This window comes from Nocardia thailandica NBRC 100428 (assembly GCF_000308795.1).
Taxonomy (GTDB): Bacteria; Actinomycetota; Actinomycetes; order Mycobacteriales; family Mycobacteriaceae; genus Nocardia; species Nocardia thailandica.
In genome coordinates, this window is sequence record NZ_BAGK01000106.1 from 54186 (window position 1) to 111856 (window position 57671).

General features: G+C 71.7%; 50 protein-coding genes and 1 pseudogene (1 of these 51 only partly in view). 27 read left to right on the forward strand and 24 right to left on the reverse strand.

Features of this window, described 5'->3' with window-relative positions:
* Positions 1-226 precede the first annotated feature (226 nt).
* Positions 227-1591 carry an NAD(P)/FAD-dependent oxidoreductase gene (locus ON36_RS10825; protein WP_043650879.1) on the forward strand — a complete coding sequence of 455 codons (1365 nt, stop codon included), beginning with the start codon at positions 227-229 and terminating at the stop codon, positions 1589-1591.
* A gap of 16 nt (positions 1592-1607) precedes the next feature.
* Here ON36_RS10825 and ON36_RS10830 read toward each other — a convergent pair whose 3' ends face one another.
* From ON36_RS10830 to ON36_RS10855, 6 genes are all read right to left on the reverse strand, one after another.
* Positions 1608-2846 (reverse strand): PucR family transcriptional regulator, encoded by a 1239-nt coding sequence (locus ON36_RS10830; RefSeq protein ID WP_043650881.1) that lies wholly within the window; start codon positions 2844-2846, stop codon positions 1608-1610.
* 83 nt (positions 2847-2929) lie between these two features.
* Positions 2930-3793 (reverse strand): phytanoyl-CoA dioxygenase family protein, encoded by an 864-nt coding sequence (locus ON36_RS10835; RefSeq protein ID WP_043650883.1) that lies wholly within the window; start codon positions 3791-3793, stop codon positions 2930-2932.
* Positions 3794-3825: 32 nt separating this feature from the next.
* A complete protein-coding gene (locus ON36_RS10840; RefSeq protein ID WP_043650885.1) occupies positions 3826-5262 on the reverse strand; it encodes a gamma-aminobutyraldehyde dehydrogenase in 1437 nt (478 codons plus the stop codon).
* Between the two features lie 46 nt (positions 5263-5308).
* Positions 5309-6856, reverse strand: coding sequence for an AMP-binding protein (locus ON36_RS10845; RefSeq protein ID WP_043650887.1), 1548 nt, complete (start codon positions 6854-6856; stop codon positions 5309-5311).
* Positions 6853-7890, reverse strand: coding sequence for a dihydrodipicolinate reductase (locus tag ON36_RS10850; RefSeq protein ID WP_083885053.1), 1038 nt, complete (start codon positions 7888-7890; stop codon positions 6853-6855). Before ON36_RS10850 ends, ON36_RS10845 begins: the two co-directional genes overlap by 4 nt.
* 53 nt (positions 7891-7943) lie before the next feature.
* Entirely contained in the window at positions 7944-9041 is a 1098-nt protein-coding gene (locus tag ON36_RS10855; RefSeq protein ID WP_043650891.1) for a Zn-dependent alcohol dehydrogenase, read from the reverse strand.
* Positions 9042-9374: 333 nt separating this feature from the next.
* On the opposite strand from ON36_RS10855, the gene ON36_RS10860 reads away from it, so the two are divergent.
* The 5 genes from ON36_RS10860 to ON36_RS36590 all read left to right on the forward strand — a co-directional run bounded on the left by ON36_RS10860 (position 9375) and on the right by ON36_RS36590 (position 14483).
* Positions 9375-10907 (forward strand): flavin-containing monooxygenase, encoded by a 1533-nt coding sequence (locus ON36_RS10860; protein WP_043650893.1) that lies wholly within the window; start codon positions 9375-9377, stop codon positions 10905-10907.
* The gene (locus tag ON36_RS10865) at positions 10904-11980 is read left to right on the forward strand and encodes an alpha/beta hydrolase fold domain-containing protein (RefSeq protein ID WP_043650895.1); all 1077 of its coding nucleotides are present in this window, start codon (positions 10904-10906) and stop codon (positions 11978-11980) included. The genes ON36_RS10860 and ON36_RS10865 overlap by 4 nt, the downstream gene beginning before the upstream one ends.
* Complete coding sequence (locus ON36_RS10870) at positions 11977-12684, forward strand: hypothetical protein (RefSeq protein ID WP_043650897.1); 708 nt, start codon at positions 11977-11979, stop codon at positions 12682-12684. Before ON36_RS10865 ends, ON36_RS10870 begins: the two co-directional genes overlap by 4 nt.
* Positions 12685-12741: 57 nt before the next feature.
* Positions 12742-13998, forward strand: coding sequence for an aspartate aminotransferase family protein (locus tag ON36_RS10875; RefSeq protein ID WP_043650899.1), 1257 nt, complete (start codon positions 12742-12744; stop codon positions 13996-13998).
* A gap of 359 nt (positions 13999-14357) precedes the next feature.
* Positions 14358-14483, forward strand: a complete 126-nt coding sequence (locus ON36_RS36590; protein WP_281004849.1) for a hypothetical protein — start codon at positions 14358-14360, stop codon at positions 14481-14483.
* A gap of 136 nt (positions 14484-14619) precedes the next feature.
* Here ON36_RS36590 and ON36_RS10880 read toward each other — a convergent pair whose 3' ends face one another.
* Positions 14620-14985, reverse strand: coding sequence for a winged helix-turn-helix transcriptional regulator (locus ON36_RS10880; RefSeq protein WP_043650901.1), 366 nt, complete (start codon positions 14983-14985; stop codon positions 14620-14622).
* A gap of 85 nt (positions 14986-15070) precedes the next feature.
* Between ON36_RS10880 and ON36_RS36085 the strand changes: the two genes are divergently transcribed.
* The 3 genes from ON36_RS36085 to ON36_RS10890 all read left to right on the forward strand — a co-directional run bounded on the left by ON36_RS36085 (position 15071) and on the right by ON36_RS10890 (position 17002).
* Positions 15071-15388, forward strand: coding sequence for an alcohol dehydrogenase catalytic domain-containing protein (locus tag ON36_RS36085; RefSeq protein ID WP_245558032.1), 318 nt, complete (start codon positions 15071-15073; stop codon positions 15386-15388).
* On the forward strand, positions 15334-16053 hold the full coding sequence (locus tag ON36_RS10885) for a zinc-binding dehydrogenase (RefSeq protein ID WP_245558033.1): 720 nt from the start codon (positions 15334-15336) through the stop codon (positions 16051-16053). Before ON36_RS36085 ends, ON36_RS10885 begins: the two co-directional genes overlap by 55 nt.
* A 634-nt stretch (positions 16054-16687) precedes the next feature.
* Positions 16688-17002 carry a hypothetical protein gene (locus ON36_RS10890; RefSeq protein ID WP_157224840.1) on the forward strand — a complete coding sequence of 105 codons (315 nt, stop codon included), beginning with the start codon at positions 16688-16690 and terminating at the stop codon, positions 17000-17002.
* Positions 17003-17104: 102 nt separating this feature from the next.
* Here the strand turns inward: ON36_RS10890 and ON36_RS10895 are convergent, their stop codons facing one another.
* Complete coding sequence (locus ON36_RS10895; RefSeq protein WP_218001187.1) at positions 17105-17707, reverse strand: GNAT family N-acetyltransferase; 603 nt, start codon at positions 17705-17707, stop codon at positions 17105-17107.
* Positions 17708-17951: 244 nt separating this feature from the next.
* On the opposite strand from ON36_RS10895, the gene ON36_RS10900 reads away from it, so the two are divergent.
* Positions 17952-19145: an epoxide hydrolase family protein gene (locus tag ON36_RS10900; RefSeq protein ID WP_043650907.1), complete on the forward strand. Its 1194-nt coding sequence runs from the start codon at positions 17952-17954 to the stop codon at positions 19143-19145.
* Here the strand turns inward: ON36_RS10900 and ON36_RS10905 are convergent.
* Complete coding sequence (locus tag ON36_RS10905; RefSeq protein WP_043650909.1) at positions 19120-20265, reverse strand: acyl-CoA dehydrogenase family protein; 1146 nt, start codon at positions 20263-20265, stop codon at positions 19120-19122. The two genes, ON36_RS10900 and ON36_RS10905, sit on opposite strands and share 26 nt — an antisense overlap.
* A 31-nt stretch (positions 20266-20296) precedes the next feature.
* Positions 20297-21205 (reverse strand): LysR family transcriptional regulator, encoded by a 909-nt coding sequence (locus tag ON36_RS10910; RefSeq protein ID WP_043650911.1) that lies wholly within the window; start codon positions 21203-21205, stop codon positions 20297-20299.
* A 70-nt stretch (positions 21206-21275) separates the two neighbouring features.
* Between ON36_RS10910 and dapA the strand changes: the two genes are divergently transcribed.
* Complete coding sequence (gene dapA / locus ON36_RS10915; protein ID WP_043650913.1) at positions 21276-22181, forward strand: 4-hydroxy-tetrahydrodipicolinate synthase; 906 nt, start codon at positions 21276-21278, stop codon at positions 22179-22181.
* Positions 22182-22291: 110 nt separating this feature from the next.
* Here the strand turns inward: dapA and ON36_RS10920 are convergent, their stop codons facing one another.
* Positions 22292-22912, reverse strand: a complete 621-nt coding sequence (locus tag ON36_RS10920) for a VOC family protein (RefSeq protein WP_043650915.1) — start codon at positions 22910-22912, stop codon at positions 22292-22294.
* Positions 22913-23033: 121 nt separating this feature from the next.
* On the opposite strand from ON36_RS10920, the gene ON36_RS10925 reads away from it, so the two are divergent.
* Positions 23034-24545, forward strand: a complete 1512-nt coding sequence (locus ON36_RS10925; protein ID WP_043651028.1) for a DHA2 family efflux MFS transporter permease subunit — start codon at positions 23034-23036, stop codon at positions 24543-24545.
* A 51-nt stretch (positions 24546-24596) separates the two neighbouring features.
* Here ON36_RS10925 and ON36_RS10930 read toward each other — a convergent pair whose 3' ends face one another.
* From ON36_RS10930 to ON36_RS10940, 3 genes are all read right to left on the reverse strand, one after another.
* Complete coding sequence (locus tag ON36_RS10930; RefSeq protein WP_043650917.1) at positions 24597-26291, reverse strand: family 2A encapsulin nanocompartment cargo protein cysteine desulfurase; 1695 nt, start codon at positions 26289-26291, stop codon at positions 24597-24599.
* On the reverse strand, positions 26263-27195 hold the full coding sequence (locus ON36_RS10935; protein ID WP_043650919.1) for a family 2A encapsulin nanocompartment shell protein: 933 nt from the start codon (positions 27193-27195) through the stop codon (positions 26263-26265). Before ON36_RS10935 ends, ON36_RS10930 begins: the two co-directional genes overlap by 29 nt.
* Positions 27196-27346: 151 nt before the next feature.
* The gene (locus ON36_RS10940; protein WP_043650921.1) at positions 27347-27778 is read right to left on the reverse strand and encodes a type II toxin-antitoxin system Rv0910 family toxin; all 432 of its coding nucleotides are present in this window, start codon (positions 27776-27778) and stop codon (positions 27347-27349) included.
* Positions 27779-28028: 250 nt separating this feature from the next.
* Between ON36_RS10940 and ON36_RS10945 the strand changes: the two genes are divergently transcribed.
* Genes ON36_RS10945 through ON36_RS10965 form a run of 5 tightly spaced genes read left to right on the forward strand, consistent with a single transcriptional unit; the run spans position 28029 to position 32013 of the window.
* The gene (locus ON36_RS10945) at positions 28029-29471 is read left to right on the forward strand and encodes an ATP-binding protein (RefSeq protein WP_043650922.1); all 1443 of its coding nucleotides are present in this window, start codon (positions 28029-28031) and stop codon (positions 29469-29471) included.
* Positions 29471-29884: a roadblock/LC7 domain-containing protein gene (locus tag ON36_RS10950; protein ID WP_043650923.1), complete on the forward strand. Its 414-nt coding sequence runs from the start codon at positions 29471-29473 to the stop codon at positions 29882-29884. Before ON36_RS10945 ends, ON36_RS10950 begins: the two co-directional genes overlap by 1 nt.
* Positions 29881-30231: a DUF742 domain-containing protein gene (locus ON36_RS10955; protein WP_043650924.1), complete on the forward strand. Its 351-nt coding sequence runs from the start codon at positions 29881-29883 to the stop codon at positions 30229-30231. Before ON36_RS10950 ends, ON36_RS10955 begins: the two co-directional genes overlap by 4 nt.
* Positions 30206-30808, forward strand: a complete 603-nt coding sequence (locus ON36_RS10960) for a GTP-binding protein (RefSeq protein ID WP_043650925.1) — start codon at positions 30206-30208, stop codon at positions 30806-30808. Before ON36_RS10955 ends, ON36_RS10960 begins: the two co-directional genes overlap by 26 nt.
* On the forward strand, positions 30805-32013 hold the full coding sequence (locus ON36_RS10965; protein ID WP_043650927.1) for a cytochrome P450: 1209 nt from the start codon (positions 30805-30807) through the stop codon (positions 32011-32013). The genes ON36_RS10960 and ON36_RS10965 overlap by 4 nt, the downstream gene beginning before the upstream one ends.
* A gap of 1 nt (position 32014) precedes the next feature.
* On the opposite strand, the gene ON36_RS10970 is transcribed toward ON36_RS10965, so the two are convergent.
* Positions 32015-32572: a TetR/AcrR family transcriptional regulator gene (locus tag ON36_RS10970; protein WP_043650929.1), complete on the reverse strand. Its 558-nt coding sequence runs from the start codon at positions 32570-32572 to the stop codon at positions 32015-32017.
* 210 nt (positions 32573-32782) lie between these two features.
* Between ON36_RS10970 and ON36_RS10975 the strand changes: the two genes are divergently transcribed.
* The 3 genes from ON36_RS10975 to ON36_RS32675 all read left to right on the forward strand — a co-directional run bounded on the left by ON36_RS10975 (position 32783) and on the right by ON36_RS32675 (position 35417).
* A complete protein-coding gene (locus tag ON36_RS10975; protein WP_043650931.1) occupies positions 32783-33997 on the forward strand; it encodes a cytochrome P450 in 1215 nt (404 codons plus the stop codon).
* Between the two features lie 40 nt (positions 33998-34037).
* Positions 34038-34838, forward strand: a complete 801-nt coding sequence (locus tag ON36_RS10980) for an N-acetylmuramoyl-L-alanine amidase (protein ID WP_245558034.1) — start codon at positions 34038-34040, stop codon at positions 34836-34838.
* A 159-nt stretch (positions 34839-34997) separates the two neighbouring features.
* Positions 34998-35417 (forward strand): hypothetical protein, encoded by a 420-nt coding sequence (locus tag ON36_RS32675; protein WP_157224841.1) that lies wholly within the window; start codon positions 34998-35000, stop codon positions 35415-35417.
* A 57-nt stretch (positions 35418-35474) separates the two neighbouring features.
* Here the strand turns inward: ON36_RS32675 and ON36_RS10990 are convergent, their stop codons facing one another.
* Positions 35475-38021 (reverse strand): ATP-dependent Clp protease ATP-binding subunit, encoded by a 2547-nt coding sequence (locus tag ON36_RS10990; RefSeq protein ID WP_043650935.1) that lies wholly within the window; start codon positions 38019-38021, stop codon positions 35475-35477.
* A gap of 283 nt (positions 38022-38304) precedes the next feature.
* Here ON36_RS10990 and ON36_RS10995 point away from each other — a divergent pair, with 283 nt between their 5' ends.
* Positions 38305-40365 carry an AMP-binding protein gene (locus ON36_RS10995; protein ID WP_043650937.1) on the forward strand — a complete coding sequence of 687 codons (2061 nt, stop codon included), beginning with the start codon at positions 38305-38307 and terminating at the stop codon, positions 40363-40365.
* 71 nt (positions 40366-40436) lie between these two features.
* Here ON36_RS10995 and ON36_RS11000 read toward each other — a convergent pair whose 3' ends face one another.
* From ON36_RS11000 to pruA, 3 genes are read right to left on the reverse strand one after another with little or no spacing between them, the layout of a single operon-like run.
* Positions 40437-41858 carry an amino acid permease gene (locus tag ON36_RS11000; RefSeq protein WP_043650939.1) on the reverse strand — a complete coding sequence of 474 codons (1422 nt, stop codon included), beginning with the start codon at positions 41856-41858 and terminating at the stop codon, positions 40437-40439.
* 30 nt (positions 41859-41888) lie between these two features.
* On the reverse strand, positions 41889-42854 hold the full coding sequence (locus ON36_RS11005; RefSeq protein WP_043650941.1) for a proline dehydrogenase family protein: 966 nt from the start codon (positions 42852-42854) through the stop codon (positions 41889-41891).
* Positions 42854-44500, reverse strand: coding sequence for an L-glutamate gamma-semialdehyde dehydrogenase (gene pruA / locus ON36_RS11010; RefSeq protein WP_043650942.1), 1647 nt, complete (start codon positions 44498-44500; stop codon positions 42854-42856). Before pruA ends, ON36_RS11005 begins: the two co-directional genes overlap by 1 nt.
* A gap of 132 nt (positions 44501-44632) precedes the next feature.
* Here pruA and ON36_RS11015 point away from each other — a divergent pair, with 132 nt between their 5' ends.
* Entirely contained in the window at positions 44633-46225 is a 1593-nt protein-coding gene (locus ON36_RS11015) for a PucR family transcriptional regulator (protein WP_085999603.1), read from the forward strand.
* 1446 nt (positions 46226-47671) lie between these two features.
* Here the strand turns inward: ON36_RS11015 and ON36_RS11020 are convergent.
* Positions 47672-48424, reverse strand: coding sequence for a bestrophin-like domain (locus ON36_RS11020; RefSeq protein WP_043650944.1), 753 nt, complete (start codon positions 48422-48424; stop codon positions 47672-47674).
* 562 nt (positions 48425-48986) lie between these two features.
* Here ON36_RS11020 and ON36_RS32680 point away from each other — a divergent pair.
* Positions 48987-50042 carry a helix-turn-helix transcriptional regulator gene (locus ON36_RS32680; RefSeq protein WP_052313855.1) on the forward strand — a complete coding sequence of 352 codons (1056 nt, stop codon included), beginning with the start codon at positions 48987-48989 and terminating at the stop codon, positions 50040-50042.
* 292 nt (positions 50043-50334) lie between these two features.
* On the opposite strand, the gene ON36_RS11030 is transcribed toward ON36_RS32680, so the two are convergent.
* A complete protein-coding gene (locus ON36_RS11030; RefSeq protein ID WP_043650946.1) occupies positions 50335-51135 on the reverse strand; it encodes a VOC family protein in 801 nt (266 codons plus the stop codon).
* A 277-nt stretch (positions 51136-51412) separates the two neighbouring features.
* On the opposite strand from ON36_RS11030, the gene ON36_RS11035 reads away from it, so the two are divergent.
* Together ON36_RS11035 and ON36_RS11040 are read left to right on the forward strand one after the other, a co-directional pair.
* On the forward strand, positions 51413-53419 hold the full coding sequence (locus ON36_RS11035; protein WP_306306905.1) for a CocE/NonD family hydrolase: 2007 nt from the start codon (positions 51413-51415) through the stop codon (positions 53417-53419).
* Between the two features lie 66 nt (positions 53420-53485).
* Positions 53486-53989, forward strand: a complete 504-nt coding sequence (locus ON36_RS11040) for a gluconokinase (protein WP_043650948.1) — start codon at positions 53486-53488, stop codon at positions 53987-53989.
* On the opposite strand, the gene ON36_RS11045 is transcribed toward ON36_RS11040, so the two are convergent.
* Together ON36_RS11045 and ON36_RS11050 are read right to left on the reverse strand one after the other, a co-directional pair.
* Positions 53980-54726: a M50 family metallopeptidase gene (locus ON36_RS11045; protein WP_043650950.1), complete on the reverse strand. Its 747-nt coding sequence runs from the start codon at positions 54724-54726 to the stop codon at positions 53980-53982. The genes ON36_RS11040 and ON36_RS11045 overlap by 10 nt on opposite strands.
* Before the next feature lie 57 nt (positions 54727-54783).
* Positions 54784-55362 (reverse strand): pyridoxamine 5'-phosphate oxidase family protein, encoded by a 579-nt coding sequence (locus tag ON36_RS11050; RefSeq protein WP_043650952.1) that lies wholly within the window; start codon positions 55360-55362, stop codon positions 54784-54786.
* 127 nt (positions 55363-55489) lie between these two features.
* Here ON36_RS11050 and ON36_RS33460 point away from each other — a divergent pair.
* Positions 55490-56314, forward strand: a pseudogene (locus ON36_RS33460) (NADPH-dependent oxidoreductase); the annotation flags it as partial.
* A 51-nt stretch (positions 56315-56365) separates the two neighbouring features.
* Here the strand turns inward: ON36_RS33460 and ON36_RS11060 are convergent.
* Positions 56366-57364: an LLM class flavin-dependent oxidoreductase gene (locus ON36_RS11060; protein WP_043650955.1), complete on the reverse strand. Its 999-nt coding sequence runs from the start codon at positions 57362-57364 to the stop codon at positions 56366-56368.
* A 207-nt stretch (positions 57365-57571) separates the two neighbouring features.
* On the opposite strand from ON36_RS11060, the gene ON36_RS11065 reads away from it, so the two are divergent.
* Positions 57572-57671: the 5' portion of a hypothetical protein gene (locus ON36_RS11065; protein WP_043650957.1), read on the forward strand. It continues 938 nt past the right edge of the window; only the first 100 of its 1038 coding nucleotides appear in the window; it begins with the start codon at positions 57572-57574; the stop codon falls past the right edge of the window.

Sequence of the window (57671 nt, forward strand, 5' to 3'; positions counted from 1 at the left end):
ACCGGGCCTGGAGGTGCCTTCCCCCGGGGAGTCGTGAGCGAGCCGGATACGTGTGCAATTCGCACCGCGATCCTCGCCAACACGCCATGACTCACCATGGTGACGCCATGACGGGATGGCGATAGTGGAGGAAGAGCTCGTGCACCGACGACGGACCCGGTGACGTGATCGCGGCGAGGCCTCCATCGCACAGTCATACCCAGTCTTCGAGGGAGATCAGGACAGCATGAGAACCGACACCACCAGGTACAGCAATTTCACCGGCTGGATCGAGCGACCGGACGATATACGGCCCGCCTTGGACGGCGACCTCGCCTGCGACATTGCCGTCGTGGGCGGCGGCATGGGTGGTATGGCGGCCGCGCTGCGCCTCGCCGAGCGCGGCAAGGACGTGGTCCTGCTGGAGTCCGAGTTCTGCGGCTATGGCTCGGCCTCGCGCAACGGCGGTCAGATCGCCGGGGCGCCGGGTGGCGACCTGAGGATGCTCGGGCTGTTCTCCGGCGGCAAGCTACCGGTCATGGCCAGGCTGGCGGAGCACGCGGCCCACTATGTGGAAGACCTCATGAAGACCCACGACATCGACTGCGACTACGTGGCGAACGGTCTGGTGTGGGGTGCGGTCTCTCCGCTCATGATGCTCAGGGTGCGCACGCAGGCGGCGATCCTGCGCGCCGCCGGTGGGCAGGGGACCGTCGGCACCAGTGAGCAGCTCGGCCTCCCGGCCGGCTTCGTCGGCGGTATGCGGGAGTCCATCGGCGGCATGCTGAACCCGGGCAAGCTCGCGCGCGGTGTGCGGCGCGCCGTTCTCGACTCGTCGGTCAAGCTTTTCGAGAAGTCGCCGGTGCGCGACGTCCGGCGGGTGGGCGGCATCGTCGAGCTCACGACACCGAACGGCACGGTGCGGGCCGACAAGGTGGTGCTCGCGACCAACGCGTACTCCGGTGAATGGGACATCACACCCGAGAACCTCTCGGTGCCGCTGTACGTCATCGAGATCGAGACCGAACCCATCGCGCCCGAGCGGATCACCGCTCTGGACTGGACCAGCCGGTCGGGCATCATCACCCAGCACCAGCTCATGACCCACTACCGGCTCACCGAGCGCAATACCATCGTCTGCGGGGTCCGCCGGGCGGAGCGCGGTCTGAGTTACCCACTCCCGGATCGGGTTCCGTCCCCCAGCCTCGTCAAGGACATGGCGGCCGACCTGTCCGACCGATTCCCGACGCTGTCCGACGTGTCCATCGCCCGGGCCTGGGGCGGTTGGATCGGCATCAGCTCCGACTGGCTCGCTGTCGCCGGGCAGGTGGGCGACAACGTCTACTACTCGATGGCCTGCAACGGCCACGGTCTCTGTCAGGTGCCGTACGTGGGCAAGATGATCGCTGACTACATCGTCGACGACGAGATGCCGGAGGACCTCGCGGGAATCTGGTCGGAGGTACCGAGGTACCCGGCGTCGATGGCACGTCTCCTGAGTCCGTCCATGATCCGGCTCACCTGGAGCGTGGACCGGATCAGCGACTTCTTCAGCGGCAGCCGGACGCTGGCGCGGCGGAAGCTGCGTCGCCGAGGAACCGTGCAGCGCTGAGTGGGCGGTGTCGGGGTCAGGCCGTGCCGCGGATCCGAAGGACCGTCAACGCCGTCGCGACTTCGGTCGGCCGGTCGGCGAAGGGGCGGGGGAGGAGTTCGTCGACGCGGGCGAGACGCCGGTCGATCGTGTTGCGGTGGGTGAACAGCCGCTCCGCGGTACTCGACCGGTTGAGGCCTTCCTCGACGTAGGTGAGTACTGTCTGATGCAGGACCGGGCTCGCGGCCTCGAAGTCGCCGAGGACATCGGTGACGAATTGATCGAGCTGGCCGACATCGGCCGACATCAGGTCGATCATCTGCGCGTCCTCGTAGCGGAGCACGGTGAGGTTCGAGCGGAGCCGCGACAGTAGGCGTTGCGCTGCGGCGGCATCCAGGTGCGTTCGCCGGAATCCGCTGGTACCCGGCGCCGCGCGGCCGAGCGCCACGCGGGCGCGGGGGTGCCGACCGAATATCTCCTCGAGCTCCGCCGCGGGCGGTACGGTCTTCGCCGGAATCCACAGCCACTGTGCGGAAGTCCCCGCCACGACGGTGAGTCGGTTTCCCGCGCCGCAGGCCCGCATCAACTGCTCGCTCGCGGCGTCGAGTGTGTGCGCGTCGCGCTCCGAGTCCGTCCAGACGACAGCGCCGATGTGCGAGCCGGTCAACGCGTATCCCAGCTGGGCCTCCGCCCTCGCCGGCGCGATGTCGGCACCCTGCAGCAGCAATTCGACGGTGGCGTAGCGCTGAAGTTGCGCGCCACCCGCGAACTCCTCGCGGACCTCGTCGACCTGTTGTGCGAGTGCCGCGATGGCGTCGTCGACGGCGGTGGTCAAGGAGCAGGCAGAGACCGCGACCAGCGACTCGATTTCGTCGAGATCGCCTGCCACCCTGAAGCATTCGGCGAGCCACCACCGCCACACGACGTACTGTCCGGCACGCCACGACGTGACCTCGTCGGTGGTGAGGCCACGCAGAACGACGTTGCGCGCGTAGGTACGCGTCTCCTCACCGTCCGGTGGCGGGACCCGCACGCCGGGTGCGGCGATGTTCGACGTCAGCCACTTCTTGAGGGCGAAGACGCCGACGCGGTCGCTGGACTCGGCCAGTACGGGGTCCTGTGAGATCGCCACGTACCGGGGATCCCGGAGCGTCGCCTCCTCCATCTCGGCCAGGATCTCGGTGTGTCTGGCGAGCATGGTCTCGGCGACGTCGCGGAAGAGCTCCCGCACCCGGTCGGAGGGCACGGGCCACAGCTCGTCGGATGCCACGGTCATTCCACGAACCTCCTTCGCTCGCCGTGACACCGAGTATGCGCCGCCCGCCCCGACGATCGGGCGGCACGCGCGGACCGCACGAGTCAGTCGAGACCGAGGTACTCGCCGAGCTCGCGGTAGTCGACCTGCCAGAGGCCGGGCGACCCCAGCGGGTACTGCGACCGGAAGCCGAGGATGCGCTGCACGCGCTCGGGCAGGGTCTTCACCACTTCGCGGTCCACGAGGAAGGGGTACGCCTCCTCGCCGACCAGGTAGCCGGGGTTGAAGGCGAACGCGAGCCCGCGGCGGTACTGGTCCGTCGTGACATTGGCACCGCCGCCGTGGGCGGTCTTGCCGCTGAAGAACAGCGCGTCACCGGCCTTCATCGTGGCCGGGACGGTCTGCTCCGGGGTGCCGCGGTCCTGGAAGTCCGGCCAGTGATTGCTGCCGGGGATGACGCGGGTGGCGCCGTTCTCCTCGGTGAAGTCGGTCAGCGCGATGAGGAAATTGAGGGTCACCTCCGGGCCGGCGGGACCCATCCCGACGAACGGGAACCAGTTCTCCAGGTCGCGGTGCAGCATCTGGGCACGGTTGCCGGGGCCGATCTCGATGACCTGGGCGGTGGTCATCCAGAACGTCCCGGACTCCTCGAGGAATGTCGCCTCGCACAACGCGTGCACCAGGTCGTGGTCGATCACCTCGTCCCGGAACACCTGACTGTGCGTGACGAGGTTGGTCAGGCGCTTGGTGTTGGCGCCGTGGAACTCGTTGACGATTTCCAGTTCGTGCTTCCCGCCGGGGGCGAGCGCGCCGAGGGGCCCCTCGATCTGGGCGTTGAACCGCGCCACCTGGTCGTCGGTGAGCAGGCCCTCGATGATGACGCCGCCGTCGCGATCGACGATCGCCCGGATCTCGGTGATGTCGGTGGTGTTGCCGACTCGCTGGAGAGTCGCCTCGACAGATGTCATGGTGTTTCCTTTCAGGTGGGGATGTGACGTGGTCAGTTCGTCCTGGTCATCACGTGCTTGATGCGCGTGTACTCCTCGAGCGCGTAGATCGACATGTCCTTGCCGTATCCGGACTGCTTGAAGCCGCCGTGGGGCATCTCCGAGAGGACGGGCATGTGGTCGTTCACCCAGACGCAGCCGAAGTCGAGGTCGCGTGCCGCGCGTGCCGCGTGATGGAGGTTCTGTGTCCAGATCGACGACGCCAGGCCGAACTCCACGTCGTTCGCCCACGCGAAGGCCTGGTCGATATCGGTCGCGCGCTGCACGGTGACGACGGGGCCGAACTGCTCTGCCTGCACGAGGACGTCCGTCTGGCTCGGGTTCGCCACCACAGTCGGTGCGAGGAAGAAGCCGGCGCCGGGCACTGCCTTGCCGCCGGTCAGGACGGTGCCATCGGTCTTGGCGAGGACGTCGAGGATGGACTGCCGGTGTGCGGCCGAGATGAGGGGACCCATGTCGATGTCGCCGCCGGCATGGGGATCGCCGACCCGGATCGCCTGGACGGCGGGGATCAGTGCCTCGAGTAGCCGGTCGTAGATGCCCGGGGTGGCGATCACCCGGCACGCCGCGGTGCAATCCTGGCCGCTGTTGGCGAACCCGGCGGTAACGATGCCCGCGACGACCGCGTCGAGATCGGCATCGTCGAGGACGATGACCGGCGCCTTGCCGCCCAGTTCGAGATGCGTCTGCGCGACGTGGGACGCGGCCACCTCGGCGATGTGCCGCCCGGTGCTGGTGTCGCCGGTCAGCGAGACCAGGCCGATGCGGCGATCCGCGACCAGGTGGTCGCCGAGGTCGGCCGCCGACCCCGACAGCACGTTGAACACACCGGCCGGGAGGATGTCCCGCGCGAGCGCGGCGATGTACAGGGCGGTCAGTGGGGTCTGGCGGGAGGGCTTGAGGATGCTGCAGTTCCCGGCCGCGAGGGCCGGCCCGAACTTCCAGGTCGCCATGAGCAGCGGATAGTTCCACGGCGCGATGCCCGCGACGACGCCGATCGGCTCGCGCCGCACATACGACTCGTAGCCGCGCAGGTACTCGCCGCCCGCGCGACCCTCCATCGTCCGCGCCGCACCCGCGAAGAATCGCAGGTTGTCCACGGCGAAGGGCACCTCGTCGCGGGCGAGCGGCAGTGGCTTGCCGACGTTGCGGGACTCCAGCACCGCGATGTGCTCGGCGTGTTCCTCGATCGCGGACGCCAGGGTCAGGAGCATCTCCGCACGCTCGCCCGGGGTGGTGCGCCGGAACGAGCGGAATGCCTGGGCGGCCGCGGCCACAGCCGCGTCGACATCCTCGTGTCCGCTGGCGGGAACCCGGGCCAGGACTTCGCCGGTCGCGGGTTCCAGGACATCGAGCAGCCGTCCGGATCGGGCGGCGACGAGTTCGCCGTCGATGAGGTTCTTCGCGCTGTAGGCGCTGGGGTCGAGCATGGTGATCTCCCGTCGTCGGATGGGGTGGGGTCGCGTGGGTCCAGACTCAGCCCGGCGGGTGAGCGATCAGCTGTTGCCGGAGCTGGAACTTCTGGATCTTTCCCGTGGCTGTCTTGGGGAGCGTCGCGAACTCGATCCGGTCGGGGATCTTGAACTTCGCGAGGCGATCGCGCAGGTGGGCGCACAAATCGCCGCTGCTCAGCTCCGCGCCGGGGCGGAGGGCGACGAACGCCGCGGGGCGCTCGCCCCAGTGCTCGTGGGGAACACCGACCACCGCGGCTTCGAGGACCGCGGGGTGCTCGAGGATCGCGCGCTCGATCTCGATGGAGCTGATGTTCTCCCCGCCGGAGATGATGAGATCCTTCGCGCGATCGCGGATCTCGATGTATCCGTCGGAATGCCGAACGGCGAGATCCCCGCTCCGGAACCATCCGTCGGGCACCGCCGCCGCGGTGGCCGCCGGGTCGCGGTAGTACTCGGCGGTGACGTTGTTGCCCCGCAGCACGATCTCGCCGATCGTCATCGCGTCGGCGGGCACGTCACGGCCGGCCTCGTCCACCACGCGGACACCGCCGGTCACGATGTTGCCGACGCCCTGACGCGCGTTGAGCCGGTCGCGCTCGGCCTCCGGCGCCGCGTCCCACACGCGATCCCACTCGTTGATCACCGCGGGTCCGTAGGTCTCGGTCATGCCGTACAGGTGGGTGACGTCCAGGCCGCGGGCGCGGGCGCGGGCCAGGAGTGCGGGTGCCGGTGGGGCTCCGCCGGTGGCGACCCAGACCCTCCGGGGCGCGATCGACGCCGAAGAGGCCGAGGTGAGGGTCGAGATGACCGTCGGGGCGGCGCACAGGTGAGTGACACCGGCCTCGTCGATCACCTCCCAGATCGCGTCCGCCTCGACCCTGGGCAGACAGACGTGGGTCGCTCCCGCCGCGGTCACCGCCCAGGTGAAGCACCATCCGTTGCAGTGGAACATGGGCAGAGTCCACAGGTAGACCGAGTTGAGGCTCATGCCCGCGTGGAAGGCCATCGCCACGGACTGCAGGTAGGCGCCGCGGTGGGTGTACACCACGCCCTTGGGCTTTCCGGTGGTCCCGGAGGTGTAGTTGATGGCGATCGGTGCGAGCTCGTCGTGCGGCGAGACGTCCACCGGCGCACCGGAGGACACGATCGCCTCGTACTCCTCACCGCCGGCGACCACCGTCATCGGATTCCCTGCCAGCGCGACAGCCTCCAGCGCGAGGTCGGTCAACGGGTCGGTCGCGATCAGGACCCGTGCCCCACTGTGAACGAGGATGAAGGCGATCTCCGTCGCGCTGAGCCGGGCGTTGAGCGGCACCAGCACGCCTGCGGCATAGGGGACCCCGTAGTGGGCTTCGAGCATTTCGAGGGAGTTGTACGAGAGCACCGCGACCCGATCGCCCGGCCGGACGCCGCGGTCAACGAGAGCGCCGGCGAGGCTGCGACAGCGGGCGTACAGCTCGCGATAGGTGAGAGTGCGCGAGCCGTCGACGACAGCGGTCCGCTCGCCGTGGACGGAGGCTGCGCGGTCGAGGAATCGCACCGGAGTCAGCGCGGAGAACGCGTGTGTCACAGCGGCCCGGCCTCGGTCAGGTGGGCGCTCTTCGACGCGATCCGCGCGACCGGGAGGTCGCCCATGGAGAGGAGCCCGCTGGGAGCGTCGACGACGGCGGTCGCGACATTCACCGCTGCCGCGACAGTGCTCACGAACGACTCGAACCCGACGGGTGAGGACAGCTCGATCACCTGGTCCGCCCCCTCGATGCGGTAGTCGTCGCCCGCGCTCACCGGGTCGCTGCCGTCGAAGAAGCCGAACATGATCTCGAGGTCGATCACCGTTCGACCGCCCACCGTGCCGCGCGCGGCGTGGGTGACGGCCGCGATCTCGCCTGGCTGGATGACGACGTGGTCTCCGGTCCGGACGGTGTCGCTGATGATGCTGGGGGCGACCCGGTCGACGACGATGGCGTCGAGCGACCATTCGAGACCGGCGGCGAGTGCGCTGATGGCCTGCCCGAAGCCGTGATGGCCGACGACCGCTCCGGCCGCCTGCGCACTGTCGAACCGCGCGGGCGTGAGCCCGAGGCCGAACTTGGACAGGATCGCGCCGTAGCGCGACATGTTCGTTCGGCGGCGGATGACGATCCGCTCGACGCGCTGGGTCAGTGTCGTCAGCAGGAGCGGGAGTGTGTCCATCAGGACGCCGGGGTTCGCGCCCGTACCGAGGACGGTGACGTCGTTGGCCTTCGCGGTCTCGTCCAGGCGGCGCGCGATGTCCGGGTGGCTGGACCACGGGTAGGACAATTCTTCACAGAGGCTCATCACGTTGTACGACCGTTCGAGCAACGGCACGAGGGTGTCGGCGACCAGGCCCAGGTCCGAGGTCGTGGCCACGATGGCCAGGTCGGCCGCGGGGAGACGGGAGGGTTCGTCGATGACGATGACCCCGCTCGCGCCGAGGCCGGCGAGGGTACCGAGGTCGGCGCCGACGACGGCGACGTTCCGGTCGGCCGCGCCGACGATCCGCACGTCGGTGCGCCGCAGGAGGGATGCGGCCATGGCGAGCCCGGTGGCGCCGAGGCCGATCATGACGATCGTGTGAGTCAAAGGCTTTGTCCTTCAAGGAGAATGGTTGCCGGGGCCGACGGCTGCTCCTGCGCTCAGGGGATCAGCAACTGGCGCAGCTGGGCGCCGCCGGCGAGATCCGTCAGGGCCTGCGCCGCCTCGTCGAGCGGCCTGCGGGCGGTGATCAGCTCGTCGAGGAGAAGTTCGCCGCTCATGTACAGGTCGACCAGCTTCGGGATGTCGAACTGCGGCCGGATGCTGCCGTAGTTGGAACCGAGGATCCGCGCGTCCATCTCGGCGAGCGCGAGCGGCTCGAAGGAGGCCGTGGCGCCCGCAGCCGGAAGTCCGACGACGACGGCGGCACCGCCCAGGCCGAGTGCGCGGATCGCGGCCTCGGTGGTGCTCACATGCCCGATCGCGTCGAACGCGAAGTCCACCCCGTCGGGCATCAGGTCGCGCAACGCCTCGACCGCGTCCGCACCGTCGAGACCGATCGCGTCGGTGGCGCCGAAGGTCTTCGCGAGCGCGGCCCGTTCGGGGGAGAGATCGACGGCGACGATCCGCTCCGCACCCTGCAGGCGGGCGCCCTGGACGATGTTGAGTCCGACTCCGCCGCAGCCGATCACCGCGACGGTGGATCCGGGCGTCACCTCGGCCGTGTTGACGACAGCACCGACGCCGGTCGCTGCGGCGCACCCCACCAGGGCGATGGCATCGAGTGGCGCGTCGTCGCGGACCTTGATCGCGCCGGTCGCGGGGACGACGACCTCCTCGGCCCAGGAGGACACTCCGAGGTAGTGATTGACGCGCTGTCCACCACGGCTGAGCCGGCTGGTTCCGTCGAGCAGGCTGCCGGTCGCGTTGACGACCGTCGCCACCTGATGGCAGCGGGTCTCCCGCCCGGCGAGGCATGCGCGGCACCTCCCGCAGTAGGGGTTCCACGACAGCACGACGTGGTCGCCCACGGCGAGGTGCGTGACATCCGGGCCGACCTCGGTGATCACACCCGAGCCCTCGTGACCCGGCACCAGGGGCGCGGGGACCTCCCACTCACCCCGGACGAGGTGCAGTTCCGAGTGACACACCCCCGCCGCCGCGATCTCGACGCGGACCTCGTTGCGCAGGGGCGCTGCGAGTTCGACGTCCGCGATCTCGACGGACGCGTCCTTGTGGGTGAACAATGCAGCGCGCATGACTCGACTCCCTTGCTGCGCAATGTGATCGGTGGAATCGCGCACAAGACGTTCCCCAGGGCCGCCAGCGGCTCGGCTGGTTGAAACGTTGTGGCGTGGATCTCACTGTGACGGTTCGGTGGGCGCATCGGCCACAGCATGTTCCAACCATTTGCCCGGAGAGGCGGTGCAGATTGCACTCCGCGCCCATGTCGCCCTGCGGCGTGTGCCGGGAGGGGTGAGATTTCCACCACCGCCCTTCGCAAGACGCTGAGATTCGCTGTGGTGTGCGCCACATCCGGACCGGCAGCCTGGATACCTCAGGACGCGCTCGGCGCAGGAAGGAAGCGAAGGATGAGCAACACAGGACCCCACCCGGAGTACTTCGACGTCGTCATCATCGGCGGTGGGATCTCGGGTATCGGCGCCGCGACGTACATCACCCAGGCGTTCCCCAACAAGAAGGTGGCTCTCCTCGAAGGTCGCGATTCCCTCGGAGGCACATGGGACCTGTTCAGGTATCCCGGCATCCGCTCCGACTCCGATCTGCACACCTTCGCGTACGAGTTCAAGAGCTGGAAGAACGACAACGCGATCGCCGACGCGCCGCTGATCCTCGACTACCTCGCGGAGACCGTCGAGGAGTACGGCCTCGCCGATCGCATGCGCTACCGGCACAAGGTCGTCTCGGCCGCATGGTCCAGCGATGACGCCCACTGGCTGCTCGACGTCGATGTGACGGAGGCCGACGGCACCGTGCGCCGTGAGGTCGTCAAGGCGGGCTGGGTGTTCGGCGCCACCGGCTACTACGACTACGAGCAGGGCTTCACCCCGGATTTCCCGGGCCGCGAGGACTTCACCGGCGACGTCATCCACCCCCAGCACTGGCCCGAAGGCTACGACTACTCAGGGAAAAAGGTCGTCGTGATCGGCAGCGGCGCCACCGCTGTCACCCTGATCCCGTCGATGTTGAAGGGCGACGGCGCCGCCGCGCACGTGACGATGCTGCAGCGCACACCCACCTACATCCTGACCCTGCCGCGAGTGGACGCCCTCAGCCTGAAGCTCACGCGCCTGCTGGGCGAGCGCGGCGGCTACCTGGCCACGCGGTGGAAGAACATCCTCACGGACTGGACCATCGTCGAACTGCTGACCCGGTTCCCCAACGCTTCCCGGCGCTTCATCCGCAGCGTCAACGTGAAGGAACTGCCCGCCGGGTTCGACGTCGACAAGCATTTCAATCCGCCGTACAACCCGTGGGAACAGCGCCTGTGTCTCGCACCCGACGGCGACTTCTTCCGGTCCATCCGCGACGGCGGCGCCTCGGTCGTGACCGACCGGATTCGCCGGTTCACCGCCACCGGGATCGAACTCGCGTCCGGCGAGCACCTGGACGCCGACGTCATCGTCACCGCGACCGGGCTGAACCTGCGCCTCTTCGGCGGTATCGACCTGACGGTGGACGGGCGCCCCGTCGACCTGCCCAACTCCGTGGTGTATCGCGGCATGATGCTCTCCGGCGTGCCCAACTGGATGAACGCGATCGGCTACACCAAGTCGTCCTGGACGCTCAAGATCGGACTGCTCGGCAAGAGCATCGTCGAACTGCTCCGCCACATGGACACCCACGGCTACGACACCGTCGTCGCGCACGCACCCGACGGTGTCGGCACCCGCTCCATGCTCGACCTCGAGTCGGGCTACATGCAGCGCGCCAAGAACGACCTGCCACGCCAGGGCGACGCCGTGCCCTGGAAGATGGAGAACGTCTTTCTCGACGACCGCAGAATGTACCGCGGCTCCGTGATCGATCAGCACCTCCGCTTCAGCTCCCGCCTCGGGCGCGAGCTCGGCGGCCGCACCGTCGCGGAAGAGGCGCTGTCGTGACCGTGATCGCCCAGGCTCCCGCACCCACCCAGGCGCCCGCCGCGCGCAACGTTGTCGAGCGGCTCCAGCGCGCCGCGTTCACCGCCCTCGGCAGGATCCCCGGCGGTCTGCTCCGGCGTCTCGCGCCGCGGGTGGTCAACGCCGACGGTGACGTGATGGCACCCGAGATCGCGCTGCTGCTCGCGGTCTCCGAAGGCGCACCGGACTTCAGCGACGGCACTCCGGAGCGGGCGCGCGCGATCGTCGCGAACGACTCGCGGGTGTTCGCCGACAAGGCGCCCGCGGGCGTGCGTGTCGAGCCGGAGACCGTGATGCCGACCGGCCTGCGCGCGACCCTGTACCGGCCGGCGGTGCCGTCTGATGCGCTGATCCTGTTCCTGCACGGTGGAGGTTTCGTCCTGAGCAGCCGACAGGACTACGACGTGCCCGTCCGCCTGATCGCGGACGGCGCGGGTGTCAACGTGCTCTCGGTCGAGTACGGACTTGCGCCGGAGTCACCGTTCCCCGGACCCGTCGAGGACGCGGTCACCGCCTGGCGGTTCGCCGTCGAGCAGTGCCCCCGGTGGGGGATCGACCCCGCGCGGATCGTGCTGCTCGGTGACAGCGCAGGCGGCAACCTCTGCGCCGTGCTGGCCAATGTCGTGGCGGGCGAACAGATCCGGCCCTTCCTTCAGGTGCTCATGTACCCGGTCGTCGACGCGATCGGGAGATACGCTTCGAGGACGGAGTTCGCCGGCAACGCCGCGCTGACGGCCAAGCAGATCCACTGGCTGACGGAGATGTACCTGCCGGACCGGATGGACGGCCTCGACCCCCGGGTCTCGCCGATGCTCGCGGAGGACCTGTCCGGCGCGCCTCCGACGCTGATCACCGTGGCCGGTTTCGACCCGCTCCGGGACGAGGCACTCGCGTACGCCGCGCGCCTCGAGGACGCCGGAGTGCCGGTGCGCGTCTTCCGGGAGAGCGGCCTCGTGCACGGCTATCTCTCCATGACGCGCATCAGCCCCACTGCCCGCGCCGCGCTCGATCGGGTCGTCGGCGTCATCCGTACCGCACTCGAGGAGCCCCGATGAGCACCACCCGCATGATCCTCGTCCTGCTCGCCGACCTCGCGATGGTCGGGGCCGGCTTCTACTACGGCATCAAGTTGCTCCGCGGCCACCGCAACTTCCTCCTCGGTCTCGAATGGGTCGTGATGGCGGTGTCCGGCGTGAACGTGCTGTACCTCGCCGCGATCGACGTGGACCACGAAAGTCTCAGTTACCACGCCATGGTCTTCTTCGACGCCTTCTCCCGGTCGTTCGGCATGACGGTGATCCTGGTCCTCGGCATGATGGCGGTGACCCACCGATACCGTCCGGCCTGGGTGGTGGAGGCCCTCGCCATCGTGGCAGGCATCGCGGTGGGTCTCGACCGCGCCCTCGAACCCCGGCCGGTGGAACCGAACTGGGCCGTTTTCTATCTGGTGATGAACCTCGCCGCCGCACTGTTCATGTTCGTCTACCTGGTGCCGAAGCTGTGGCGCGCGGGTGACCGCGTCAACGGGACGTGGGTGGCGCTGGGCGCCGCACTCGGCGCCTACGTGGCCGTCGTCTACGACTACTTCCCGATACCCGGCGACGACGCGGATCACACGCTGTTCTACATCATCTCGCTGACCATCTGGGCACTGATGATCGTGACCTTCTCGCGCGGCTACCTCGCCCTCGAACGGCTCGACGCGCGCACGGACGCGCGCACGTCGGGTCCGGCAGCGGCATCGTCCTCCGCTCGGTGATCGAGTACCGAAAAGCCCTGAGCCTGCACGGCTTCTGCAGAAAGGCGCTGGTCGTCCATGGCCCTGGAATCGTCACGGACAGCATTCGAACGAGCTCGCCGCAGCGTCGGCGGCGGGGTGGGGTCGGGCCTGCGCGCCGCGATGCGTCCGCATCCGCTCTTCGTACGAGAGGCGCGGGGCGCGCACCTCTGGGACCTCGACGGCGACCGTTATGTCGACTACGTGATGGCCTGGGGACCACTCGTGCTCGGACACAGCGATCCGCGCATCCTGTCCGCCGTGTCCGAGGCCGCCGCGAAGATGCAGGTCGTCGGCACGGGCCACACCCTCGAATACCTCGCCGCGGAAGCGGTTCTCGACGCCGTGCCGCACGGCGAGCGGCTGCTGTGGAGCAACACCGGCACCGAAGCGGTGCAGGTCGCGCTGCGGCTCGCCCGCGCCGCGACCGGGCGGCGCCGCGTCCTCAAGTTCGCCAAGAGCTATCACGGCTGGCACGACACCGTGTATGCCGGGATGTCCGAGGACGACTGCGATCGACCGGCGCGCCCGGGCAGCAGGGGGCAGTCGCCCAGCGTTCTGGACGATTTGGTCGTGGCGCGTTTCAACGACGTTCCTCTCACCGAGCGTCTCCTGCGCGAGGCCGTCGAACGTGACATCGCGGCGGTGCTCGTCGATCCGGTGATGAGCAACGCCGGTGTCGAGGCGCCCGCGCCGGAGTTCCTGTCCACGTTGCGGAATCTGTGTGACCGTCACGGCGTGGTCCTCGTTTTCGACGAGGTGATCGCCGGGTTCCGGATCGCGCGTGGCGGCGCCGCCGAGAAATACGGTGTGCTCCCGGACCTGTCCGTCTACGGAAAGGCGATGGCCGGAGGTTTCACCCAGAGCGCCGTCGTCGGCCGGGCGGAGCTGATCGACCAGGTGACGAACGGCGTCACCCACGCCGGAACCTTCAACGCCAACCCGATCGCGCTCGCCGCCGTCGAGGCGACGATGCGGGTACTGGCCGACCCCAGCGTCTACGAGGCACTCGAGACGATCTCCGCCGAGTTCGAATCCGCCGTCGGCGCTGTTCTCGATTCGGTTCCCGGCAGCGGCGGCTTCCACCGCGTCGGCTCGCTCCTCCAATACGTTCCGGCGGGCGGGGCCACCGGCCTCCACGGCACCGGCGGGCTCTGGACGACGATCATGGAAGGGATGCTGCGGCGGGGTTTCCTGTTCATGCCCTCCGGCAAGATCTTTCTCAGCGCATCGCACACCACCACCGACATCGAGGCAACGGCCGCGGCACTCTCACACGTCCTTTCGATGCACTGAATCGGCAAGCAGGTGCGCTCACCCGGTGCCCCTCGGCAGGCTCGTGCCGCGCGCTGCGCGCCGACCACGAACGAGCCCTGAGGCCGGTATGCGATTCGCGCCCGCGGTGCGCCGACTCGCCGACTCGCCGACGAATGCTGACGTGGTCGGCACCAGGCCATTCGCACCGAACCCATGCCGTGGCGGCGGCGGAGCCTCGGCTGCATCGCAGAGTCGAGGGTCCGGCTGGACACCATCCCCTTCCAGGCCCGCGGTGTGGCCCAGGGCGATGTGGTCGCGGTGACGGGGACTGGATCATCGGCGGCGGCTCCGGTGACCCGCTGGGCACCGATACCGCGTCGCTCCTGCACATCCGGCACGTGACCGACCTCGACTCCTCGGTCACCGAACTGGCGGCGATGCCGGCGGGCGAGCCGGCCCGGCGCGACGCGCCCACCGACCCGTGGGCCATCGAGGACTTCGTGTACTCCGACGAAGCGGGATAGACGCTCCACCTCGCTCAGAGCGAGCCGGCAGGACGGCCGCCACGAGGACCGGCTCGAACAGCCTGATGGCGGAGTGGAGTGGGTGTCCGCCCCTCGCCGACCCGCTCCTTCGACCTCGGCGCAACGTGTCGCGAGGTCAGTCGCGGTCGGCCTCGGCGGCCTCCTGGAAGTCGGCGATGGCGCGGCCGTTGTCGTCGGCCCAGTGGGTCAGGACATCGATGGGTTCGGACAGGGTCCGGCCGAGGTCGGTCAGGCTGTAGAGCACGTGGCGCGGTGCCTCCGCGTGGCGGTCGACCAGGCCGTATCGCTGGAGTCTGCGCAGGGTCTGGGTCAGGACCTTGCGCGAAAGGCCGCCGCCGATGAGATCGATGAGTTCCCCGTGCCTGCAGGGGCGCCTGCCGAGGGCGAAGAGCACGAGCACGGCCCATTTGTCGGCGAGGATCTCGACCGCCAGCCGGGTGGGGCAGTCGGCGAGAAAGGACGGACCGGCACTGTTCTGCACGGAATTCGAAGGTACCAGGAGGTAACGCGGCGCTCCGTAGCGTCGTCGAGGGCAAGCGCCACAGCACCAGCTACGGAGGAAATCCATGCCACAGGTAGTCGTCTTCGACCGGTTCGGCGGGCCGGAGGTCATGCACGTCGTCGAGGAGCCCGCCGTCGCGCCGGCGGCGGGGGAGGTGCGGGTGCGGATGGAGGCGTTCGCCGTGAATCCGCTCGACCTGATGATGCGGTCCGGCGCCTCGCCCGCGCCGATCACCCTGCCGCACGCCCGGCTCGGCGTGGAAGGCACCGGCACCGTCGACGCGGTGGGGCCGGGGGTCGGCGGGGGCGAGGCGCCGGTGACGCGGTCGTGCTCGCGGCCGTGCCGGACGCGGCCGTCCGGGGCAGCTACGCCGAATACGTGACCCTGCCCGCGGACCGGGTCCTGGCCCGGCCTGCCGGGCTCGGGGTCGCGGAGGCCGCGGCGGTCTGGGTCGCCTTCTCCACCGCCTACGGCGCGCTCGTGGAGAAGGCGGGGATGCGTCCGGGCGACCGGGTGCTCGTGACCGCCGCGTCGGGGTGCGTGGGTCGCGCCGCGATGCAGGTCGCCCGCCGGCTCGGGGCCGTGCCGATCGCGGTCACGCGTGACGGCCGCAAACGCGCGGAACTGCTCGCCGCCGGCGCGGCCGAGGTGGTGACCGCCGACTCGTCCCCGGTCGCCGAGGCCGTGCGCGCCCACACCGGCGGGGCCGGCGCCGACATCGTCCTCGACCTCGTCGGCGGCCCCGGCCTGCGCGATCTGGCGGCGGCGGCCCGACCGGGCGCGACGCTGGTCACCGCGGGCTTCCTCGACCCACGGCCCGCCTCGATCCCGGCGGGCACCCCGCTCACGATCCACGGCTACCGCAGCTTCGAGCACACCCTCGACCCCGCGGTGGTCGCCCGCATGGCGGCGTTCCTGAACGCGGGGTTGCGCCACGGGGCGATCCGGCCGGTGGTCGGCGAGACCCTGTCCTTCGGTGAGGTGGTCGAGGCGCATCGGCGCGTCGAACAGGGGCGGCACGCGGGGAAGATCGTCGTCATGATCTGAGAGAGGTCGCGTGCCGGCCGGGTCGGCGCCGGACGCGGCTCCTGCGGCGTCGCGGGTGCTGGTCGGGTCTCGGGTCGGTGACGAGAAACTGTTTCCGACGGCGCTCTGTGAGCGTAAAGCTCCGCAGCGCAAGAGGATTCGCTTCATGACCACGGATGCTCGGCGAGGGCGCCTCGTACCCGCGACGGCGGTGGTGCTTCCGGTCGGCCTGATCGACAGTGTGATGGGCGCCTCCGTGTGCCACGGCGCCGCTGGTCAGCGAGCACGACGGACGCCCTGACGGGCGGGGGAGGCCGGATCTCGCCGCCGGCGGGTGATTCACCGTCCCGGACCGGGGTAGGTCGCCCCGCGAGGGACGACACGAGCTCCCGGCCGAGGCGCACACCCGGCCGGGAACCGTCGCCGGGCACACCGTCCCCCCGTCCGCGTCCGGCGACCCGCGGCCGCCGGGGCCGGGACCGGAGTTCTGGTTCCAGGACGCACCTCCCGCCCCGGTGGTACGCCGAATCTTCTGCCGCGCAATTCGTTTCGTCGCCCTGCGACTGATTGACGCCCGAGTGCGCGGCTATTCGAACCGCGAACGGCTCAACGCCTTCGGCGTTCCGAGCCGGGGAGTCGAGTCGAAGGAGGGGCGATGTCCTCGATCGTGAGTCCGCCGAGGTGGGCGGTGCGAGCCGGAACCGGGGACCGTGAGCGACGGCCGCTGACGGTGGTGGAACTGCTCACCGGTGCGATGGTCCTCGCCGCGGCGGGGCTCGGGGTGGCCGGGCCGCTGCTGGCGGGGGTGTGGATGCGCTACGCGGGCGCGGCGGAGGACACGGCGAGCACGGTCTCGCTGCTCCTGGCGGCCACGGCGGTGATCTCCTGCCTGCTCGCCGCCGCTGCCCTGGCGAGGACGGGGTGGCGGCGGCGCACCGGCACCCGTGGCCGGTCGGCGCCGGGCGGGTGAGCCCTGTTCCCGGGGCTGTGCCGCGCCCCGACCGTGGTCGGGGTTCCACGTAACGTGCATCGTTCTCACACGGTGGGGTGGTTGCGGCGGCGCGCTTCGCGGTTATCGCAACTCGGTCCGCTCCCGGCCGAAGAGCACCGAATCGCGGGGTTCGCCCCGGAATACGAGGTGCGATCGCAGCACGGCCTCGCGAGTGAACCCGCACCGTTCGGCGACGCGCTGGGACGCGAGATTGTCGGGCGCGCAGGTGACCTCGAGGCGTGCCAGCGCCAGATCGACGAAAGCCCACTCCGCCAGGAGCGCGACGGTGCGCGTGGCGAGGCCACGTCCACGGGCAGACGCCGCGAGCCAGTAGCCGACAGCCGCTCGGCGGTCCGCGGCGGAGACGTCGTAGAGCGAGCACCCACCCAGTACTCGGTCGGGGTCGGGCGCGTCGACGATCGCGAACGCGATCTCCTCACCACGCGACCGGGCCGCTTCCTCGACGGCGAAACGTGTTCTCACGTGATCTTCGGTGAATGCCCCGACCAGCGGCCAGGAGAATCGCAGGCACAGTGGATCGTCGAACCCGGCGAATCGCTGTGGGATATCGGTGAGCCGCCATGCGCGCAGGGCGACGACGCCGTCGCTCAACGGCGAAGGGGGATGGATCAAGGCGGGCATCGTGCCTGCTTCCCTGGGATCTCGACGGCCCGCGCAGGGCAAGAGAAGACTATCGCAGTGCCTGCGACGACCCGCGCCGCGAGGCCTGCCCCGACGATCTGGAGGGCGCTTCGGGATCGGATCGGGCCACCACAGGCATCACCTACCCGTCGGGGACGTGAGTTCGTTCACCGAGCCGTTCGTGCCAGGCACGTCGGTCCGAGTAGAAATCGGCCGCCCGGGAACTGCCTCAGTGGGCCCGCCGGTGTCGTCGGTGAGGTCCGGCCGACGACGACCAGGAGGTCCCATGCTCGATTCCGCCGGTGATGTGCGGGCGTTCGACGCCCGCGTGGCGGACGCCGAAATCGATGATCTGCGTGCCCGGTTGGGCGCGGCGCGATTCCCCGAGGCCGAGACGGTCGGTGCCATCGGGCCGGGCGCGGCCCGGTGGGGGCAGGGCGTGCCGCTGGCCGACCTGGTCGATCTGGTGGACTACTGGCGCACCGGGTACGACTGGCGGTCGTTCGAGGCGCGGCTCGGCGACATCGGCCAGTTCCGGACGAGCATCGACGGGCTCGGCATCCACTTCCTGCACCGCAGATCGGCGCGCGCGGACGCCACGCCGCTGCTGCTGACGCACGGCTGGCCCGACAGCGTCGTCCGGTTCGTCGACGTGGTGGCGGAGCTGGCCGACCCGCGGGACGCGGACGCGCCCGCCTTCCACGTCGTGGTGCCGTCGCTGCCGGGATTCGGATTCAGCGACAAGCCCGCCGCCACCGGGTGGGGCACGGAGCGGATCGCCGCCGCATGGGTCGCGCTGATGGCACGGCTCGGCTACGGCGAATTCCTCGCGCACGGCGGCGACTGGGGCGGCAACATCACCACCGTGCTCGGCGGGCGGTTCCCGGAGCACGTCCTCGGCATCCACACCACCTTCGCCGAGGCACCGCCCGGCCTGTCGACCGAGGGGCTCACGGACGCCGAGCGCGCCTGGGTGCGGGAGACCCGCGACTTCTGGCGATATCGCGCGGCCTACGCCGAGCAGCAGGCGACTCGGCCGCAGACGATCGGCTACGCGCTGGTGGATTCGCCGGTCGGGTTGCTCGCCTGGATCCTCGACAAGTTCGCCGAGTGGAGCGACACCGACGACAGCCCGTTCGAGACCATCTCCCGCGACCGCCTTCTCGACGACGTGAGCCTGTACTGGTTCACCCGGACCGGGGCGTCGGCGGCCCGGATCTACCACGAGAGCCACAATTCGCTCGATCCCGCGCTGCGGGTCGACGTCCCGGCGGCGCTGACGATGTATCCCCGCGATGTCGAGAAGTGCCCGCGTCCCTGGGCACGGGAGCGCTACCGGCGGATCGTCCGGTGGACGACTCCGGCGCGCGGCGGGCACTTCCCGTCGCTGGAGGTCCCCGAGTACTTCGTCGAGGACCTGCGCGCGGGCCTGTCGGCGGTCCTGGCCGAGGCGGTCAGAACCCCAGATCGCGGCCGATGATCTCCTTCATGATCTCGTTCGAGCCGGCCCAGATCTTGGTCACGCGCGCGTCCATCCACGCCCGGGCGACGCGGTATTCGCGCATGTAGCCGTAGCCGCCGTGCAGCTGGACACAGTGGTCGAGGACTTCGTTCTGGACCTGGGCGGCCCACCACTTGGCCTTGGCGGCGTCAACCGAGGAGAGCTTGCCCTCGGCGTGTTCGGCGACCGCGGCGTCGACGAAGGCCTGGGCGACCTCGATCTTGGTGACCAGCTCGGCGAGCAGGAACTTGTTGTGCTGGAAGGAGCCGATCGCCGCGCCGAAGGCCTTGCGCTCCTTGGTGTAGTCGATGGTCTCGGCGAGGATCTGTTTGGCGTGGGCGACGTTGGCGACCGCGGCGCCGATGCGTTCCTGGGGCAGGCGTTCCATCATGTGCACGAAGCCGCGGTCCTGATCGCCGAGGAGCGCCTCGGCGGGCAGGCGGACGTTGTCGAAGAACAGCTCGGCGGTGTCGGCCTCGGGCTGGCCGACCTTGTCGAGCTTGCGGCCGCGCTGGAAACCGGGCAGGGACACGTCGACCAGGAACAGGCTGATGCCCTTGGCGCGCTTGCCGGGGCTGGTGCGGGCGGCGACCACGACCACGTCGGCGGTGAACCCGTTGGTGATGAAGGTCTTGCCGCCGTTGAGGATCCAGTCCGAGCCGTCGCGCACGGCGGTGGATTCCAGGGCGGCCAGGTCCGAACCGGCCGAGGGTTCGGTCATGCCGATGGCCGAGACGACCTCGCCGGTGGCGAAACGGGGCAGCCACTCCTGCTTGACGTTGTCCGAGGCCAGATCGACGAGATAGGGCACGACGACGTCGAAATGGATGCTCATGCTCGACGCCAGCGCCATGTTGACCGCGGCGAACTCCTCGATGGCCGCGGCGTTGAAACGGTAGTCGCCTGCTTCACCGCCGCCGTAGGTCTCGGGGATCTCGAGGCCGAGCACGCCCTGCTTGCCTGCGGCGCGCCACACCTCCCGCGCGATGAGCTTGTTCTCGGCGAAGGAGTCGGCGTGGGGGAGGACCTCGCGGGTGATCCAGTCGTGCACCGAGCGGCGGAAGTCGTCGTGATCGGCGGTGAAAACGGAACGCTGCATTACCGCATTGTGCGGATCGGCTGCGGATCAATCAATCGGCGGCACCGGCGGCGGCACGCAGCGCGGCGCGGGCCGCGGCGACGATCGGGTGCGCGCCGGTGCCTCGCCGATAGGCCAGGCCGAGGTGGCGGCGGGTCGGCAGCGCGGTGAGCGCGACGCCGGCGGGCGGGCCGTCCAGCGCGGCCTCCGGCACGATCGCCACCCCCTGTCCGGCCGCGACCAGGGCCAGGACGGTGCCGAAATCGTCCGCGTGATGGCGGATGCGCGGGGTGAATCCGGCCGCCTGGCAGGTGCGGACGGTCATGGTGTGGCAGAGCGTGCCGGGGGTGCCCGCGATCCAGGGCGCCTCCCGGTGTGCGGGCAGGGACTCGATGGTGGCGGGCGCGGCGGTTGCGGCCACCTCGCCGCGGGCGGGCGCGGCCAGGTAGAGGGTCTCGGTGCCGAGGGAGTCGATGTCGAGCCCGGGGTCGGCCGCGGCGGGGACGTAGTCGTACTCGTGGGTCAGCGCCACGTCGAGGCTGTCGGCGCGCAGGGCGGAGGCGACGTCGGCCGGGTCGGTCTCGATGACGGCGAGTTCGAGCGCGGGATGGGCGGTGGCGAGGGTGACCAGGGCGGGGGAGACCAGCGTGCGGGCGGCGGTCGGGTACGCGCCGATGCGCAGGGAGCCGGTCAGCTGGGCGCGGGCGGCGGCCAGCTCGGCCTCGGCCTGGGCCAGCACGGCGAGGACCCGCTCGGTGTGCGCGACCAGGGTCCGGGCGGCCGGGGTCAGCGCGACGCGGCGGCCGGTGCGCTCGAGCAGGGGCACGCCCGCCTCGCGTTCCAGGGCGGCCAGCTGCTGCGACACCGCCGAGGCGGTGTAGTTCACGGCCTCGGCGGCCGCGGCGATCGTGCCGTGATGGGCCAGTTCGCGCAGCAGGCGCAGGCGCCGGACATCGAGCATAAGAACAGCTTACGATCCACGGAAGCAACGTGAACTGGATCTGTCGTGACTCGCGCCCGACGATGGGGACATGACCGATCTGCAGGGACTGTTCGTCCCCCTCGTCACCCCGTTCGGCCCGGGCGGCGAGGTCGCCGCCGACGCGCTCGAAGCCCTCGCCCACACGGTGCTGACCGACGGGGCCCGTGGCCTGGTCGCGCTGGGCACGACCGGGGAGCCTGCCACGCTGACGCCCGGCGAGCGCGCGCTCGTCCTCGAGGTGTGCGCCCGGGTGTGCGCCGAGCGCGGGGCGCCGCTGATCGTCGGCGCCGGGTCCAACGCCACCGCCGACACGCGGGCCGGGCTCGCGGCGCTGCCCCGCACGGCCACGGCCGCGCTGGTCCCCGTGCCCTACTATCTGCGGCCGAGTGCCGACGGGGTGGTGGCGCACTTCACCGAACTCGCCGCCGCGAGCCGCGTGCCGCTGCTGATCTACAACATCCCCTATCGCACCGCCTGCGTGCTGGACGCCGACACCCTCGTGCGCCTGGCCGCGATCCCGAACATCGCCGGCTTCAAGCATTCCGTCGGCGGGGTCGACGCGACCACCGTCGAGTTGCTCGCGCGCGTGGGGGACCGCAGCACCGTCCTGGCCGGAGACGACCGCTTCGCGCCCGCCCTGCTCGCGCTCGGCGGCCACGGCGGGATCCTCGCCGCCGCCCACGTCGCCACCGCCGAGTACGCCGCGCTCGTCGAGGCGTGGCGGGCGGGCGACCTCGGCCGGGCCCGCGCCCTGGGCAACGCGCTCGACGCCGTGGCTGACGCGCTGTTCGCCGAACCCAATCCGGCCGTGGCCAAGGCCGTGCTCGCGGCGCAGGGGCGCATCCCCACCCCCGGCCTGCGGCTGCCGCTGCTGCCCGCCTCGGCCACGGCGACCGAACGCGCGCTGTCCGCGCTCGACCGGCTGCGCACCGCCACGGTGCCCGCCCCGCGGTGACGGCCGCCGCGGGGTCCCACTTGCGGCGACCGCCGCGATGGGGCCGTCCGGCAGCCGAGCGCCGCGGATGGTGTGCAGTCGATGCGAGATGGCAGCGAGTGCAGAAAGATTCAGGTCAGTGTGATCCGCCCGCCGGGCCCGGACAGCTCCGCGGTCAGGCTCGCCGAGGTTCCCCGCGCGACCGGCAACCGCGCACCCAGTGCGTCGAGCGCGGCCGCGGCCCTCTCGGGGTCGGGATGGGTGGCGGTGAACGAGACCAGGTCGACCGTGGGCAGCGCGGCCGACGGATGCGGCGAGTCCAGCCAATCGATGAGGTACGGCACGACCGCGACCCCGGAGGTGTCGGCGGGGGTGGCCAGTTCCCAGCACAGCTCGACGCCCTCGGGAGTGGTGCGGCCCAGAGGGCGCGGGTCGCCGGGGTCGTGCCCGGCGGCACGGGCCTTCTCGACGGCCGCGGCCAGGCCGTCGACGCGCACCAGCCACGCCGACAGGCGTGGGGCGTCGAGGGTGTCGAGTCCGAACGGACGCGGTGCGGCCGGTGTGGGCGCCCCGGTGTCGATCCCGATGACCTCGAGGTAGCCGCCCTCGGCGAGGCCGAGCAGGTGGTTGCGCGTGCCGATGCCGTCGTGGCGGCCGCCTGCCACGGGCGCCACGCCCAGCGCGGCGGTCAGGGCGGCCACGGTGGCGGAGAGGTCCGGCGTGGCCACTACCAAATGGTCCAGGGTGCTCATCCGCCGCACGGTAATCCGGCAAATCCGGCCGATCACGGGTCCGGCTCAGGATGACGGAAAAATTCGGCTGGTCATCCCGTCGCAAAGATGCCAGGCTTAACCGGTGACGAAACCTCCGGATATTCAGGACTCCAAGGCTCCTGACTCCGCCTCAGACAAGCTGGACGCTGCCGTGTTCAAGGTGGCGGGCGTGGTCGTGCTCGGCGCGGTGATGTCGATCCTCGACGTCACCGTGGTGACCGTGGCGATCCCGACCTTCATCAAGGACTTCGACACCACCGTCGAGATCGCCGCCTGGACCATGACCGCCTACACCCTGGCCCTGGCCTCGGTGATCCCGCTGACCGGCTGGGCGGCCGACCGGTTCGGCACCAAACGCCTCTACATGCTGGCACTGACCTTCTTCATCATCGGCTCGATGCTGTGCTCGTACGCGTGGAACATCGAGTCGCTCATCGCGTTCCGCGTGGTGCAGGGCCTCGGCGGCGGCATGCTCATGCCGCTCGGCATGACGATCATGACCCATGCGGCGGGCCCGCAGCGCATCGGCCGCGTCATGGCCGTCCTCGGGGTGCCCATGCTGCTCGGCCCGATCTGCGGCCCGATCCTGGGCGGCTGGCTCATCGACGCCTACAGCTGGCACTGGATCTTCCGCATCAACCTGCCGCTGGGCCTGATCGCCCTGGCGCTGGCCTGGATCGTGTTCGAGGCCGACAAGCCCAAGCCCTCGGAGTCCTTCGACTTCATCGGCATGCTGCTGGCCTCGCCCGGCCTGGCGCTGTTCCTGTTCGGCGTCTCCTCCATCCCGGAGGAGGGCACGGTGTTCGCCGCCCGGGTGCTGATCCCGGCGATCGTGGGCGCGGGCCTGCTGGTGGCCTTCGTGTTCCACGCCCTGCGCACCGAACACCCGCTCATCGACCTGCGGTTGTTCGAGAACAAATCGTTGCGCTCGGCGGTGCTGACCATGTCGACCTTCGCGATCGCGTTCTTCGGCGCGGGCCTGCTGCTGCCCAGCTACCTGCAGCAGGTGCGCGGCGAGTCGTCGCTGGATTCGGGCCTGCTCATGGCCCCGCAGGGCATCGGCGCGATGCTGACCATGCCGATCGCGGGCTACCTGGTCGACAAGATCGGCCCGGGCAAGGTGGTCATGTTCGGTATCAGCGTCATGACCGTCTCGCTGACCGTGTTCACCCAGCTCGAGGCCGACACCTCCTACCTGCTGCTGGGCGGCGCGCTGTTCGTGATGGGTCTCGGCATGGGCTGCACCATGATGCCGGTGATGACCGCGGCCATCCAGACGCTGACCCACGCGCAGGTGGCGCGCGGCTCGACGCTGATGAACATCGTCAACCAGACCGCGGCCTCCATCGGCACCGCGATCATGTCGGTGGTGCTGGCCGGCCAGCTGACCGACGCGGCCAAGATCGGCATCGCGTCCAACATCACCCCCGAGCTCGTGGCCGGTGTCCCGCAGCCGGTGATCGACGCCGGGCTCGACCAGGCGGCCGACGCGTTCAGCAACACCTATCTGGTGGCGGTCATCCTGGCCGCGCTGACGCTGATCCCGGCGTTCTTCCTGCCGCGCAGCAAGCCGGCCGCGCCGGTCGACCCCGAGGCGATGATCGCGCACTGACCCCGCGCAGCACGAAGCCCGGGCCGGCACGCCGGCCCGGGCTTCGCTGTTTCAGCGCCGCTGCGCGGCGATCTCGTGCAGGACCGCGACCATCCGGTCGATCTCGGCGGGGGTGTTGTAGAAGGCGAACGACGGCCGCACCGTCGCCTCCACACCGAGCCTGCGCAGGATCGGCTGGGCGCAGTGGTGCCCGGCGCGCACGGCGATACCGCGCTGGTCCAGCGCCTTGCCCACCTCGACCGGATCGCACCCGTCGAGCACGAACGACAGCACGGCCGCCTTCTCGGCCGCGGTGCCGACGAGGCGGACCCCCGGCACGGTTGCGACCCGTGGCGTCGCGTAGTCGAGCAGCTCGTGTTCGTAGCGGCCGATGGCCGCCATGCCGATCCGCTCGACGTACTCGATCGCCGCGGCCAGGCCCACCGCGTCGGCGATGTTGCCCGTGCCCGCCTCGAACCGCGCGGGAGCGGGCTGGAACAACGAACGTTCCAGCGTCACATCGCTGATCATGTTGCCGCCGCCCTGCCACGGCGGCAGGTCGGCCAGCGCCTCCGGACGGCCGTGCACCGCGCCGATTCCCGTCGGCCCGAACAGCTTGTGCCCGGAGAACACGAAGAAGTCGGCCCCGATCTCGCGGACATCGATCGGGGTGTGCGGCACCGACTGCGCGCCGTCGACCAGTACCGTCGCCCCGGCCCGTTTCGCCGCGGCGGTGATCTCCCGGACCGGGGTGATCGTGCCGAGGGCGTTGGAGACATGGGTGACGGCGACCAGTTTCGTGCGATCCGAGAGCAGCCTGTCGAGCTCGCCGAGCAGCAGCGTGCCGCTGTCGTCGACCGGGATCACCCGCAGCCGCGCGCCCTTCTCCTGGGCGAGCAGCTGCCAGGGCACGATGTTGGCGTGGTGCTCGAGGTGCGAGATCAGGATCTCGTCGCCGGGCCCGATATGGGTACGGCCCCAGGTCTGGGCGATCAGGTTGATGCCCTCGGTGGCGCCGCGCACGAACACGATCTCCTCCGCCGACCCCGCGCCGAGGAAGCGGGCGACGGTGTCGCGCGCGTGCTCGTAGGCGTCGGTGGACCGGGCGGCCAGGGTGTGCGCCGCGCGGTGGATGTTGGAGTTCTCGTGGGCGTAGAACGCGGCGAGCCGGTCGATCACCGCGCGGGGTTTCTGCGTGGTGGCCGCGTTGTCGAACCAGACCAGCGGATGGCCGTTGACCTGTTCGGCCAGGATCGGGAAATCGGCGCGCACGGCGTGCACGTCGAACGGTGGGAGCGGGGCGACGCCGCCCGCCGCGCCGTCCAGGAAGTAGAACGACGGTCCACCCGGTGCCGTGGCGGCGCCGGGGGAGCGCGGCGGCGAGAGCACCGAGCGCAGCGACGGCAGCGCCGCCAGGAACGGATCGGTGTGCACCGCACCGGGATCCACCGCCGGCCGGCGCGGCACCGAGGTCGGTACCGCCATCGGTGTGTCCGCGGCCCAGCCCGGCACCCGCGGCAGCCCGGTGGCGCCGCCGGGCGGGACCGCGCCGGTGTACCCGCCGCCCCGGTCGGGCAGGGGAGCGGGCACGACCCGCGCCGGGTCCGGCGTCGGCGCCGCAGGGCGACCCGACGCGCCGATCGGGCCCGGCGCACCGCTGGGCAGGGCGGCGAAGAACTCGCCGGCCAGCCGGTTCAGGGTCGCCTCGTCGGGCAGCATCCCGGCGGCCCCGGTCGGCTCAGCGCCGGTAGGTCGGGGCGTAGTCATGGAACTTGTCCACCTCCGCTCCGTCGAGCACCGCGGTCGCGTCGTCGGTCAGGATCGCCAGCGAGCAGTACAGCGACACCAGATACGACGCGATCGCGCTGCGATCGATACCCATGAACTTCACCGACAGACCCGGGCCCTGCTCACCCGCCAGACCCGGCTGGTAGAGCCCGACCACGCCCTGTCGGGACTCGCCGGTGCGGATGAGCAGGAACTTGGTCTTCCCGTCGGCCACGGGCACCTTGTCCGAGGGGATGATCGGGATGCCCCGCCAGGTGATGAACTGCGAACCGAAGAGGCTGACGGTCGCCGGGGGCACCCCACGGCGGGTACATTCGCGGCCGAAGGCGGCCACCCCGAGCGGGTGGGTCAGGAAGAAGCCGGGCTCCTTCCAGACCTTGGTGATGAGGTTGTCCAGGTCGTCCGGGGTCGGGGGCCCGGCGATCGTCGACAGGCGCTGCTTGTCGGCGGTGTTGGCGATCAGCCCGTATTCGGGGCTGTTGATGAGCTCGCCCTCCTGGTGCTCCTTGATCGCCTCGATGGTCAGCCGCAGCTGCTGGGCGATCTGGTCGTGCGGGCTCGAGTAGAGGTCCGAGACCCGCGTGTGCACGTCGAGGATGGTGTTGACCGCCTTGAGGCGGTACTCGCGGGGATCCTTCTCGTAGTCGATGAAGGTCTCCGGCAGCGGCGACTCGTCGAAATTGTCGCACTGGATGTCCACGGTCTGTTCGTGGGTGACGCGGTTGCGCCGGTAGATGCCGGCCTCCACCGGCACCCAGTCCAGCAGATGCACCAGCCACCGGGGCGTGATGGATTCCATCTGCGGAACGGTCTTGGTGGCATTGGCCAGAGTGCGTGCGGCGACATCGCCGAGCGCGACGGGCTGTGGAGCGGGCTGAGACATCGAACCACCTTTACGCGAGAGGCAAATCGACGGTTACCGAGGCCGTCAGCCTAATCGCGGGGGTGCGAGCTGTCGTCGCGAGGTGTGACGAACAGCCTCCGCACCGCGTGAACGCTGTGTGAACGGGTGGCGCGGAGGCTGTTTCGTGTGCTCAGGCGTAGCGGGCGACGAACTGGTCGAGCGAGCGTTCGACGTCGCCGCGGATGGCCTTGGCAACCGCCGAGCCGATCGGGCCGAACAGCGGTGCGCCGCCGAGATCGACGTCGAGCACCACCTCCGAACCGGGGCCCTTCGGCTTCACCTGCAACCCGAGCCCGATCTTGGTGCCGCCGATTCCCGCGCCCGAGAGCAGCATCTCCGCGGGCGGGTTGCTGCGTTTGATGGTCCACGTGACGCGATTGCGCATGCCCTTGACCTTGGCGACGCCGACGACGACCGTCCCCGGGGTGAGCTCGGTCGGCAGTTCGCTGCGCCACCCGTCGTGGATGGTCAGCCAGGTGCCCAGCTCGGACAGGTTCGACGCGTGCTCCCACGTCTTCTCGGGAGGCAGTGGGACGTCGACGGAGAGTTTGAGTTTCGCCACGCCGCGATGGTATCCGGTACCGACGGTTCCGACGCGCCCCGGTCGGTCCGGAGACGATCTTGCCGGAGGCGGCCCGATCCCGGCCCGCGTGCCGGATTTGCTGCTAGGGTGTGCGAGTCGCCGGGCAGCGGGACGGATCGTGGTGTGTCACAACCCTCGTGGCCGTTCGCGCCGGGCGAGTGCCTCCCGGGCGGGCCGGGCAGGGCCTATCGGTCAGGGCGCGGAATGACCGGCGATGATGAAAGAGTAGATGAATCCAGTGATCGCCGTGCTGCTCTGCAGTATCGGAGCCGTGCTGTTACTCGTGGCGGTCGGGGTGGCCGTGCTCGCCATGCGCAACGAGCGCCAGCAGCGCCTGCGAACCGATGCGATCGTCCGTGAGCGGGCGGCCTGCGACGATGCCCTCCGTCAGCTGGCGGAGGTGACCATCCCCGCCATCGGCGACGCGGTGCGCCGGGGCGAGCCGCCCACCGCCGCGGTGGAAGTGCCCGCGAGCATGCGGGACTCGCAGTTCGCCCAGCTGCTGCAGTGGATCGCGGGCACCTACGCCGACGACCTCGCGCGCATGCGCGGCGAGACCGCCGCGACCGTCGAGCACATCGCCGCCGAACGGACCGCCGCCCAGGTGCACGCCGCCGAGCAGGCCGTGCGCGCCGAGATCGGCGACGGGGCGCGCACCGCGACCAGCGCGGCCGTGCGGTCCTTCGGCACCTCGGTGGTCAGCCTCGGCGCCGACGTGAGCCAGGTGGTCAGCACCGCGCTGCGCGAGCACCGCAACGACGAGGTCTACGGCACGCTGACCCGCATCGATCACACCGTGCAGCAGATGATCCGCCAGGCGCAGTCCTACGTGATCATCTCCGGTGGCCTGCCCGGACGCCGCTGGCCGCAGCAGTCGCTGACCGACCTCATCGGCGGTGCCACCGGCCGCGTGCGTGACTACCTGCGGGTGCGCGCGGGCCAGTGCGAACGCGTGGTCATCAGCCGGGCCGTGGAACCCCTCGTGCACACCATGGCCACCCTGCTCGACAACGCGCTGCGCTACTCGCCGCCCGCCTCGTTCGTGGACGTCACGTTCCAGGAGGGCCACCACGGGGTCACCGTCATCATCGACGACGCGGGCGTGCGGATGAGCCCCGAGCAGCTCGAGGACGCCCGCCAGATCCTCACCGGCGAACGTCCCGTCGACATCCACGATCTGGGCCCCTCTCCCAAGGTCGGCTTCCCCGGCGTGGCCGCGCTGGCCCGCCGCTACGGCTTCTCGGTGCACATCGACGGCCCCAACATCTACGGCGGCATGCGGGCGATGGTCTACATCCCCGAGTCGCTGCTGGTCAACGGCGACGACCTGCGCGTGCCGGAGGTGGAGGGCGAATTGTATTCGCCGCCACCGGCCCCGGTGCCGACCTCCGCGCCCGCGCCCGCCGCGCCCCGGCCGATCGCGGCGCCCGCGGCGCCCGCGGTGGTCACCGCGCTGCCGGTGCCCGAGCCCGAGGCCGCGGTGCACGAGATCACCGAGGGCGGCCTGCCCAAGCGCAGGCGCCGCGCGGTGGCACCGGTGGCCGGCGCGACCTCGGGCCCGCACACCGAACCCGGGCCAGCCCGGGCCGACCTCGCCGCTGCCTGGCACAGCGGCTCCCGAAGTGGCCGCGCGGCCGCGGCGCAGCGATCGACGGAAGGGAAGCGCTCCTGATGAGCACACCAGTGGCAGACAGCACGAACCGGCTCGCGTGGTTGCTCGAGGACCTCGAGATCGCGGGTGTGCGTTTCGCTGTGCTGCTGTCCGAGGACGGCCTGCGCATCGCCCACTCGCGCGGCATCACCAAGGACGACGCCGAGCGCTTCGCCGCCGCGGCCTCGGGCCTGCGTTCGCTGGGCAAGGCGCTCGGGGAATTCTGCGGCGGACCCGGAAACGTCGTGCGCCAGAACATGACCGAGTACGACGACGGGATGATCATGATCACCGCGGCGGGCCAGGGCGCGCTGCTCGGCGTCTCGACCACCCCCGATGTCGACGTCGCGCTCGTCGCGCACCGCATGAACGAGCTCGCGGGCCGCGTCGGCCGCGAGATCGGCAGCGCACCCCGCCGGGGCGGGGTGCAGTGAACCGGGGCCGACGCGATCCGGACCTGGTCCGGGCGTATGTGCGCACCGGCGGGCGCGTGCGCGCCAGCCGGGAACTGGACCTGGTCACCCTGGTCCGCGCCACCGGCGACGCGGTGCCCGGGCTGCGGCCCGACGCCCGCCGCGTGCTGATGCTGTGCAGCCGCCGCGGCGCGCTGTCGATCGCCGAACTGTCGGCCTATCTGGACCTACCCGCGTCCGTGGTCAAGATCGTGGTCTCCGACCTGCTCGACGGCGGTCATCTGTTCTGTCCCACCCCGGCCGAGGTCAAGCCGGAACTGGCACTGCTCGAGGAGGTGCTCGATGGGCTCCGCGCTCTCGCCGGCTGAGATCGACTACGTACCCGAAACCGTGACCCGCTCGGTGAAGATCCTGGTCGCGGGCAACTTCGGGGTGGGCAAGACGACCTTCGTCGGCAGCGTGTCCGAGATCCGGCCGCTGCGCACCGAGGAAACCATCACCGAGGCCAGCGTCGGCGTCGACGACCTGGCCGGGCTGGGCACCAAGACCCAGACCACCGTCGCGATGGACTTCGGCCGCATCACGCTCAATCCGCAACTGGCCCTGTACCTCTTCGGCACCCCCGGCCAGCAGCGCTTCGTGCCGCTGTGGGAGGAACTGGCCCGCGGCGCGCTCGGCGCGCTGGTGCTGGTGGACACGCGCCGGATCGAGAAGGCCGACGAGGTGCTCTCGGTGCTCGAGGAGCGCGGCGTGCCCTACGCCGTGGCGGTCAACGAGTTCGAGGGCTTCCGCCAGTACCCCCTGGAAGAGGTGCGCGACGCGCTGGACCTGGCGCCGGACACCCCGATGGTCTCGGTGGACGCCCGCCGCCGCGACCACTGCATGCGCGCGCTGATCACGCTGGTGGAGTACCTGTTCCAGCGACAGCGGGAGCTGCGCGCATGACCATGACCTGGCAGCAGACCGAGCGGGTCTCGATGTACTCCGAGGAGTTCGCCGCCGATCCGCAGGCCGCCTACCGCGAGATGCGCCGCCGCTTCGGCTCGCTCGTCCCGGTCGACCTGGCCCCCGGCGTGCCCGCGACGCTGGTGATCGGCTATCACACCGCGGTCCGGATCCTCAACGATCCCGACCACTTCCCGGCCGATCCGCGCATGTGGCAGCGCAACATCCCGCCGGACTGCCCGGTGCTGCCCATGCTGACCTTCCGCCCGACCGCGCTGCGCACCACCGGCGCCGAGCACACCCGCTACCGCCAGGCCGCGGTCTCGGGCCTGGCGGCGATCGACCTGTACGCGATGCACACCACCGTCGAGCACATCGCGGTGCCGCTGATCAACAGCTTCTGCACCGCGGGCAGCGCGGATCTGCTGAGCCAGTACGCCTTCCCGCTGGTGTTCGCGGCGATGAACTCCATGCTGGGCTGCACCGAGGAGATCGGCGGCCGGGTCGCCACCGGCATGGCGCAGATCTTCCAGAGCGGCACCGAGGCCGAGGCGGGCAACGCCATGCTCGAGGGCGCGCTGATGGACCTCACGCTGATCAAGCGGGAGAACCCCGGCGACGACATCACCAGCCGGCTGCTGGCCCATCACGCGGGCCTGTCCGACGAGGAGATGGTGCACCAGCTGGTGGTGCTCTACGGCGCCGGCATCGAGCCCATGCTCAACTCCATCGTCAACACGGTGCGGCTCATGCTGACCGATCAGCGGTTCGCGGGCAGCGTCCTGGGCGGCTCGCTGTCCACCCGCGACGCCCTCGACGAGGTCCTCTACACCGACCCGCCGCTGGCGAACTTCTGCATGACCTACCCGCGGCAGCCCATCCTCGTCGACGACGTGTGGCTGCCCGCGCACGAGCCCGTCGTCATCTCCATGTCCGGCTGCAACAACGACCCGGCCATCGCCGCGGGCGACTTCGTGGACAACCGCGCGCACCTGGCGTGGAGCGCCGGGCCGCACGGCTGCCCGGCCCGGCCGGTGGCCTACCTGATCGTCCAGGACGCGATCGATCAGCTGCTCGACGCGCTGCCGGAGATGAGTCTGGCCGTGCCGGAGGAGGAACTGGTCTGGCGGCCCGGCCCGTTCCACCGCTCCCTCGCCGCCCTGCCGGTGGTGTTCCCGCGCACGCCGCCGCTGCCGATGCCCTGACTCAGCGGGTCCGGGCCAGGCCGGGGGCGACGAACCGCTCCACCAGCCTGCGCTCGGCCGCGGCGTCGGCCGGCGGCCACGTCAGCAGGGCGAGCACTACCCGCACGATCCAGCCCGCGGCCTCGTCGTCGGGCGCGAGGCGGGTCAGCGCGGCCGCGATGCGCGCGAGTTCGGGTGTGTCCGCGAGGAATTCGTCGGCGCCGGGCGTCCGGTGGCGCAGCAGCCACGTCCGCAGCTGCGGGTCGGCGCGGATGGCGGCGACCGCGGCCAGGATGGCCTCGGCGGGCCTGCGCGCGGCGGGGACCTCGGCCACGGCCGCCTCGACCCGGGCCGCCACCGTGCCCGCCGCGCGGGCGGTGACCGCGCGCACGAGCGCAGGCTTGCCGCCGGTGTGGCGGTAGAGGGTCGCGCGGGAACAGCCCGCCTCGGCGGCGATGTCGTCGACCGAGACGGCGTCGATGCCACGCGCGAGGAACAGGGCGGTGGCGGCGCGCTCGATGCGTTCGACCGCGACGGCGCGTCGGTCCCCGCCGGCGAGCCAGTCGTGACGGTGGGCCATGCGGGTGCCTCCTCGGCCGGCTGCGGTGTCTCGACATGAGACGATCCGGCCTCTCTGTCTACACCCGGTTGCCTGGTGAGCGCAGCGAAATCGGCGCCCGGCGGCGTCCCACCGACGCGCGGTCCGTCTCAGGCCGCGACGCCGATTGACGGTGCGTCGCGCGGTGCCCACGGTGGTGCTCGACCACGCATCCCGAGACCGGAGGCGACGATGACCACGTCCCTGCCCCTGCCCGACCTGTTCGACCCGGCCGTGCTGGAGGACCCCTACCCGCTCTACGCCCGGCTGCGCGAGCACGCGCCGGTGCACCGGGTGCCCGGCACGGACTTCCATCTGGTCTCCTCCTGGGCGGCGGTGTCCGAGGCCGCCGACCGGACGGCCGAATTCTCCTCCCACCTCACCGCCGTGCTGGTCGACCGGCCGGGGGACACCCCGGCCGTGTTCGACCTCGACAGCACCGGCACCGCGGTCCACGTCCTGGCCACCGCCGACGCGCGGACCCACGCCGCGCACCGGGGGATCGTCGGACCGGCCCTGGCGGCGCGGGTCCGCGCCGTCACCCCGCGCGTCCGCGCGCTCGCCGAAACCCTGTGGGACACCGCCCGCACCGGGGACCGCCTCGACTGGGCGACCGGCATGGCCGACCGGCTGCCGCTCGCCGTACTCGCCGAGCTCATCGGGCTGCCCGCCCGCGACGTGCCCCGCCTGCTGACCTGGGCCTACGACTCGACCGAGATGCTGGGCGGGGTGGTGGCCGAGGGACGCATGCCCGCCCTGGTCGCCTCGGCGGCCGCCCTGGCCCACTACGCGTGGCAGGCGGTCACCGGGCCGGACATCCCGGCGGGTTCCCTGCTCGCGGTGCTGGCCGCGGCCCGCGCCGAGGGCCGCATCGACGAACAGCAGGCCGTGCTGATCCTGGTGCAACTCGTCGGCGCGGGCGGGGAGTCCACCGCCGGGCTGATCGCCTCGGCCGCGCGGTTGCTCGCCACCCACCCCGAGATCCAGGACCGCGTGCGCGCGCGTCCCGAACTGCTCCCGCTCGTGCTCGAGGAGGCGATGCGGCTGGAATCCCCGTTCCGCGGCCATCACCGCCACGTCACCGCCGACACCTCCCTGGCGGGCACCGACCTGCCCGCGGGCAGCCACCTGCTGCTGCTGTGGGGTGCGGCCAACCGCGATCCCGCCGTCTTCCCCGACCCCGACACCTTCGACCCGACCCGGCCACGCACCCGCGCCGGCCTCGCCTTCGGCCGCGGCGCGCACTTCTGCCTCGGCTCGGCCCTGGCCCGCGCCGAGGCGACGGCCGCCCTGACGCTGCTGCTCGAGCGCACGACCACATTCGCCCTCGACCCCGACACCCCGCCGCGCTGGGTGCCGAGCCTGTTCGTCCGGCGCCACGCGAGCCTGCCGCTGCGCCTGCGGTGACGACCGCGCCGCACGGTGCCGGGTGTGGCACGGTGGCAGGGTGCGAATCCTGATGCTGCCCGTGCTCGGCGCCGTCGTCGCGCTCAGCGCCTGCGCCTCGACGGCGGGGACCGCGCCCGGCGGTCGCCCCGCCGCGGCCCAGCCGGCCCCGTCGGCCGCGTCGGCCACCACGCCGACGGCCACGCCGATCGCGGCCCGCCGCGTCGTCGTGCTCGACCCCGGCCACAACGGCGGCAACGCCGCCCATCCCGGCGTGATCGGCGCGCCCGTGCCCGACGGGCGCGGCGGGACGAAGGCGTGCAACACCACCGGGACCGCAGGCGCGGACGGCTATCCCGAACACGCCTTCACCTGGGCGCTCGCCGCCCTGGTCCGCGACCGGCTCACCGCCGCGGGCATCGAGGTGATCCTGACCCGCGACAGCGACGACGGCGTCGGCCCCTGCGTCGACGAGCGCGCCGCCATCGGCAACCGGGCGGGCGCGGACGCGGTCGTGTCCCTGCACGCCGACGGCAACGCCGGCGCCAAGGCCCGAGGTTTCCACATCGCCCACTCCGCGCCGCCGCTGTCGCCGGTCCAGGCGGGTCCCGGCCTCGCCCTGGCCACCGCGCTGCGCGACGCGTTCGTCGCCGGGGGCTTCACACCCTCGACCTACACCGGCGCGGCGGGCCTGGACCCACGCGCCGACCTGGCCGGGCTCAACCTCGCCCAGCGGCCTGCCGCGCTGGTCGAATGCGGCAACATGCGGCACCCCACCGACGCCGCCGACATCGGGTCCGCGGCCGGGCAGGCCCGCTTCGCCGACGCCGTCGCCGCGGGCATCCTCGCCTTCCTCGGCTGATCCGCGCGATCACGCGCGGGTCACCGGCCCGGCGATGACGCGGCGACTGGGACCCGGATCGTGTGTTCTCCCACGTTCCGGGGGCTCGCGGGGTGAGGATCTAGGGCAGTCCCGCCGGCGGTGCCGCGCCGGCTCCGCATCACAAGGACGTGAGTCGATATGAGTGACAGGAAAAACCTCGCCCGTCGCCTTCGCACGTACCTCGGCCCGGCGGGTGTCGCCGCCGGGACGGCCGTGCTGGCGCTGGCCCTGGGAGCACCCACCGCCGCGGCGGACGTCTCCCAGCTCAACGTGCTGCCCGGCGTCACCATCGGTCAGCACACGCTCTACGGCACCGGGTGCACCCACCAGCTCTACGCCCGGCTCAGCACCTCCGGTTCCCCGGTGACCTTCTACGAGGACGGCGTCCTGCTGGGCACCGTCGTACCCAACGGCGGCATCGCCCTGCTGGACTGGGTGCCGACCACCACGGGCCCGCACACCATCGCCGCCCTGCAGGACGGCGTCGGCCGCGGTTTCGACCTGACCGTGGGGCGCGGGTTCCGCTTCGGCTACTCCTGCGTCATCACCGGCGGCTGACCCCCGGGCGCCCGCGCGCCCCGGCGGAACCGTCCGCCGGGGCGCGCGTATCCGGGACTACTTGCCCGACTTCTTGGGCTTGGTGGCCTTCTTGGCCGGCTTCTCCTTCTTCTCCGGCGCCTGCCCGTTCGTCGCGGGCGAGGCCGCCGCGACCGCGCTGACCACCAGGTCGTCGCCCTCGGTCGCCACGCTCACCGCGTCGCCCGGATTCAGCTCCCCACCCAGCAGCAGCCGCGAGATGCGGTTGTCGAGCTCGCGCTGCACGGTCCGGCGCAGCGGGCGCGCGCCGAACTCGGGCTGGAAACCGTTCTCGCCCAGCCAGTCCACCGCGTCGTCGGTGATGTCGAGGGTGATGTCCTGGGCCGCCAGCAGCCGCCGCGACCGATCGAGGATGAGCTTCACGATCTGCTCGAGCTGGGTCTTGTCGAGACGGTGGAACACGATCTGCTCGTCGATGCGGTTGAGGAACTCCGGACGGAAGTGGGCCTGCAGCCGTTCCTCGAGCTGCGGCACGATGGCGTCCACGTCGCCCTCGGGCGCCTTGAGGATCAGATCCGACCCGATGTTGGAGGTCAGGATGACGATGGTGTTCTTGAAGTCGACCGTGCGGCCCTTGGCGTCGGTGACCCGGCCGTCGTCGAGCAGCTGCAGCAGCACGTTGAACACGTCCGGGTGCGCCTTCTCGACCTCGTCGAACAGGATCACCGAGTACGGCTGGCGGCGCACCTTGTCGGTGAGCTGGCCGGCGTCGTCGTAGCCGATGTATCCGGGCGGGGCGCCGACGAGGCGGGCCACCGTGTGCTTCTCCTGGAACTCGCTCATGTCGAAGCGGATGAGCCGGTCCTCGTCGCCGAACACGGCCTCGGCCAGCGCCTTCGCCAATTCGGTCTTGCCGACGCCGGTCGGCCCGAGGAACAGGAAGGAACCGATCGGGCGGTCGGGATCCTTGAGCCCGGCCCGCGCCCGGCGCACCGCCTCGGCCACGGCCACGATCGCCTCGTTCTGCCCGATCACCCGCTTGTGCAGCACGTTCTCGAGCTCGAGCAGCTTCTCCTTCTCCTCCGCGGTGAGGTCCGCGACCGGGATGCCGGTCTGGCGCGAGATCACCTCGGCGACATCGACGACGTGGACCTCGGGCTCCCCGCTCGACGCACCGGAATCCTCGAGTTCCCGCTCGGCGGCGGCGATGTCGGTCTTGAGCGCGTTGGCGGTCTCGTAGTCCTCGTTGGCGACCGCGGCGTCCTTCTCCCGGCGCAGCTTCAGCAGGGCCTCCTGCTTGGCCTTGACCTCCGGATCGGCGGTTCCCGAGCGCAACCGGACACGGGCGCCCGCCTGGTCGATGAGATCGATGGCCTTGTCGGGCATGAAGCGGTCGGTGATGTAGCGGTCCGAGAGCTCCGCGGCCGCGACGAGCGCGTCGTCGGCGTAGCGCACCTGGTGATGTTCCTCGTACACATCGGCCAGCCCGCGCAGGATCTCGATGGTGTCGGCCACCGACGGCTCGGCCACCATCACCGGCTGGAACCGCCGCTCGAGGGCGGCGTCCTTCTCGATGTACTTGCGGTACTCGTCGATGGTCGTGGCGCCGACCACGTGCAGTTCACCGCGGGCCAGCGCCGGCTTGAGCAGGTTGCCCGCGTCCATCGATCCCTCGCCGCCGCCACCGGCGCCGACGATGGTGTGCAGTTCGTCGATGAACACGATCAGGCCGTCCTTGTTCGCCCGCACCTCGTCGAGGATCTTGGTCAGGCGTTCCTCGAACTCGCCGCGGTACTTGCTGCCCGCCACCAGCGAGCCGACGTCGAGGGCGATGACGCGGCGGTCGGCCAGCGTCGAGGGCACGTCCCCGTTGACGATGCGCTGGGCCAGGCCCTCCACGATGGCGGTCTTGCCGACGCCGGGATCGCCGATGAGCACGGGGTTGTTCTTGCGCCGCCGCGACAGGATCTCCACGGTCTGCTCGATCTCCTCGGCGCGCCCGACCACCGGGTCGACCAGCCCCTCGCGGGCCTCGGCGGTGAGGTCGCGGCCGTACTCGTCCAGCGTGGGGGTCTCGGCGCCGGTCCGGCGGCCCGCGGCGGCCGCGGCGGTGGCCGGACTCGCGCCGTTCTGCTTCTCGACGCCCGCGACGAGCGCCTGGGCGGCCGCGCTGCCCGGCACGCCCGCGATGCCGAGCAGGATGTGCTCGGGGCCGATGTAGCTGCTGCCCGCCTGGGCGGCGCTGCGCTGGGCCTCGCGCAGCGCGGACTTGGTCGCCGGGCTCAGGGTGATCGGGTCGGTGTCGTCCTCGCTCGGCGCGCCGGTGTCGAGCAGCCCGCGCATCTGCGCGGCGACCTTGTCCGGATCGCTGCCCAGCTCGGCCAGGATCGACCGGCCCGGCTCCGCCTCGGAGGCGGCGTAGAGCAGGTGCTCCGGCGTCACCTCCGGATTGCCCCAGTCGCGCGCCGCCTCGCGCGCGGTACCGATCAGCAACTTGGCGTTGTCGGTCATCAGCCTGCCGAGATCGATCCGCTGCACGGGCGGTTTCGCCGACATACCGGGACCGAAGAATCGCTGGAAGATGTCGTCGAAGGAGTTCATCGAACTGGGCCAGCTGGATGTCATAGTCCATACCTCTTCGCTACTCGGCGCCGGCGGACGGCGGCTCTCGGCAGATCGGGTCGGTCCCCAGCAATACTTCGGCAATGTGGGCGACGGTGCAAGCAACCGCGGGGGTCGGCGCCGAACCGAAAACCAGCGATGCCGCCGGATTTGCCCGATCCCGATCCGCCGCGGGCCGCTACCGGGTAGCGTCCGGGCCGCGGGTCGGCGTCGCCGCCCCGCTATCGGTTTCGCCCGCCGACCGCAACAGGTCGTCCAGGCCGACGGGAAGAGCACGGAATAGTTTTTGGTTACCGACGTCATCGATGTGACCGCGGACTTCCCCCTCCGGCGCCAGGCGCTGTGGGATGTCCTGCTCGAGCCGCACACCTACCCCCGCATCTTCACCGGCATCGGCAGCTGTGACCGGTTCGATCGCTCCGACGGCGCCGTGCTCTGGCATGTGCGCGCCGGAACGGCCGAGGCCGGCATCGGCACCTACGACCTGGTCCTCAACGTGGGGCGCTGGTACGAGAGTTTCGAACTCCAGTGCCCTGGGCTGGGCAGCTTCGTCGCGGTGCGCCTGCACGGGGACGGGGAGCGGACCCGCGTCCACGTGACGGTGTTCGCCGCCGCCCGGGTACACCCGGTCATCGCGGGCGGCGGCAACGGCGCGGTGGCCGACTGGGTCAGGGCCGGGCTGCGCCGGGCCGCCGACGTGGTCAACGGCGCCCGCAGCTCCGTGGTGATCAACGCCGAGCGGTCCCCACTGCGCCGCAACGCGGGTGTGGCACGCTCCATCGCGGCCACCGGACTGGTCGGCACCGACCCGGTTTCGATGGTGCGCCAGCTGCGTTCGCTGTCCAAGTGGGGCTTCAACCTCGCCGGCGGGTATGCCGCGGGGGCGGTCCACGACCCGGCCCGCGTCGCCGTGCGCGACGAGCGCGGCACCCGCACCTTCGGCGAGATCGACACCCGCACCGCCGCGCTCGCCGGCGCCATGTTCCACCTCGGCCTGCGCGCGGGCGACGCGATCGGGCTGCTGGCGGGCAATCACGCGGGCATGGTCGAGACCATGGTCGCCGCGGGCAAACTCGGCGTCGACGTCGCCCTGCTCAACGCCGGGCTCTCGGGCAGGCGCATCGAGGAGATCGTGCAGCGGCACCGGCTCAACGCGGTGTTCGTCGACAGCGGGCTGGAGCATCTCATCCGCTACCTGCACGGTGACGTCCCCCGGTTCACCACCGACGACGCCCCGCCGGACCGGGAGCGCAGCACCATCGAGGACCTGATCGCGCTGGGCCGCACGGACTTTCCCGTCGCGGCCCATCCGGGCAGGCTCATCGTGCTCACCTCCGGCACCTCGGGTTCGCCCAAGGGGGCGCGCCGCCCGCACGCCAAGGGGTTCGCCACCATCGCCGCGCTGCTGTCGCGGATCCCGTTGCGGGTCGCCGAGACCATGCTCATCCCCGCGCCGCTGTTCCACACCTGGGGGCTGGCGGGACTCCAGCTGAGCACCGCCTTGCGGGCCACGGTGGTGCTGTGCGACGGCTTCGACGCCTACCACTGCCTGCGGCTGATCGCCGAACACCGCATCTCGACGCTGATCGTGGTGCCCACCATGGTCGAACGCCTCCTCGACGTGCCCGCCGAGGTCCGCGCCGGCTACGACCTGTCGAGCCTGCGTCACGTGGTCAGCTGCGGCGCGCCGCTGGCCGGGGCGACCGTGCTGCGCTTCCTCGACGCCTACGGCGACGTCCTCTACAACGTCTACGGCTCCACCGAGGTGTCCTGGGCCAGCGTGGCCACGCCGCAGGACCTGCGCGTCTCGCCGACGACGGCGGGCCGCCCGCCGCTGGGGACCCGGGTCGCGGTGCTCGGCCCCGATCACCGGCCCGTCCCGGTCGGCGCGACCGGGCACATCTTCGTGGCCAACCACATGCTCTTCGACGGCTACGTCAACGACGCCCCGCCGACGGAGGCCGACGGCATGCTCGACACCGGCGACCTCGGCTACCTCGACGCCGCGGGCAGGTTGTTCGTGGCGGGCCGCGACGACGAGATGATCATCTCCGGTGGCGAGAACGTCTTCCCCCGGCCGGTGGAGGAGGCCCTGGCGCATCTGCCCCAGGTCACCGAGGTCGCCGTGGTCGGCGTCCCGGATCGGGAGTTCGGCCAGCGCCTGGCCGCGTTCGTCGTCAAACGCGAAGGGGCGGGCCTGGATTCGGACATGGTGCGCAACTACATCCGCCACCGGCTCAGCCGCTTCTCGGTCCCGCGCGACGTGACGTTCCTGCCCGCGCTGCCGCGCGGGGAGACCGGCAAGATCCTCAAGCGGATGCTGCGACCGGACCACCCGGCGACCTGAGCGGCCGCTCCACCGCGACGACGCTCACCCGTCGCGGTGGAGCCGGGCCGTGCACACGGTGGTAAGCGGTCTCACCGCGGCGGCACCGGGGCGCGGTCGAGCACCGAATGACGGCGCGAATAGGTGAAGTACACGATCAGGCCGACCACCAGCCAGCCCAGGAACCGCACCCAGGTCTGCCACGGCAGCGACCAGATCAGGTACGCCGAGAACCCGATCCCGACCAGCGGGACGAGCGGCATCAGCGGCAGCCTGAAGGAGCGCGGCGCGTCCGGCCGGGTGCGCCGCAGCAGGATCACCGCCGCGCACACCACGATGAAGGCCATCAGGATGCCGATGTTGGTCAGCTCGGCGACGGTGTTGATCGGCAACACGCCGGCCAGGATCGCCGCGGCGACACCGACGATCCAGGTCACCCGGGTCGGCACCTTGCGGGTGGGGTGGGTCTTGGCGAACCACGCGGGCAGCAGCCCGTCGCGGCTCATCGCGAACCACACCCGGGTGACGCCGAGCATGAACGTCAGCACCACCGTGACGATGCCGACGATGGCGCCGACGGCCAGGATGTTGGCCACCCCCGGCATCCCGACGGATTCGAAGGCGGTGGCGAACCCGCTGGTCGGGCTGATCTCGGTGTACTTCTGCATGCCGGTCAGCACCAGGGTGGCCAGCACGTAGAGCACCATGGCGATGCCCAGGGAGTAGATGATCGCCCTCGGCAGGTACTTGCGCCCGTCGGTGGACTCCTCGGCCGCGGTGCTCATCGCGTCGTAGCCGAAGACCGCGAAGAACACCGTGGCCGCGCCGGTCCACACCGCGCTCACCCCGAACGGGAAGTACGGGTGGTAGTTGGCGCTGTCGATGTGGAACACGCCGAGCACCACGATCAGCAGCACCAGCGCCACCTTCAGCCCGACCGCAAAGGTCTCGAACCGGCCGACGCTGCGGATGCCGCGCGAGAGCAGCCATGCCGTGCCCAGGCAGAACAGCACCGCGAACAGGTCGACCCGGTGTCCCTCACCGGTACCGGGCGCGCCGAGCATCCACGCGGGCAGCGTGACGCCGACCTGGTCGAGCAGGAACCCGAAGTAGCCGGACACGCCGATCGCGACCACCGCCGCCACCGCGATGTACTCGAGCAGCAGGTCCCAGCCGATGAACCAGCCGCCGATCTCGCCCAGCGACACATAGCCGTAGGTGTAGGCCGAGCCCGCCTTCGGGATCATGCCGGCGAACTCGGCGTAACACAGGGCCGCCGCCGCGCTGGCCACACCGGCGATGAGGAACGAGATCAGCACGGCCGGACCGGTGACCGAATGCGCGACCGACCCGGCCAGGGTGAAGATCCCGGCGCCGATGATGCCGCCGACGCCGATGGCGGTCAGCTGCCACAGGCCCAGGTGCCGGGCGAGCTGTTCGTCGGCGGGCTCGTCGTCGATCTCGGCGAGCGGTTTGCGCCGCAGCATCTGGGCGCGCAGGTGGGCGAACGACATGGTCGGTCCTTCCTCGGCGACGGTGCGGGGTTACCGGCGGCCCCCGGGGCCCAGCGCCCGCAGGAAGAAGGCCAGATTCGCCGGTCGTTCGGCGAGGCGGCGCATGAAATAGCCGTACCACTGGTCGCCATAGGGGATGTATACCCGCACGGTGTGCCCGCCCGCGGCCAGTCGGCGCTGCTCGTCGTCGCGGATCCCGTAGAGCATCTGGTACTCGTACTCCTCGGGCTTGCGCCGCGCGGCATGCAGGGCGCGCCCCGCGGCGGCGATGATCCGGGGATCGTGCGAGGCCACCATCGGGTATCCCGCTCCGGCGGTGAGGATGTCCAGGCAGCGCAGGTAGGCGGCGTCGACCTCGGCCCTGGTCTGGTAGGCCACCTCGGGCGGTTCGCGATAGGCGCCCTTGCACAGCCGGATCCGCGAACCCGCGCCCGCCAGCGCCCGGCAGTCGTCCTCGGTGCGGCGCAGGTAGGCCTGCAGAACCGTGCCCAGCCACGGGAAGTCGGCGCGCAACTCACGCACGATCGACAGCGTCGCGTCGGTGGTGGTGTGGTCCTCGGCATCGACGGTCACCCAGACACCCGCGTCCTGGGCGGCCAGGCAGACCTCGCGCGCGTGCGCGGCCGCGATCGCGGGACCGTCCCCGGGCAGGCCCTGGCCGAGCGCGGACAGTTTCAGCGAAACCTCGAGCGGACGGACCGTTCCCGCCTCCGCGCCGGCCTGGGGCAACTCGGCCAGCGCGGCGATGAGCTCGCGGTAGTGGTCGACCGCCGCGCGCGCGTCGGCCGGATCGGTGGTGTCCTCGCCCAGGTAGTCGATGCTGACGAAACACCCCGCCCGCAGCACGGTTTCGGCCGCCGCGACGGCCTCGGCGCCGGTGGTGCCCGCGACGAAGCGCGTCACCACCTCACGGCTGACCGGCATCCGGGTGATCAGCTCGCGCAGCCGGGGCGAGCGGGCGGCGGCGAGCAACGGGGTACGCAGCAGCGCGGACATCAGCGGCCCTCCGGTTCCTGGTGCGGGTAGCGGTGGTCGGTGGGCGCGACGAAGGTCTCCTTGATCGTGCGCGGCGACGCCCAGCGCAGCAGGTTCTGGGGCGAACCCGCCTTGTCGTTGGTGCCCGAGGCGCGGGCGCCGCCGAAGGGCTGCTGCCCGACGACCGCGCCGGTGGGCTTGTCGTTGATGTAGAAGTTGCCCGCGGTGAAGCGCAGCCGCTCGGTCGCCGCGGCGATCGCCGCGCGGTCGGTCGCGATGACCGACCCGGTCAGCGCGTACGGGCTGCCGCGGTCGACGACGTCGAGAATGTCGGCGAACGCCGACGGCGCGTCGTCGTCGTAGACGTGCACGGCCAGGATCGGGCCGAAGTACTCGGTGCGGAACATCTCGTCGCCGGGATCGTCGCCGAGCACCACGGTCGGATCGACGAACCAGCCGACGGTGTCGTCGGCGTTGCCGCCGGCGACCACGGTCAGGCCCGCGGTCGCCTTGGCCCGGTCCAGCACGCCGGTCAGCCGGTCGAACGACCGCCGATCGATCACCGCGCCCCCGAAATTCGCGAAGTCGGTGACATCGCCGTAGGTGAGCGCCGCGGTCCGGCCGAGGAAGTCCTCCGACATCCGCCGCCACACCGACCGCGGGACGAACGCCCGCGACGCGGCCGAGCACTTCTGGCCCTGATAGTCGAAGGCGCCGCGCAGCAGCGCGGTGGTGAGCACGGCCGGATCCGCCGACGGGTGCGCCAGGACGAAGTCCTTGCCGCCGGTCTCGCCGACGAGGCGGGGATAGCCGCGATAGGTGTCGAGGTTCTCGGCCACCGCCCGCCACAGCTGCCGGAACACCCGCGTCGACCCGGTGAAGTGGATGCCGGCCAGCCGCGGGTCGGCCAGCAGCACGTCCGAGATCTCCGGGCCCGGACCGTGCACGAGGTTGATCACCCCCGGCGGCAGGCCCGCCGCCTCGAGCAGCCGCATGGTCCAGTAGGCCGCGACGGCCTGGGTCGGGGAGGGCTTCCAGACCACCGTGTTGCCCATCAGCGCGGGTGCGGTCGGCAGGTTGCCCGCGATGGCGGAGAAGTTGAACGGGGTGATCGCGTAGACGAAGCCCTCGAGTGGCCGGTACTCCATCCGGTTCCACACGCCCGGCGAGGAGATCGGCTGCTGGGCGAGGATCTCGCGGGCGAAGTGCACGTTGAACCGCCAGAAGTCGACCAGCTCGCACGGCGCGTCGATCTCGGCCTGATACGCCGACTTGGACTGGCCGAGCATCGTCGCCGCGCAGACGGTTTCGCGCCACGGGCCGGCGAGCAGGTCGGCGGCGCGCAGGAAGATCGCGGCGCGCTCGTCGAAGGGCATCGACCGCCACGCCGGGGCCGCCTCGGTGGCCGCGGTGACGGCCGCGGCCGCCTCCGCCGCCGTCGCGCTGCGGAAGGTGCCGAGCACGGCGGCATGGCGGTGCGGCTGCACGACCTCGACGGTGTCGCCGTCGCCGCGGCGGTGCACCCCGCCGATCACGTGCTGTATCTCCAGGTGTTCGGCGGCGAGTTCGGTGAGTTTCGCCCGTAGCCGGGCGCGTTCCGGCGAGCCCGGGGCGAAGGACCCGACGGGTTCGTTGACGGGGGTCGGGGTGTTCGCGACGGCATCCATGCGCTGCTCCTGTCCTGACGGCGGAGTTCGATGTGACGTAGTCAACACTGATCCGACCGGAGCATAATCGGCTGATCGGACGAAATAGTGACGCCACCCTCGTCCGATCGGACAAGACCGGGAGGTGGGCGTGTGACAGCCGGCGGAACCACCGTGCGCGCGCTGCTGACCGCGCTCGACAGCACCGTCGCGACGCTGATCTGCGGCGACGACACCGTCGTCGTGCGCACGGCCGCCATCGCCGAACCCGCGGACCTGACGGGGGAGTCCCCGCCCGCCGACCTGCTGCTGCTCGTCGGCGTGGACGCCGCGGCGCTGACCAGATGGCTGCGCGCCACCGCTGGCGACCGCGCAGGCCCCCGGGCGGTGCTGGCCAAGCACGCGGCGGTTGCGCGGGCGGACGCGGCGGCCGCCGGGGTCGCGCTGATCGAGATCCACCGGCAGGCGCGCTGGGACCAGGTGTTCCCGCTGGTGCGCCGGGTGCTGGCGCGGGCGGCGTCCGGCGCGGCCGAGGATCCCGTCGCGCTCGACGCCGACCTGTTCGGGCTGGCGCAGGTCCTGGCCCGCGACACCGGCGGCATGGTGTCGGTGGAGGATCCCGGGTCCCGGGTGCTGGCCTACTCGGCGTCGGACGCCGCCGCCGACGAACTGCGCATCCGGTCCATCCTCGGGCGGGAGGGCCCGCCGGAGTACCTGCGCATCCTGCGCGAGTGGGGTGTCTTCGAACGCCTGCGCGCCGGCGACGACGTCGTCGACATCCCCGCGCACCCCGAACTCGGGATGAAACGCCGCCTGGCCGTGGCCATCCGGCGCGGAGACGCCGCGGTCCTTGGCACCGTCTGGCTCCAGCAGGGCGACACGCCCCTGCAACCCGACGCGGCCGCGATCCTGCGCGGCGCGGCGGCGGTGGCCGCACGCATCATCGCGCGCCGCCGCGAGGCGCCGTCCACCGAGGCCATGCTCGCCCGCCGCCTGTTCGGCGCGCACGGCGACGGCGTCGACATCCCCTCGGTGGCGGCCGCGCTGAACCTGACCGGGACCGGTCCCGCCGCCGTCATCGGGGTCGCCGCCGACCCCGGCCGCCCGGAAGCGGCACGGGCCGCGAGCCTGATCCGCCTGCACGCCAGCGCCTTCCGCGCCGACTCGGTCACCGAGACGATCGGGGACCGGGTGTATGTCCTGCTACCCGGCTACCACACCGAGGCGGGCGTCACCTCCTGGCTGCGGTCCCTGGTCGAGCAGTGGGCGCGCACCCGTTCGGTGCTGGTGCGCGCGGCGCTGGCGGCGCCGGTCGCCGATTTGGCCGCCGTGGCCGCCGCGCGCGCCGAGGTCGACCGCGTACTCGACCGCACCGTCGGCGCCACCGGCGCGGCCCGCGTCACCACCCTGGCCCGCGCCCGCACCGCCGTCCTGCTCGGCGAGATCCTCGCCCTCGCCGCCGCCCGCCCCGACCTGCGCGATCCCCGCCTGGCCACCCTGTCCGCCTACGACCGCGACCACGCGACCGACCTGCGCGCCACCCTCGCCGCCTACCTCGCCGCCCACGGCGACGTCCGCGCCGCCGCCACCGCCGTCGGCGTCCACCCGAACACCCTGCGCTACCGGCTCCGGCGCGCCCAGGATCTCCTCGGTCTCACCCTCGACGACCCCGCCGACCGGCTCCTCCTGGAAATCCAGCTGGCCATGCCCGAACCCGAACGGGAATCGCCGGGCGGGGGATTCTGAAACGCGGTACGTGCTCGGCCCACCGTGCTCAGGAGCGGCGGCCGGCCGCGCGCACCGCGCCCGCCGAGCCGATCACGAGCAGGAGTGTGGCCAGGGACCAGCGGCGTTGGGTGACCGCGACCGGTTGCGCGGCCACCTCTTCCCGGCGCGGCGCCGACGGTTCGACGTAGCGGACCGGGGACGCCGCCGGTGGGGCGGGTGGCGGGCTGCTCGGGCTGCTCGGTGGTGTGATCGCCGGTGGCGGTGCGGGACTGCTGCTGGGCGATGGACTCGGTGCGGGTGTCTCCGGCGACGGCGACGGGGGCACGGTCGACGGGGCCGCGGGGGTCGGAGCGGGAGTCGGCAACGGCGGGGGCGGCGCGGGTCGGGGCAGCGGGGGCGGCGCCGCCGGCGGCGGTACCGGGACCGCAGGCTCCGGGATCACCGGTTGCGGTGCCGGGAGGGCGGGAGCGGGGATGTTCAACGGCGGTTCGGGTTCCGGTACGACGGGCATCGGGACCACCGCCGGCGGCCCGGGATCGGGTACCGCGGGTGCCGGAATGTCCAGGGGTGGTTGGACTTCGGGCACCAGGGGTGCAGGTGCCCGGCGCGGACGATCCGGTTCCGGCACCGCACCGGGCGGCCGGCGTTCGGTGCTCGGCACGGTCCCGGGATCCACGGGCACCGGTCGTGCCGGCGTGGGCTCGAGGGACGGGGAGGCCGGATCCACCGTCGGCGCGACCGGTTCCGGCGACGTAGGACTCGCCGTCACGACCGGACCGCGCGGCGCCCCGGACTCGGGAAGCGCCGTAGTGGTCTCCGGCTCCGGGGTGATGGCACGGGGCGCGGGGCCGGGCACCACCAGACCGAGGCCGGGAACGGGCGCCGTCGTCACGGTGACCTGCGCGCGGGGCACCGGTGCCTGACGAGGCGGATCAGCCGCCACCAGAGGCGGGGTATCGACCGGCGCCCCGGACGGACGATTCTGTCCCGGTGACGCGACACCCGGACGGCGCTCGGCCACGGTCGGTCGTGGTGCCTGCCCCGTCGGCGCGGTACCGGGGCGTGGTTCGGCCACAGGTGGTCGTGGTGCCTGCCCCGTCGACGCGGCACCCGGGTGCGGCTCGGCCACGGTCGGTAGCGGCGGCTGTCCTACCGACGCACCGCCTCGGCGTGGTCCGGCCACAGGTGGTGGCGCCTGCTCCGGCGATGCGGCACCTGGGCGTGGTTCGGCCACGGGTGGTCGCGGCGCCCGCCCCGGCGACGCGGCGCCGGGGCGCGGGACCCCAGCCGGTGGCGCGACCCGTCCCGGCGGCGTGCCGCCCTCGGAACCGCCCCGTGGCCCACCGGGATGCGCCGGTGCCCCGGGCAGCGACGGGACACCGGGCGCGGCACCGACCGCACCCGGCAGGAAGAGTGTCGAACCCAGCAGCGCGGCCGCGCAGAGTCCGGTGCGCAGCGGCCTGTTCACGTCAGCTGGCCCAGTATCGCGGTGAACGCGTCGGGCCCGACCGCCGCGGCGCGGCCGTAGGGGTTCTGCAACTGATAGATCGTGTAGATCATGAACGTGACCACCGCCGCGAAGCTGGCCACGACCGCCACGTGTACCCGCGCGCTGGTTCCGGCGAACAGCAGCGACAACCCCACCGACAGCACCGCGCCCAGCGCCAGCGCCACCCACATCATCGGTGAGAGCGCGCTGCCCGCGGCCTCCACCCGGGTCTGGCGGGCCTCGTAGACCTCCCAGAGCCGGTCGGCCGCCGCGATCTGGCGCGAGCGTTGCCATTCGTCGGTCGCCGGCGATGCCGCGATGGCCGTGCGCACCGCGCTGAGCCGGGTCCAGGCGGCATCGTCCACCTCCTGCCCGGCGGTCATCGCGGGCCATTCGACCTCGATGACCTCGCCGGTGTAGCGGCGGACGGACCCGGAGATGGTGCTGCGCGCCGGTTCGGGCAGCGAGTCACCCGCCCACTGCAGGGCCAGCAGCCGATCTGCCTCGTCCGAGACCGCCTTCTCCGCCGCGGCGTTGGTGTCGAGCACGCCGATGAGCAGGAACGAGGCCAGCACCACCTGCAGCCCCGCCACCAGCGTGAAGACCTGTCCCACCGACTCGTTGGTCGATTCCCCGTCGCGGCCCTTACCGCGTCGGCGCAGGTAGTAGGCGCTCGCCCCGGCCAGTCCCGCGACCAGAATCACCCACAGCAGTGCTTCCCAGAGCATGTCTCAGTCGTCCTTCGTCGAGTGGTCGAACCGGATGGGCGGTGAGTCCTGGCAGGCACGTCCGCCGGTCGTGCGGTAGCGGACGCGGCGCCGCCCGTGAACGGCGAAACAGTAAGGGGGGCGGGTGATCCCGATGCTAGGGCGGACCCGGATACGGTGCAATGACCCAGCTATCCCGGTCGGCGTGCCGGCAGGTGTTTCCGGATGGCCGAATCCGCTGGCCGGACCGGCGTTCGGGACACATCGCCGCGCGAGTCGCCGGACCGGTTCTGGCACGGGTTCGCGGTGAAGTTGGCACGGAAGCCGGAGTCCGGCGGAAGGGGCCCAGGGAGGCCGTGACGAACTCGCCGGACCGATCCCGCGATCACGAGTTACGCTGTTATTCTTCACTTTTCGAGAGCAGTTCCAGTTGTCGACAGGCGCAGGCAACCGGTGACGGATCCGTGCTCGCCCCTCGTCCCCGGTCATCGCAGGCGCCCCGGTGCGGAGGCGGGATATGCAGATCGATACGGAGGCTCCCGAGATCGGTGAGCGTGCGGGTTCGGGTCAGGGAACGCGATCGGTGCCCGAGGGATCCGGTGGCTCGCACGGAGGGCCCGGTTCGCCGCATCCGAAGCTATCGACGGGCGAACCGTCCACCGCCGGGTTCGCCTGCCCGCTCGAGCAGGCGGGCCGCGCGGGTGACCCGGGCGTGCCGCTGCGCGGCGCGGCGGATCTGAGCCGGGTCGCCTTCGGGTGCCGGTTGCGCGCGCACGAGGATTTCGCGGCGACCCTGTGGACCCGCAGTACCGGGTCGGTGCTGGTCACACGGTTGCGGACCTCGGAGATCACCGCCGAGCGCGGCGCGTGCGCGGTCGACGACCACTACGGGCGCTACCTGCAACTCGGGCTGGTCCTCGACGGGCGGGTCACCCTGGAGCAGCAGGGCAGTCGCTCGGCGGCGGGCACGGGGGAGGCCTTCGCGGTCTGCCTGGACAGCCCGTTCCGCTCGGCGTTGTCGCGGTGCGGCGGGCCGGCGGCCGACGTGTTGCAGCTGTATCTGTCGGTGGACTCGCTCGCCGCCTGGGGGCTGGACGCGGCGGCGGCGGGCGGGCACGCGTGGCCGCTGTCGCGCGCGGCGGTGTCGGCGCTGCTGTTCGCCCGCGATCTCGCTTGTGGCGCAACGGGTCCCGCGCATCTGGGGATCGCGGCGCGGATCGACGAGATCCTGTTCCGCGCGGCCGTGGTCGCACTGCTCGAACGGGATCTGGCGGGCGCGTCGGTGGAGTTGAGCGCCGAGGAGGTGCTGCGCAGGCGCGCGGTCGACTTCATCGACCGGAACTTCGCCGATCCCGCGGTGAATCCGGACGCGGTCGCGGTGCGCCTGCACGTGAGCAGGCGGACGCTGTTCCGGGCGTTCGAACTCCAGGGCCTGTCGGTGGCCGGGCTCATCCGCACCCGCCGCCTCGTGTCGGCGGCGAGCGCGCTGGGAGAGGGGACGCGCAGCGTCAAGGACATCGCCGAGACCTGCGGCTTCCGCACCGCCGATCAGCTCGCGCGGGCCTTCCGCGCCAAGTACGGCGTCACTCCCGCGGCCTATCGGGCCGCGCGGCGCCGGGCGGCCGTGCCCGCGCGGTGATCCGGACACCATATGCGGTGCGCGACGCTGGTCGGCGGCGAGAACGTCGCGCGCCACGCGGGCGGTCGGCAGCCGGGTGCGGAGGGCGCCGAGCGGCTTCCCGAGGCGCCCGCCCGCTGGGGTCACCGTCGTTCCCCGGCCGGCGCTCTCGCACGCGGCCGTCCGCGGCGACATCGCCCACACATCCGCGGTGTCGTCAGACACTCCGAACGCGCGGGCGACGCCGGTCCGGGCTCGTGGACGAGGTCGACCGGTCCTGTGGCCCTCACGGCCCCCGGGCCAGGACCCGCCCTCACGACCCGGTCGGTACCTCCCCGACCGCCTGGGAGGGGTCGATGACGCCGAACATCTCGCCCTGCGGCGCCTGCACCACGCCCATGCGCCCGAACGGGCTGTCCGACGGTCCCTGCAGCACCACCGCGCCGAGGCCGCGGGCGCGCTCGAGCAGGCCGTCGGTGCCGTCGGCCTGGAACCACGACAGCCAGTGCGGCGGCGTGCCCGAGGACGCGGCATCGAAGACGCCGCCCGCCTCGTGGTCGCCGCCGGGCACGGTGAAGGTCGCGTAGGTGAAGTTCACCCCGTCGCCGATCTCGGTGTAGGTCCAGCCGAAGACCTGCGCGTAGAACTGCTCGGCCCGGGCGTAGGCGGTGGTGTGCAGTTCGTTCCAGCAGTAGGCGCCGTGCTGGTTGTACACGCCCGCGCCGTGATGGGCGCGCGACTCCCACACCCCGAACGGGGCGCCGGAGGGGTCGGCGGCGACGAACATCCGGCCGACGTCGAGCACGTCGAACGGCGCCATGAAGGGCTGCCCGCCCGCCTCGGCGACCTTCTGTGCGATCGCGTCGGCGCTGTCCGCGGCGAAGTAGGTGGTCCAGGCCGACGGCATGTCCATGCCCTCGGGTTTCGGGCCGATGCCCGCGACCGGCCTGCCGTCGAGCAGGGCCATGAGGTAGCCGCCCGCCTCGGGCGGGCTGTCCTGCACGTCCCAGCCGAACAGGTCGGTGTAGAAGGCGCGGGCGGCGGCGGTGTCGTCGACCTGGCAGTCGACCCAGCAGGGCGTGCCCTGCGGCCAGGGGGTGTCACGTGTCGGCATGCTCGATGTCCTCCTCGTGGTGGTGGACGGCGGCGGACCCGCCGGCGCACGCGCCCGAGTCAACCACCGACCCACCGGCAAGGGAAGCGCCCACACCCCGCTGAACTGGAACGTTGATGGTCCACAGCGACATCCCCGCGCGACCGGGCGCGGCCCGCGGCGGACCGTTCGCCCTGCTATCTTTTCGGCGCCGATCGTGGGGTGCGAAGTCCAGCAGCTGAACCGACAACGGGTCCGGGAGCCGACATTGTCCGTGGTGCAATCGGGGAGCAGGCGTGTGCGGGTGATCGCGGCGGTCGTCGCGATCGTGGCGATCGTGGCCGGCGGCGGCCCCGCGGCCGCCGCTCCCGACGACGCGCGCGCGGCCGCGTGGACCGCCCTGCACGACGGCCCCGCCGCCTACCCGGAGGTGAACGTCGAACGCGGCGTGCGGATCCCGATGAGCGACGGCGTCGTGATCAAGGCCGACGTCTACCGCCCCGCGCACGCGAACGGCGCCCCGGAGACCGCGCCGCTGCCCACGCTGGTCAGCCTGACGCCGTACTCGAAACTCATGACCGGCCTCATCGAATCCGCCGCCGCCACACCGGGCCTGCAGCCGCTGGCGGTCGACATCGTGCGCAGGCTCAACCTGTCCGCCACGCCGGTCAGCGGTTTCGGCGACCTCATGCAGGCCCTGGACGGCGGCATGATCGAGACCATGCTCGGCGTGGACCGCTCGCTCATCCGCAGCGGGTACACCGTGGTACTCGCCGACGTGCGGGGGACCGGCCTGTCGCAGGGCACCTGGGACACCCTCGGCGCGCGCGAACAGCTCGACACGCGCGAGGTCATCGAGTGGGCCGCCCGGCAGCCGTGGTCCAACGGCCGCATCGGCATGAGCGGCGGCTCCTACTCGGGCATCAACCAGCTGCGCGCGGCCGAGAACGCCCCCGCGCCCCTGCAGGCCATCTTCCCGGTCGAACCCGGCAGCGACCTCATGCGCGACGTGGTGGCACCGGGCGGCGGGGTCGGCACCACCTTCCTGCCGATGTGGCTCAACACCGTCAACCAGTTCAAGATGGTGCCCGACCTGGGGTCCATGCTGGACGGCACCTTCGACTGGACCTGGTTCCGCGACCGCCTCGCCGACCCGGCCACCAACTACGACCTGCTCGCCCAGGCGCTGCTCACGCCGTCCCTGGAGGACATGCCGCCCGCCCTGGAGGAGGCGCTCGACGACGAATCCGCCTTCCGTCAGGCCATTCTCGGCCACCCGGAGCAGATCAGCGTGCCGACCTTCGTCTACGGCGGGTGGCACGACATCTTCGCCAACAGCGCCACCAAGCTCTACGAGGCGATCCCGCTGCCGCCGGGACGCAAGCAGCTCGTCGTCGGCGACACCTACCACGCCAACCCCGGCGCGGGCACCGGCGTGCCGGGCGCCCCGCCGCGCCTGGACGTGTTGCAGCGGGCCTGGTTCGACAAGTGGCTCAAGGACATCGACAGCGGCGTGCAGGACTTCGGCCCGGTCACCGTGTGGCAGCAGGGCGGCGGCTGGATCACCCTGGCGCAGTTCCCGCAGCCCGGCGTCGCCCACCGGCGGGTCTACCTGTCGCCCGCGGCGAGCGGCAGCACCGACGACAGCCTGCACGACGGCTCGCTGGCCGCCGAGAGCGCGCCGGGCACCGAGAAGCTCACCGTCGCCCCCGGACTGACGACCCTGTGCTCGCGCGACGCCGCCCAGGGCGCGGCGGGCATGACCGCGGGCCTCGACATGTGCGCCAAGGACGCGCGGGTCGCCGAACGCAACGGGCTCACCTTCACCAGCGCCCCGGTCACCGAGCCCACGGTGATCTCCGGCCCGATCAACGTGCGGCTCAACGTGATCCACGACGCGACCGACGGGTACTGGAACGTCACGGTCAACGACGTCGACCCCGACGGCACCTCCACCGTGCTGACCAGCGGTCAGCTCACCGCCTCGATGCGCGCGATCGACGAGCGCCGCAGCGCCCGCTCGGTCAACGGCGACCTGACCGCGCCGTTCAACCCGCTGAGCCTGGACGCCCTGCTGCCGGTGGTGCCCGGCGCGCCGGTGGCCCTCGACATCGCCGTCGTGCCGACCCAGGCCGTGCTGGCGCCGGGGCACCGCCTGCGCGTCGACGTGTTCGCGGGCAACGCGCCCAAGGCGCTGCCCTTCCGCCCGATGCTGAACAACTCCGGCCTGTCCCCGCAGCACCTGCTGCTCGACCCGGCGGCGCCGAGCTTCGTCAACCTCCCCACCGACAAACCGCTGCGCTGATCCCGGCGCCACCGGCCGAGCTGTGACAGCCTGAACGGGGACAGTCGGCAGGAGAGGAGGCCGGTGATGGCCGAACCCGTCATCGTGGTAATGGGGGTGTCCGGGTGCGGGAAGTCGACCATCGGCGCGCGGCTGGCGCGCCGCCTCGGCCTGCCCTTCGCCGAGGGCGACGACTTCCACCCGACCGCGAACGTCCAGAAGATGGCCGCGGGTGTGCCCCTGACCGACGAGGACCGCTGGCCGTGGCTGGCCATCGTCGGCGCGTGGCTCGGCGACCACCGCGCCGGCGGTGTGGTCGCGTGCTCGGCGCTGCGCGAGGTCTACCGCGACGTGCTGCGCGAGGCCGCGCCCGCGGCGTACTTCGTGCACCTGGCGGCGAGCCGGGAGGAACTGCTACGCAGGCTCTCGGGCAGGCACGGGCACTTCATGCCCGCCACGCTGCTGGATTCCCAGCTCGCCACACTCGAGCCCCTGCGGCCGGGCGAGGCCGGGATCACCCTGGACGCGGTGCAGCCACCGGACCGGCTGGTCGAGGAGGCGGTCTCGGCCTGGGAGGCCACTCACCGCTGAAGCAGCGGGTGCAGTTCGGCCACGGGCGCCAGGATCAGCGCGCCACCGGCGACGGCGGCGGCCACCGACACCGTGCCGAACAGCAGCACCCACAGCAGCGCGGGCAGGTGGGTGAGGCGGGCCAGCTGGTCGGCGTCGGAATCACCGCGGCCCCGCTCCCGGCGGCGTGTGCGCTGCAGCTCGATCACCGGGCGCACGCCCGCCAGCAGCAGGAACCAGGCCGCGAGGTAGGCGAAGGCCGCCTGCGCGACGTCGCTGCCGAACCAGGACACCGCGAACACCAGTCCGCCCAGGACCAGCACCGTCAGCAGGCCGTAGACGTTGCGCACCTTGACCAGGACCGCCGCGAGCATGGCCAGCGTCGCCCAGAGCATGAGCGTGATGTGCCCGGAACCGAGCAGCGCGGCGTAGCCGAGGCCGAGCAGCGCGGGCGCCGGGTAGCCGGCGGCCGCGGTGAGGATCATGCCGAAACCGGTCGGTCGTCCGCTGGAGACGGTCAGTCCCGAGGTGTCGGTGTGCAGGGTGATGCCGTGCAGGCGGCGGCCCGTCAGCAGCGCGAGCAGGGCGTGCCCGCCCTCGTGCGCGACCGTGACCGCGTTGCGGGTCAGCCGCCACAGCGGGCGGTAGCCGACCAGCACCAGCGCGGCGGCCGCCGTGGCCGCCACCAGCCACCACGGCGGGGCGGTCTGGGCCTCGGTGAGACGGTCGAACAGCGCGCTGACAGATCCGGGTTCCACCGGCGTACTCTAGCCGCGTCGGCCGAAACCGGTGTCCGGGAAGCGGATACGCGCAGGTCAGCGCGCGATCGAGGACGGCAGCGGGTGGTCGGGTTCCAGCGCGGGCAGGCCGTCGATGCTGGCCGAGTTGTCCCCGGCGACGCGGCGGGCGTAGTCGGCGTCGGTGCGGGTGGCCTGGACCGAGTCGAGCACCGGGCGCTCCTCGACCAGGTCCATCCGCGGCACCGACCAGCCGCACGAATCGGCGATCCGCTCGACCTCCACCACGACGACCGAGCGGATGCCGGGATGCTGGAGGCCGAAATGACCACGCAGGCGGTCGAACTCGGGTGAGTCCGGCCGGGCGACCCGGCCGGTGCCGAACAGCCGCAGGATGCGCGGTGCGCGGCCGAAGGCACAGAACATGACGGTGATGCGGCCGTTGTCGCGCAGGTGCGCGATGGTCTCCGCGCCGCTGCCGTAGAGATCGAGGTAGGCCACGGTGTGCTCGTCCACGACGGCGAAGGTGTCGCGGTAGCCCTTGGGGGAGACGTTGACGTGCCCGCCCGCCGAGGGCGCGGTCCCGACGAAGAACAGTGGCTGCTCGGCGATGAACGCGCGCAGCTTGTCGTCGATCCGATCGAACACTTTCCCCACGGTGACTCCCTTCCCCGGCGCGGTGCGCGCCCCTCGTAGTCTACGGAGTGCCGCCCGCGCCACTCCTGTTCGGTTCACGGTGAGGGTTACCAGCGACGACGCCGCCCCCGCGCGCGAGGATGACCGCATGACTCCGATCGCCACCGGCACCACCCATCTCGTCCAGCAGCGCTACGGCGACCCCGCGGTTCCCGAACCGGCGCAGTGGAATCCGGTGCTGCAGGTGCTGCACGAGCATCGCTCGGTGCGCCGCTACCTGCCCGACGACGTGCCCGCCGAGACCGTGCGGCTGCTCGTTTCGGCCGCCCAGTCGGCGCCGACCTCGTCGAACCTGCAGGTGTGGAGCGTGATCGAGGTCCGCGATCCCGCACGCAAGGCCCGCCTTGCCGCGCTGGCCGGCGATCAGGAACACATCCGCCAGGCGCCGGTGCTGCTGGTGTGGACCGCGGACTTCGCGCGCCTGCGCGCCCTCGCCGCCTCCTCCGGCGCCCCGCTCGAAGGCGCCGACTACCTCGAGTCCAGCTACGTCGGCTTCGTCGACGCCGCGCTGGCGGCGCAGAACGCGCTGGTGGCGGCCGAATCGCTGGGCCTCGGCACCGTCTACATCGGCGCGATCCGCAACAAGCCCGAAGAGGTGGCCGCCGAGCTGAACCTGCCCGAGCACGTGTTCGCCGTCTTCGGTCTCGTCGTCGGCCATCCGGACCCGGGCGAGGACGCGCGGGTCAAGCCGCGGCTGCCCCAGCGCGCGGTGCTGCACGCCGAGACCTACGACGCCGACGCCCAGCTGGGCGCGATCGCCGACTACGAGCAGCGGGTCGCCGACTTCTACGCCGAGCAGAACCTGCCACACTCCTGGACCGATCGCGTGCTGGCCCGGCTCGCCTCCGCGGCCTCGCTCAACGGCCGCGACCGGCTGCGCGAGTCGCTGGCCAACCGGGGCTTCCGGCTGCGCCGAACCGGCGGGCAACGACGGCGGCGCCCTCGTCCGCCGTCGCGCCCGCGGCTAGCTCGCGTCGAGGACCGCGGCGCGGGTGCGTTCGAGCGATTCGACGCGGTCGCCGAGGTCGTAGACCAGGGTGTTGAGCATGAGCTCGTCGGGCCGGGTGTCGGCGAGCAGCCGCGCGGCCTGGGCCCGCACGGTCTCGGGCGACCCCTGCAGCTGTCCGGCGCGGCGCTGCTCGGCGAAGCGGCGCTCGGCCTCGCTGCCGGGGAAGCCCGCCGCCTGGGCGGGGGTCGCCAGCGCCTGTGGCCGGCCCGAACGCAGCTGGGCGAAGGCGAGGTCGCGGGGCGCGGCCAGCTCGTCGGCGCGCGCGTCGGTCTCCGCGCAGATCGCCGAGGCCGCGACGATGGTGTACGGCTCGGCCAGGGCGGGGGAGGGTTCGAAGTTCTCCCGGTACAGCCGCAGGGCCGCGGCGGTGTTGTCCGGGGCGATGTGATGGGCGAAGGCGAAGGGAAGACCCAGCGCCGCGGCGACCTGCGCGCTGTAGCCGCTCGAGCCGAGCAGCCACAGGTCGGGCTGGGCGCCGTGGCCGGGGCTGGCGACGATCCCGTGCGGGTCGGTGCCCCGGAAGTAGCCGAGCAGCGCGGCCAGCTCGCGCGGGAAGCTCTCGGCGCCCAGGCCGTCGGCGTGGCGGCGCAGCGCGCGGGCGGTGGCCTGATCGGTGCCGGGCGCGCGCCCGATGCCCAGATCGATGCGGCCCGGGTGCAGCGACTCCAGGGTGCCGAACTGTTCGGCCACGACCAGCGGCGCGTGATTGGGCAGCATCACCCCGCCCGAGCCGACCCGGATCCGGCGGGTGGCGGCGGCCAGGTGGGCGATCACCACCGCCGGTGCGGAGCTGGCGATACCGGGCATGTTGTGGTGCTCGGCGACCCAGAACCGGTGGAAATCCAGCTCCTCGGCGCGTCGCGCGAACTCGGTGGTCGCGCGCAACGCGTCGGCCGCGGTCGCGTCGGCCTGTACCGGTGCCAGGTCCAGGACCGACAGCTTCACCGCGCTCATCTCACTCCTCGTCGTCGCCACAAGCTCCGGGACATGCCAACACGGGCGCCCGCGCCGCTATTCCGCGGCCTCGCCCGCCGCCGGTGGTAGCCGGAAATGCGCTGGTAGACAACGGTTTTCTGTCATACCCCCCGGGTATCGTCGACTGTGTCACACACCACGCCCGGCGATGTCGCAGTCCGGGCGGTGCGAGAACGGGGGCACATCATGAGTGACATCCAGCGCGGCGATCTGCTGCCGCCGAGCAGGCACGGCACCACCTGGCGCGAATCGGAGTACCGCACCCTGGCCGACGACCTGCGCGCCG

Bases quoted from the DNA above. Each gene is read 5' to 3' on its own strand.
- ON36_RS10825 (WP_043650879.1), top strand. From the start codon at position 227: ATGAGAACCGACACCACCAGGTACAGCAATTTCACCGGCTGGATCGAG.
- ON36_RS10830 (WP_043650881.1), bottom strand. From the start codon at position 2,846: ATGACCGTGGCATCCGACGAGCTGTGGCCCGTGCCCTCCGACCGGGTG.
- ON36_RS10835 (WP_043650883.1), bottom strand. From the start codon at position 3,793: ATGACATCTGTCGAGGCGACTCTCCAGCGAGTCGGCAACACCACCGAC.
- ON36_RS10840 (WP_043650885.1), bottom strand. From the start codon at position 5,262: ATGCTCGACCCCAGCGCCTACAGCGCGAAGAACCTCATCGACGGCGAA.
- ON36_RS10855 (WP_043650891.1), bottom strand. From the start codon at position 9,041: ATGCGCGCTGCATTGTTCACCCACAAGGACGCGTCCGTCGAGATCGCG.
- ON36_RS10860 (WP_043650893.1), top strand. From the start codon at position 9,375: ATGAGCAACACAGGACCCCACCCGGAGTACTTCGACGTCGTCATCATC.
- ON36_RS10870 (WP_043650897.1), top strand. From the start codon at position 11,977: ATGAGCACCACCCGCATGATCCTCGTCCTGCTCGCCGACCTCGCGATG.
- ON36_RS10875 (WP_043650899.1), top strand. From the start codon at position 12,742: ATGGCCCTGGAATCGTCACGGACAGCATTCGAACGAGCTCGCCGCAGC.
- ON36_RS36085 (WP_245558032.1), top strand. From the start codon at position 15,071: ATGCCACAGGTAGTCGTCTTCGACCGGTTCGGCGGGCCGGAGGTCATG.
- ON36_RS10890 (WP_157224840.1), top strand. From the start codon at position 16,688: ATGTCCTCGATCGTGAGTCCGCCGAGGTGGGCGGTGCGAGCCGGAACC.
- ON36_RS10900 (WP_043650907.1), top strand. From the start codon at position 17,952: ATGCTCGATTCCGCCGGTGATGTGCGGGCGTTCGACGCCCGCGTGGCG.
- ON36_RS10905 (WP_043650909.1), bottom strand. From the start codon at position 20,265: ATGCAGCGTTCCGTTTTCACCGCCGATCACGACGACTTCCGCCGCTCG.
- ON36_RS10910 (WP_043650911.1), bottom strand. From the start codon at position 21,205: ATGCTCGATGTCCGGCGCCTGCGCCTGCTGCGCGAACTGGCCCATCAC.
- dapA (WP_043650913.1), top strand. From the start codon at position 21,276: ATGACCGATCTGCAGGGACTGTTCGTCCCCCTCGTCACCCCGTTCGGC.
- ON36_RS10920 (WP_043650915.1), bottom strand. From the start codon at position 22,912: ATGAGCACCCTGGACCATTTGGTAGTGGCCACGCCGGACCTCTCCGCC.
- ON36_RS10930 (WP_043650917.1), bottom strand. From the start codon at position 26,291: ATGACTACGCCCCGACCTACCGGCGCTGAGCCGACCGGGGCCGCCGGG.
- ON36_RS10935 (WP_043650919.1), bottom strand. From the start codon at position 27,195: ATGTCTCAGCCCGCTCCACAGCCCGTCGCGCTCGGCGATGTCGCCGCA.
- ON36_RS10945 (WP_043650922.1), top strand. From the start codon at position 28,029: ATGAATCCAGTGATCGCCGTGCTGCTCTGCAGTATCGGAGCCGTGCTG.
- ON36_RS10950 (WP_043650923.1), top strand. From the start codon at position 29,471: ATGAGCACACCAGTGGCAGACAGCACGAACCGGCTCGCGTGGTTGCTC.
- ON36_RS10960 (WP_043650925.1), top strand. From the start codon at position 30,206: ATGGGCTCCGCGCTCTCGCCGGCTGAGATCGACTACGTACCCGAAACC.
- ON36_RS10965 (WP_043650927.1), top strand. From the start codon at position 30,805: ATGACCATGACCTGGCAGCAGACCGAGCGGGTCTCGATGTACTCCGAG.
- ON36_RS10970 (WP_043650929.1), bottom strand. From the start codon at position 32,572: ATGGCCCACCGTCACGACTGGCTCGCCGGCGGGGACCGACGCGCCGTC.
- ON36_RS10975 (WP_043650931.1), top strand. From the start codon at position 32,783: ATGACCACGTCCCTGCCCCTGCCCGACCTGTTCGACCCGGCCGTGCTG.
- ON36_RS32675 (WP_157224841.1), top strand. From the start codon at position 34,998: ATGAGTGACAGGAAAAACCTCGCCCGTCGCCTTCGCACGTACCTCGGC.
- ON36_RS10990 (WP_043650935.1), bottom strand. From the start codon at position 38,021: ATGACATCCAGCTGGCCCAGTTCGATGAACTCCTTCGACGACATCTTC.
- ON36_RS11000 (WP_043650939.1), bottom strand. From the start codon at position 41,858: ATGTCGTTCGCCCACCTGCGCGCCCAGATGCTGCGGCGCAAACCGCTC.
- ON36_RS11005 (WP_043650941.1), bottom strand. From the start codon at position 42,854: ATGTCCGCGCTGCTGCGTACCCCGTTGCTCGCCGCCGCCCGCTCGCCC.
- pruA (WP_043650942.1), bottom strand. From the start codon at position 44,500: ATGGATGCCGTCGCGAACACCCCGACCCCCGTCAACGAACCCGTCGGG.
- ON36_RS11020 (WP_043650944.1), bottom strand. From the start codon at position 48,424: ATGCTCTGGGAAGCACTGCTGTGGGTGATTCTGGTCGCGGGACTGGCC.
- ON36_RS11030 (WP_043650946.1), bottom strand. From the start codon at position 51,135: ATGCCGACACGTGACACCCCCTGGCCGCAGGGCACGCCCTGCTGGGTC.
- ON36_RS11040 (WP_043650948.1), top strand. From the start codon at position 53,486: ATGGCCGAACCCGTCATCGTGGTAATGGGGGTGTCCGGGTGCGGGAAG.
- ON36_RS11060 (WP_043650955.1), bottom strand. From the start codon at position 57,364: ATGAGCGCGGTGAAGCTGTCGGTCCTGGACCTGGCACCGGTACAGGCC.